Annotated in this window: 47 protein-coding genes and 1 riboswitch (1 of these 48 running past the window's edge); of the genes, 34 read left to right on the plus strand and 13 right to left on the minus strand. The window is 41.8% G+C overall.

What is annotated here, in order from left to right; translation table 11 throughout:
• Positions 1–129: 129 nt before the first annotated feature.
• Complete coding sequence (locus UB32_RS11900; RefSeq protein ID WP_044394082.1) at positions 130–1,194, minus strand: M14 family zinc carboxypeptidase; 1,065 nt, start codon at positions 1,192–1,194, stop codon at positions 130–132.
• A gap of 462 nt (positions 1,195–1,656) precedes the next feature.
• Between UB32_RS11900 and UB32_RS11905 the strand changes: the two genes are divergently transcribed.
• On the plus strand, positions 1,657–2,754 hold the full coding sequence (locus UB32_RS11905; RefSeq protein WP_044394084.1) for a DUF1611 domain-containing protein: 1,098 nt from the start codon (positions 1,657–1,659) through the stop codon (positions 2,752–2,754).
• The gene (locus UB32_RS11910; protein WP_241768491.1) at positions 2,751–3,854 is read left to right on the plus strand and encodes an alanine/ornithine racemase family PLP-dependent enzyme; all 1,104 of its coding nucleotides are present in this window, start codon (positions 2,751–2,753) and stop codon (positions 3,852–3,854) included. Before UB32_RS11905 ends, UB32_RS11910 begins: the two co-directional genes overlap by 4 nt.
• Positions 3,855–4,086: 232 nt before the next feature.
• Here the strand turns inward: UB32_RS11910 and UB32_RS11915 are convergent, their stop codons facing one another.
• Positions 4,087–4,791: a GNAT family N-acetyltransferase gene (locus UB32_RS11915; protein ID WP_241768493.1), complete on the minus strand. Its 705-nt coding sequence runs from the start codon at positions 4,789–4,791 to the stop codon at positions 4,087–4,089.
• Positions 4,792–4,866: 75 nt separating this feature from the next.
• Here UB32_RS11915 and UB32_RS11920 point away from each other — a divergent pair, with 75 nt between their 5' ends.
• Positions 4,867–5,115: a hypothetical protein gene (locus UB32_RS11920; protein WP_044394085.1), complete on the plus strand. Its 249-nt coding sequence runs from the start codon at positions 4,867–4,869 to the stop codon at positions 5,113–5,115.
• Between the two features lie 26 nt (positions 5,116–5,141).
• Here UB32_RS11920 and UB32_RS11925 read toward each other — a convergent pair whose 3' ends face one another.
• Together UB32_RS11925 and UB32_RS11930 are read right to left on the minus strand one after the other, a co-directional pair.
• Positions 5,142–5,894: an ABC transporter permease gene (locus tag UB32_RS11925; RefSeq protein WP_044394087.1), complete on the minus strand. Its 753-nt coding sequence runs from the start codon at positions 5,892–5,894 to the stop codon at positions 5,142–5,144.
• On the minus strand, positions 5,891–6,637 hold the full coding sequence (locus tag UB32_RS11930) for an ABC transporter ATP-binding protein (protein WP_044394089.1): 747 nt from the start codon (positions 6,635–6,637) through the stop codon (positions 5,891–5,893). Before UB32_RS11930 ends, UB32_RS11925 begins: the two co-directional genes overlap by 4 nt.
• A 219-nt stretch (positions 6,638–6,856) precedes the next feature.
• On the opposite strand from UB32_RS11930, the gene UB32_RS11935 reads away from it, so the two are divergent.
• A complete protein-coding gene (locus tag UB32_RS11935; RefSeq protein WP_044394090.1) occupies positions 6,857–7,201 on the plus strand; it encodes a rhodanese-like domain-containing protein in 345 nt (114 codons plus the stop codon).
• 64 nt (positions 7,202–7,265) lie between these two features.
• Here the strand turns inward: UB32_RS11935 and UB32_RS11940 are convergent, their stop codons facing one another.
• The gene (locus UB32_RS11940) at positions 7,266–8,099 is read right to left on the minus strand and encodes a protein phosphatase 2C domain-containing protein (RefSeq protein ID WP_044394091.1); all 834 of its coding nucleotides are present in this window, start codon (positions 8,097–8,099) and stop codon (positions 7,266–7,268) included.
• A 167-nt stretch (positions 8,100–8,266) separates the two neighbouring features.
• Between UB32_RS11940 and UB32_RS11945 the strand changes: the two genes are divergently transcribed.
• The 7 genes from UB32_RS11945 (at position 8,267) to metE (ending at position 17,199) form a co-directional block, all read left to right on the plus strand.
• Positions 8,267–9,388, plus strand: coding sequence for an ABC transporter ATP-binding protein (locus tag UB32_RS11945; RefSeq protein WP_044394092.1), 1,122 nt, complete (start codon positions 8,267–8,269; stop codon positions 9,386–9,388).
• A 2-nt stretch (positions 9,389–9,390) separates the two neighbouring features.
• The gene (locus UB32_RS11950; RefSeq protein WP_431305970.1) at positions 9,391–10,332 is read left to right on the plus strand and encodes a carbohydrate ABC transporter permease; all 942 of its coding nucleotides are present in this window, start codon (positions 9,391–9,393) and stop codon (positions 10,330–10,332) included.
• Positions 10,332–11,144, plus strand: coding sequence for a carbohydrate ABC transporter permease (locus UB32_RS11955; protein WP_044394094.1), 813 nt, complete (start codon positions 10,332–10,334; stop codon positions 11,142–11,144). Before UB32_RS11950 ends, UB32_RS11955 begins: the two co-directional genes overlap by 1 nt.
• Before the next feature lie 38 nt (positions 11,145–11,182).
• Entirely contained in the window at positions 11,183–12,520 is a 1,338-nt protein-coding gene (locus UB32_RS11960; protein WP_044394096.1) for an ABC transporter substrate-binding protein, read from the plus strand.
• Positions 12,521–12,595: 75 nt separating this feature from the next.
• The gene (locus tag UB32_RS11965; RefSeq protein WP_044394098.1) at positions 12,596–13,348 is read left to right on the plus strand and encodes a glycerophosphodiester phosphodiesterase; all 753 of its coding nucleotides are present in this window, start codon (positions 12,596–12,598) and stop codon (positions 13,346–13,348) included.
• A 28-nt stretch (positions 13,349–13,376) separates the two neighbouring features.
• A complete protein-coding gene (locus UB32_RS11970; RefSeq protein WP_044394100.1) occupies positions 13,377–14,294 on the plus strand; it encodes a glycerophosphodiester phosphodiesterase in 918 nt (305 codons plus the stop codon).
• A gap of 229 nt (positions 14,295–14,523) precedes the next feature.
• Positions 14,524–14,714, plus strand: a riboswitch (cobalamin riboswitch).
• A 157-nt stretch (positions 14,715–14,871) separates the two neighbouring features.
• Positions 14,872–17,199 (plus strand): 5-methyltetrahydropteroyltriglutamate--homocysteine S-methyltransferase, encoded by a 2,328-nt coding sequence (gene metE / locus UB32_RS11975; RefSeq protein WP_044394101.1) that lies wholly within the window; start codon positions 14,872–14,874, stop codon positions 17,197–17,199.
• Between the two features lie 149 nt (positions 17,200–17,348).
• Here metE and UB32_RS11980 read toward each other — a convergent pair whose 3' ends face one another.
• The 4 genes from UB32_RS11980 to UB32_RS11995 all read right to left on the minus strand — a co-directional run bounded on the left by UB32_RS11980 (position 17,349) and on the right by UB32_RS11995 (position 21,146).
• Positions 17,349–18,068 (minus strand): LutC/YkgG family protein, encoded by a 720-nt coding sequence (locus UB32_RS11980; protein ID WP_044394102.1) that lies wholly within the window; start codon positions 18,066–18,068, stop codon positions 17,349–17,351.
• Positions 18,065–19,495, minus strand: a complete 1,431-nt coding sequence (locus tag UB32_RS11985) for a LutB/LldF family L-lactate oxidation iron-sulfur protein (RefSeq protein WP_044394104.1) — start codon at positions 19,493–19,495, stop codon at positions 18,065–18,067. The genes UB32_RS11980 and UB32_RS11985 overlap by 4 nt, the downstream gene beginning before the upstream one ends.
• 20 nt (positions 19,496–19,515) lie before the next feature.
• Positions 19,516–20,232 (minus strand): (Fe-S)-binding protein, encoded by a 717-nt coding sequence (locus UB32_RS11990; protein WP_044394105.1) that lies wholly within the window; start codon positions 20,230–20,232, stop codon positions 19,516–19,518.
• A 182-nt stretch (positions 20,233–20,414) separates the two neighbouring features.
• Positions 20,415–21,146: a FadR/GntR family transcriptional regulator gene (locus UB32_RS11995; protein ID WP_044394107.1), complete on the minus strand. Its 732-nt coding sequence runs from the start codon at positions 21,144–21,146 to the stop codon at positions 20,415–20,417.
• 275 nt (positions 21,147–21,421) lie between these two features.
• Here UB32_RS11995 and UB32_RS12000 point away from each other — a divergent pair, with 275 nt between their 5' ends.
• From UB32_RS12000 to UB32_RS12040, 8 genes are all read left to right on the plus strand, one after another.
• Positions 21,422–23,116, plus strand: coding sequence for an L-lactate permease (locus UB32_RS12000; protein ID WP_044394109.1), 1,695 nt, complete (start codon positions 21,422–21,424; stop codon positions 23,114–23,116).
• An 84-nt stretch (positions 23,117–23,200) separates the two neighbouring features.
• Positions 23,201–24,613: a glycolate oxidase subunit GlcD gene (glcD, locus tag UB32_RS12005; protein ID WP_044394111.1), complete on the plus strand. Its 1,413-nt coding sequence runs from the start codon at positions 23,201–23,203 to the stop codon at positions 24,611–24,613.
• A complete protein-coding gene (locus UB32_RS12010) occupies positions 24,610–25,935 on the plus strand; it encodes a (Fe-S)-binding protein (RefSeq protein ID WP_044394113.1) in 1,326 nt (441 codons plus the stop codon). The genes glcD and UB32_RS12010 overlap by 4 nt, the downstream gene beginning before the upstream one ends.
• Before the next feature lie 543 nt (positions 25,936–26,478).
• Positions 26,479–27,855, plus strand: a complete 1,377-nt coding sequence (locus UB32_RS12020) for an L-cystine transporter (protein ID WP_044394115.1) — start codon at positions 26,479–26,481, stop codon at positions 27,853–27,855.
• A gap of 362 nt (positions 27,856–28,217) precedes the next feature.
• Complete coding sequence (locus tag UB32_RS12025; protein ID WP_044394117.1) at positions 28,218–28,412, plus strand: hypothetical protein; 195 nt, start codon at positions 28,218–28,220, stop codon at positions 28,410–28,412.
• Positions 28,413–28,517: 105 nt separating this feature from the next.
• Positions 28,518–28,973 carry a hypothetical protein gene (locus tag UB32_RS12030; protein ID WP_241768494.1) on the plus strand — a complete coding sequence of 152 codons (456 nt, stop codon included), beginning with the start codon at positions 28,518–28,520 and terminating at the stop codon, positions 28,971–28,973.
• A gap of 276 nt (positions 28,974–29,249) precedes the next feature.
• Positions 29,250–30,110 carry an NAD-dependent epimerase/dehydratase family protein gene (locus UB32_RS12035; RefSeq protein ID WP_044394118.1) on the plus strand — a complete coding sequence of 287 codons (861 nt, stop codon included), beginning with the start codon at positions 29,250–29,252 and terminating at the stop codon, positions 30,108–30,110.
• Between the two features lie 102 nt (positions 30,111–30,212).
• On the plus strand, positions 30,213–31,130 hold the full coding sequence (locus tag UB32_RS12040) for an aldo/keto reductase (protein WP_044394120.1): 918 nt from the start codon (positions 30,213–30,215) through the stop codon (positions 31,128–31,130).
• Positions 31,131–31,221: 91 nt separating this feature from the next.
• Here the strand turns inward: UB32_RS12040 and UB32_RS12045 are convergent, their stop codons facing one another.
• The 4 genes from UB32_RS12045 to UB32_RS12060 all read right to left on the minus strand — a co-directional run bounded on the left by UB32_RS12045 (position 31,222) and on the right by UB32_RS12060 (position 39,727).
• Positions 31,222–32,196: a LacI family DNA-binding transcriptional regulator gene (locus UB32_RS12045; RefSeq protein ID WP_044394121.1), complete on the minus strand. Its 975-nt coding sequence runs from the start codon at positions 32,194–32,196 to the stop codon at positions 31,222–31,224.
• Positions 32,197–32,263: 67 nt separating this feature from the next.
• Entirely contained in the window at positions 32,264–33,868 is a 1,605-nt protein-coding gene (locus UB32_RS12050) for a glycoside hydrolase family 13 protein (protein WP_044394122.1), read from the minus strand.
• A gap of 175 nt (positions 33,869–34,043) precedes the next feature.
• On the minus strand, positions 34,044–37,370 hold the full coding sequence (locus tag UB32_RS12055; RefSeq protein WP_044394124.1) for a GH36-type glycosyl hydrolase domain-containing protein: 3,327 nt from the start codon (positions 37,368–37,370) through the stop codon (positions 34,044–34,046).
• Positions 37,371–37,555: 185 nt separating this feature from the next.
• Positions 37,556–39,727: a glycoside hydrolase family 3 N-terminal domain-containing protein gene (locus tag UB32_RS12060; protein WP_044394126.1), complete on the minus strand. Its 2,172-nt coding sequence runs from the start codon at positions 39,725–39,727 to the stop codon at positions 37,556–37,558.
• A gap of 445 nt (positions 39,728–40,172) precedes the next feature.
• Here UB32_RS12060 and UB32_RS12065 point away from each other — a divergent pair, with 445 nt between their 5' ends.
• The 15 genes from UB32_RS12065 to UB32_RS12135 form a co-directional block, all read left to right on the plus strand.
• Positions 40,173–41,441 carry a sugar ABC transporter substrate-binding protein gene (locus tag UB32_RS12065; protein WP_241768495.1) on the plus strand — a complete coding sequence of 423 codons (1,269 nt, stop codon included), beginning with the start codon at positions 40,173–40,175 and terminating at the stop codon, positions 41,439–41,441.
• A gap of 89 nt (positions 41,442–41,530) precedes the next feature.
• Positions 41,531–42,418, plus strand: coding sequence for a carbohydrate ABC transporter permease (locus UB32_RS12070; protein ID WP_044394128.1), 888 nt, complete (start codon positions 41,531–41,533; stop codon positions 42,416–42,418).
• A 22-nt stretch (positions 42,419–42,440) separates the two neighbouring features.
• A complete protein-coding gene (locus tag UB32_RS12075; RefSeq protein WP_044394129.1) occupies positions 42,441–43,301 on the plus strand; it encodes a carbohydrate ABC transporter permease in 861 nt (286 codons plus the stop codon).
• A gap of 404 nt (positions 43,302–43,705) precedes the next feature.
• Positions 43,706–44,254 carry a glycerol-3-phosphate responsive antiterminator gene (locus tag UB32_RS12080; protein ID WP_044394131.1) on the plus strand — a complete coding sequence of 183 codons (549 nt, stop codon included), beginning with the start codon at positions 43,706–43,708 and terminating at the stop codon, positions 44,252–44,254.
• A 227-nt stretch (positions 44,255–44,481) separates the two neighbouring features.
• Positions 44,482–45,306: an MIP/aquaporin family protein gene (locus tag UB32_RS12085; protein ID WP_044394133.1), complete on the plus strand. Its 825-nt coding sequence runs from the start codon at positions 44,482–44,484 to the stop codon at positions 45,304–45,306.
• A gap of 37 nt (positions 45,307–45,343) precedes the next feature.
• Complete coding sequence (gene glpK, locus UB32_RS12090) at positions 45,344–46,834, plus strand: glycerol kinase GlpK (protein WP_044394134.1); 1,491 nt, start codon at positions 45,344–45,346, stop codon at positions 46,832–46,834.
• Between the two features lie 154 nt (positions 46,835–46,988).
• The gene (locus UB32_RS12095; protein ID WP_241768496.1) at positions 46,989–48,641 is read left to right on the plus strand and encodes a glycerol-3-phosphate dehydrogenase/oxidase; all 1,653 of its coding nucleotides are present in this window, start codon (positions 46,989–46,991) and stop codon (positions 48,639–48,641) included.
• Positions 48,642–48,765: 124 nt separating this feature from the next.
• The gene (locus tag UB32_RS12100) at positions 48,766–50,793 is read left to right on the plus strand and encodes a sigma 54-interacting transcriptional regulator (RefSeq protein ID WP_044394135.1); all 2,028 of its coding nucleotides are present in this window, start codon (positions 48,766–48,768) and stop codon (positions 50,791–50,793) included.
• Positions 50,794–50,898: 105 nt separating this feature from the next.
• Positions 50,899–51,894, plus strand: a complete 996-nt coding sequence (dhaK, locus tag UB32_RS12105; protein ID WP_044394137.1) for a dihydroxyacetone kinase subunit DhaK — start codon at positions 50,899–50,901, stop codon at positions 51,892–51,894.
• An 18-nt stretch (positions 51,895–51,912) separates the two neighbouring features.
• Entirely contained in the window at positions 51,913–52,536 is a 624-nt protein-coding gene (gene dhaL / locus UB32_RS12110; RefSeq protein WP_044394138.1) for a dihydroxyacetone kinase subunit DhaL, read from the plus strand.
• Positions 52,533–52,928: a dihydroxyacetone kinase phosphoryl donor subunit DhaM gene (dhaM, locus tag UB32_RS12115; RefSeq protein WP_044394140.1), complete on the plus strand. Its 396-nt coding sequence runs from the start codon at positions 52,533–52,535 to the stop codon at positions 52,926–52,928. Before dhaL ends, dhaM begins: the two co-directional genes overlap by 4 nt.
• Positions 52,929–53,065: 137 nt before the next feature.
• Positions 53,066–53,638 (plus strand): glycerol-3-phosphate responsive antiterminator, encoded by a 573-nt coding sequence (locus tag UB32_RS12120; RefSeq protein WP_044394142.1) that lies wholly within the window; start codon positions 53,066–53,068, stop codon positions 53,636–53,638.
• A 517-nt stretch (positions 53,639–54,155) separates the two neighbouring features.
• A complete protein-coding gene (locus UB32_RS12125; protein WP_044394143.1) occupies positions 54,156–55,934 on the plus strand; it encodes a sensor histidine kinase in 1,779 nt (592 codons plus the stop codon).
• A 12-nt stretch (positions 55,935–55,946) separates the two neighbouring features.
• A complete protein-coding gene (locus tag UB32_RS12130; RefSeq protein ID WP_084221823.1) occupies positions 55,947–57,467 on the plus strand; it encodes a response regulator in 1,521 nt (506 codons plus the stop codon).
• 189 nt (positions 57,468–57,656) lie between these two features.
• Positions 57,657–57,671: the 5' portion of an ABC transporter substrate-binding protein gene (locus UB32_RS12135; RefSeq protein WP_044394145.1), read on the plus strand. It continues 1,212 nt past the right edge of the window; 15 of the gene's 1,227 nt are visible here — the first part of the coding sequence; the start codon lies at positions 57,657–57,659; its stop codon lies beyond the right edge, outside the window.

Here is a 57,671-nt window from a genome sequence, read left to right on the forward strand (position 1 = left end):
AAACTGAGAAATCTCATTTAAGACGAATGCTGGCTTCAGCCAGATTAGGGATAGTTCATGAACGACAAAAAACGGCTCACCTCCCTGCATGGAGATGAGCCTGTAATGCTTGGCATTCTTATCGGACTTTTATTCGTCCGCTTCCTCGCTTTGCCTGTTCGTCTGTTCCGGCAGCGTATCCCAGAAGCTAGTATCCATTGTTTCGATAGAGTCGTCTGCAATGGCTCTGACGGTTGCATCCAAAGTGGTAATGGTCTGCTTGATTAGATAGCCATTGCTTTTCTGGCCTAGCGCATATGGCTCATAATAATGATCGGACATGCCGCGCATTTCGAATAATAGGGTTGAAATGTCATAGCGCACAGCCGCTCCGTTTCGGCCAATGTTTTCTCCGGTACCTCCGCGATATTTGCCTATGTGGCCCCAACCAGTATCCTCAAGTGCGTTGTATACGACTGCACCAAGTTTCTTGGAGCCTTCAAGCACCTCTGGCTTTACGTTTTCGTTTGTAGGATAAAGAATCGATCCAGAGACAAGCTCGCCTTCTGTTTCACTTAAGGTGCCTTGGTGATGAAGGTCAATCATGTAATCGATGTTGTATTTGGCAAAAACATTTTCATGAAGCGCGCGTGCTTCTGGCTCCATCTCGTTCGTTTTTTTATCATGTTCGCGGTTGAGGTCAATCTTGTTCGCGTTGTAACGAGTCAGGTGACGGTCGCCATCAGCAAGATAGTCTTCAAGAGAGAAGTCGACATCGCCCATCGCTCCGTCAGCGTTTAACATGGGAATCACAAGAATGTTGACATGATCCAGTACTCCGCTTGTTTTACCAGTGCCTAAGTGTTTGATGAACTCAAGTGCACCCTCGGTGGTCAACTGCTCGTTTCCGTGCTGCTGCGTCAGAAACAAGATCGTTGGGTTTTCTGGATTCGAAATATATTTTGCCATGTGAATATCGCGGCCTTTGACTGTCTGGCCAATTACTTCAAGTTCCATTGCCTCCTGCTTGGCATCCTGAGTCTTCAGGTAATCTACCAACCCCCCATATGTATGCAAAATCGATGTTTGAAGGGATCCATGACCGGTACTTGGACCATTTCCGACTGCTTCTGCAGGCAGTGCCACCGCTGTCACCGCACCTAATGCGATCACGCTTGATAAAGATACGGATAAAACCTTCTTCTTCCATGCCATTGTCATTCCTCCTATAAAACTAGATTCACCTATACTTTACAGAATATTAGAAAAATAATCGATAGAGTAAGATGCCTATTTTATCGACAAATTAGCAACACGAAATAAGCAGTTTGAATAGGTTTATTTTTCAGGAATTTGGATTATATAGGGAAAAAGTAATGATTGAGACATAGGGACGGTTAATAAATCTTCGTTTGATGGCATATTTAGTTTCAATTCTAATATACTTGGATTGGTGGGTGGTTCTCGAAAGATAGCACGAAAACAAAACAGATTCCTTTTTGTTCCAGTAAAAATGTCCCATCTGGCTTCCACTGTGCTATAATGAATAACAAAGAAGAGAATAAATTTATAGTAATACACCTTACATCTTTCGGAATTGGCTCCAGCCTTATTTGCTCGATTGGTTAAGGTGTTTTTTCTTTGTTCGGGAAAAAATAGAACGAGAAGGGAATTAGTATGAAAAAAACAGCGATTATTTATTGTGAAGGAAATTTTGGGTCAATGGATGGAAAGACAGCAAATGGTTTGATTCGAAACTCTAAAAAATATCTGATTGTCGGTGTTATTGACAGTACGAAGGCAAATTTGGATTCAGGTGAATTTCTCGAAGGAGAAAAAAATAACATACCGATTTATGCAAGCCTTGAAAATGTGATGGAAACGGTGACTCCATTACCTGAGCAGTTTATTTATGGAATTGCACCTGCTAATGCCGTTTTAAAAGAAGAGGAAAGAAAGATCTTCTTAAAAGCAATGGAAAATGGCATGGATATCATTAATCCCCTGCAAGAATTTCTCACCGAAGATGAAGAGTTTGCTAAGCATGCTCGTCAGTACGGCGTTGCCATCCACGATATTCGAAAGCCCCTCCCTAATAAAGATTTACATATTTTCTCCGGACGAATTTTAGATATGCCAACCCCGATAATTGCGATTCTCGGGACCGATAGTGCCGTTGGCAAGCGAACAACTTGTGTCATTCTGGAGGCTGCTTTGGAGGCGAAAGGGTACCATGTTTCATTTGTGGCAACCGGCCAGACTGGGATCATTCAAGGGGCAAAATACGGTGTTGCGGTCGATGCCATGCCACTGCAATTTATGATCGGGGAACTTGAAAATGAAATCATGAAAGCTTACGAAAATGATCGTCCTGATCTGATTATCGTCGAAGGCCAGGGAGCCTTGAGTCATCCTGGGTATGTGAGTTCTTGCGGAATTTTAAGAGGCTCAAGACCGGACGCGGTCATTGTTCAACATCCTCCTAAACGTCAGCAACTAGGAGATTTTGACTTTATGAAAATGCCAACCTTAGAAAGTGAGATTGACTTAATTGAGCGATTTTCGGATACAAAAGTGATTGCCGTTACCCTTAACCATGAAAATATGACTGATTCAGAAGTTGATAAGGTGATAGATAACTATGAAGAACAACTGAACATACCGGCTACGGATGTTCTCCTACACGGCTGTGACAAACTGATAACAAGCATCCTTGAGACATTCCCAGCATTGGAGAAAAGAACAAATCAATTGGAGGAAGTGCACATCAATTGATTGATTTTATGTCGTCAAGGGTGGAAATTGATCTAGTGAAACTTGGGAACAATGTCGAAGTCCTATTGAATTTATTTGGCAAAAAAAAGATTGGAATTATGGGTGTTACGAAAAGTGTTTGTGGGATTCCTGAGATTGCTGAGGTTCTTGTAAATAAGGGACTTCGAATTCTGGCTGACTCCAAAATAGACAATCTGAAAAATATGCGTGATGCAAATATAAAGGCGGAATATATTTTATTAAAAACTCCATCGTTAAGCGAGGTGGACCTCGTGATAAAAAATGCGGATATCAGTTTTAATACGGAGATAGCTGTAATAAAATGTCTTTCTGCTGCTGCCATTAAAAATGAATGCCCACATAAAATCATTCTGATGGTGGACATGGGCGATCTGAGGGAAGGGATCCTTCCTGCAGATCTCGATCGTTTTATCGAGGAGGTACTGCCACTTCCTAAAATAACCATTGTTGGAATTGGAGCAAATTTTGCTTGTCTTGGCGGAGTGAAACCAACTGATAGTAAGATGCGTACATTATCCTTCCTGGCTGAACATATTGAGGAGAAATTTAAGATCCCCCTTACCTATATATCAGGAGGAAATTCAGCCAATTATAACTGGTTCATGGCTAATGATGACGTCGGTAACATCAATAATTTACGAATAGGGGAAGCTATTTTTCTCGGCCGTGAAACACTTGGTCGAACAGAAATCCCCGGTTTATTCACGGATGTGTTTACCTTCGTTGCTGAGGTCATCGAATCTAAGTGGAAAGCCTCTTTGCCTGATGGGGAAAGGGGTCAAAATGCGTTTGGAGATTCGCCGCAATTTCTGGATCGTGGCCAAATTAGGAGGGTCATCCTCGGGGTGGGTTGTCAAGATGTCTTAGTTTCCGGCCTAACACCAAGAATAGATATTGAAATTCTCGGCTCAAGCAGTGATCATACCATCATTGATGCTAAAAAAACAGAGTTAAAAGTCGGCGATGAAGTAGCCTTTGACATAAATTATGGAGCACTACTATCGGCTATGACATCACCATATGTTGAAAAGAAATTTTTGAGACATCGGGACGGTTGGACGGCTCCTGAGTTGAATTAAGCGGGGGTCTTTTTATTTCCTAAAGCATTATGAAGTCATCTGAGGGTAAAAGGCAAGAGTGAATTTAGCTAAAATGGAACCAATTGAAATAGATACCAAGATGGTTTTCAAAATTCAAAACCACATGTAAAAGATGATGACGTTGTAGAAAAATGGTTATTTTTGGATATCAAATTAATAGTGTTATAGTGGTTGACGTAATTGAAGAGGATAGAAATAACTTGGTTTTCATTTAAAGGAAGCCAAGTTTATGAATCATTGTCTTATTAACATTGAATTCATTTGCAAGGATTGAATAAAATTGAGTATCACGAAATTCACCTTTAATAAATTCGTTTTTACGTAATGTCCCTTCATATTTCATACCTAATTTTTTCATCACTTTTTGAGAACCAATGTTATCAGTATCGCATCTTCCTTCTATCCGATTAGCCGATAACTCAGCAAAACCATATTCAATGATTTTTTCTAAGGCTTCTGTTATAATTCCTTTCCCCCAATATTGTTCTGATAAAAAGTAACCAATTTCCATACTTTTGTGTTTATTACTCCAATCAATTATTGCAGCAACTCCAATTACTTTTTTAGTTTCTTTTAAGAGTATTCCCCATTCACCAGTTTCACCGTTAACATAACCGTTGATAACATCTTCTAAAAATTGAAGTGTTGTTTCTTTCGTCTTATTGGTTTCCCAGGTCATAGGAGCTGCAACATTTGGATTGGAACAAAATTCATGGACATCATCTAAGTCACCAAAACATAACTTTCTTAAAAATAAACGATCAGTCTCGAACTCAGGAATATTCTTTAGATGATTTTCAAAACTCATATTTTCCTCCATAGAAATTACTCTTTTATCTTTAAATTCGAATTTTTCAAGAAGAACTTCGTTAAATTCATTTACTATCACGGCTCTGGAACAATTTCGAATATGCATCGAATTTCTCCTAAATAAAATTATAACTTGTTATTATTTATTATTATAAAGAAAAAAGAAAAAGGTGACAATTTTATGAAAAAACTTCTTCTCAGTCTATTTATATTAGTAAATCTCTTGTTCATCTTAAATTTTCTGGCTGGTGCGCTATTTTCACCAACCAATATTTTATGGGCCGTTCTTTTTGTGCTAGAAGTCGTTGTTTCAGGTGTGTTTTTATCACAAAAGAGCCATCCGCTACTGTCGGTTTCGGTATTAGTTACAGGTGTTGCTTCTTTAGCTCTGTTTTTTTATCTTTATTTCCTATCCAAACTGCTAGGTTGACCCCTATTCGAAAGATGCTGTTTCGCTTACAGATGGTCGATCAATTGATGGGCTTTGGTAAACAGGAGCCGGTGGGTTAATATTCCAAGTAAGATGGCAGTAATCGCAGCGGCGGAGGTGAAGGAGTACATGATTAATATTTGATAACGGACGGCTACAATTGGGTTTGCACCTGCTACAATCATACCGGTCATCATTCCAGGGAGCTGGACGAGGCCGACTGTTTTCATGCCGTCAATGGTTGGAAGCATGGAAGCTTTCACAGTGTTTTGCATCACGCTCGAAACCGCCTGCTTAGAAGTTGCGCCAAGAGCCAGATACACATTTATTTCTTCTCGACGAGTTTCCATTTCTGATTTTAAGCGATTGAAAAAGAGACCGGAGACGACCATTCCATTTCCGATAATCATACCGCTGATCGGTATGATGTACTGAGGAGTAGTTTGGATGATTTTTAACCCGACAAGCAACCCCATCGTTAAAATTTCTGTAGATGTAATAGCAACTGCAATCCTCCAGCTTACCCCTGGAAGGCCTTTCCCTTTTTTTCTTGCGTTTAAGGTTGCGACGGTAATCATAATCGCAAGCATCAGGATAATGAGACTCCAGGATTTCAATTGGAAAATGAACTGGAGAACATATCCGACAGCAATTAATTGCACGGCAGCCCGAATGGTGCCGATCATGATGTCTTTTTCCAGCCCAATCCGTTGCCAAAAGGATAACAATATAGCAAACGCTACGAATATTAATGTAAAAAACAAAGCCGTGGTACTCATAGTGTGAGGACTTCCTCCTTGTCAAAAGCGTCGGCGATGAAATCTTTGGTTACGTTATGGAGTGGGCGTTCAAAAACCTCGATCGTTTTTCCTTGTTCGACGATTTCCCCATCTGCGAATACCCATGTGTATTGTCCGATTTTTTTGGCCTGCTTTAAATTGTGGGTTACCCACAAAATGGTTGTTCCTTGCTGTCGATGCAATTCTTGAATTAATTCTTCGATCCCCTCAGAACTGTGTGGATCAAGGGAGGCAGTGACTTCATCTAAAAGCAGCACCTCAGGCCGGTTAGCCAAAGTGCGTGCTAAAGAAACACGTTGTTTTTGGCCGCCGGAAAGGGAACGGGCTTCCTGTTCTTTTATCGATCGGGGAAGAGCCACTTGATCCAATAGATTGTCCAGTTCCTCCTCTGTTACTGTTTCACGGAAGAGTTTTGGCCCGACGAGTAAATTATCCCGTACAGTTCCAGGCAGCATCGTCGGCATTTGAAACACCATGCCGATTTTTCTGCGCAATTGCAGGACATCCATCTCTAAATAAGGTTTCGCTTTATAAAAGAGTGTGCCTGCATCCGGGTCTGTCATTCTGTTTATTAATGATAAAAACGTGCTTTTTCCGGAACCTGAGGGGCCAATGATCGTGATCAGTTCCCCTTCGATGATACTGGCAGTGATTCCGTTTAAAATTGCCTGTCCATGAAGATTGTTTTTCAATATATTTTCAACAGCTATCAGTTTTTGCATGATTTTTCACCCTAACTCGATAAATGGGATACTAGCTTGATACTGCGGTTCCTTACCTGAATAGTCCCGTTGGACCTAAATTTCCCAATATGTATGAAGTTACTCTTTCCTAGCAGGTATGTCAATTCAAGTACTTTATTTTTCGCAAGGGAAGTTTCGTACCCTCGAAATCGGTTAAAATAGTCCATAACGACAAAAAAAACGAAAGTTGGGGTTTAAATGAATCTATTCAATTTATTTCGCCACCCAAAACCATTAGAGAATCTTAGTCCACAAGACATCTCGGAAAAATGGAACGAGAGTCCAAAACCAGTTATTCTGGACGTTCGAACTCAAATGGAGTACCAATCGGGACATATAGAGGGGGCAAAATCCTTTCCTTGGGGACAAGAAAAGGAGGTAGCCAGCCAGTACTCGGCGGATACCCCGCTTATTCTTATTTGCAAAACTGGCCATCGCAGCCAGGCAGCTGCGAACACATTATTAAAACTAGGCTTTAAAAAGCTTTCCCACCTAGAGGGCGGTATGGATCGCTGGAAAAAGGAAGGCTTTCCGACAGAGTAATAATTTTAAGAAGCAAAGGGGCGTGGCGTACCTTTTGCTTCTTTTGTTTTATTTTCTCCCGCCTCTATGGTAAATCGATGATGATTCCTGTTTTATCATCGGATCGTTTGAGTCGAGGATATCGGATGCAATCGGGATCTGCCTCTTCTGTGGCGATTAACTCTTTTGTGTAGCTACTAAGGCCCTTTTTATCCATTTGATCGATCATTTGTTCCCAGTTTATTTTTTCCTCCGCAGATTCAGTTGGGGAAAATAATCCATCGCTGATTAAATAGAGTTTGCTTAAGCAAGCGCGATTGAAGATGCCTGCTTCGAGAAAATCGGCAAATGCAGGCTCACCATTTAAGACTGAATAACCTGACAATGTATTTGCCTTTGTTCGATTTGCCCGCAATGTCGGCAGCAAGTGGTCCCTCGAAGTTTTTCCTTGTTTCCGTAGGTCCATCGCTTTTTTCAGGGTCATTCCATCGAGATGAGCTACTTGGGAATGGGTCATTACCCTGATTGTATTGTCTTCGTATTTTGCGAATAGCATACAATCTCCAGCTTGTATGTACTCAATATTGGTTTCGTTTATTCGAACAATGATAAAAGCGGCACACCAAAGATCCGCTTTTTGGCTAACATCGACCCCTGCTTCTACCATGGCGCTTCGAAGTGCTTGATTCGCTTCTAAGACAATGTCTCGCAAGCTTTGCGTTTTTGAGGCTTGTTGAAAAAAGGTAGCCAAAAGCTGGGAAGCGATATAGCCCCCTGTTTCCCCTTTCGCATTTTGGTAGGGTGAAACAGAAGTTGCCCCATCTACGACTCCATAAATTTGCGCTTTTTCATTGAGGATGAAAGCATCCTCATTGATCAAAGAGCTGCCTCGTTCCGAACATACTTGAACCTTTCCCATTTATCCTGCTCCTCTCGTTTCCAATCTGAAAACTTCTCCTGTTGTGCTTTATTCTAATATTAAAAAGATAAATAAAGTGTAAATTCTACCTAAACAATTTGTAAATAGCCCATTTTTTTTAAAAAATTATGTTTTAATAATCTAGTCAATTAGAAGGGAGGCCTAGTATGAGTCAGATTGATCTGATCAATATCGCTAAATCATATGATAAACAAAAGGACGTGCTCAACGGAATTGATTTGTCCATAGAAGAGGGAGAGTTTTTTGTACTCGTTGGACCTTCCGGTTCCGGAAAAAGTACGTTGCTTAGAATGATAGCAGGACTGGAGGAAATTTCCGGCGGGGTTTTGAAAATAAATGGTCAAACGGTGAACCATCTCCCACCAAAGGACCGGAATTTATCAATGGTTTTTCAAAATTATGCCTTATATCCACATTTATCAGTAAAAGAGAATATTCTATTTGGCTTAAAAGGCCGAAAAGTAGAGAAACAAGAACAGATGCGAAGACTTCATGACGCGGTAGAAATGTTGGGGCTTCAAGATTTGCTGAAACGGAAACCGAGGGAACTTTCGGGAGGCCAACGACAGCGGGTCGCACTTGGACGTGCTGTTGTAAGTCATGCACCACTCTGTTTAATGGACGAACCTCTGTCCAATTTAGATGCAAAACTTCGCGCCAATATGCGGGTTGAAATTCGCCGGCTGCAAAAAAAGTTAGGGCTGACGATGGTTTATGTAACGCATGACCAGGTTGAAGCGATGACGATGGGAGACCGAATCATGGTCTTAAACGATGGAAAGATCCAGCAAATTGGAAAGCCTATTACGCTTTATAATGAGCCGGAAAACTTGTTCGTCGCCTCTTTTATCGGATCGCCAAAAATTAATTTAGGGAGTGCTGTTTTTTCAGAAAATGCGAAACACCTCATCATTGAAGACGAACTGCATATTCCAGTGGACCCAGCTGTTTTCCACCATATTCCGAAGGACCGGAAATTAACAGTGGGCATTCGTGCAGAACATTTGGAGCCTTGCTTAGCGAAAAAAGAAAATATGTATAAGCTGGAAGCAGTGAATGTGGAGCAGTTAGGAAATGAAACGCTGATTGCGTTTGAAGTAGGTTCAGAATTGTGGACGGCAAAATGGCCGGGGCAGTGGCAGATCGAATTCGGGCAGAAAGTACTTGTGCAAATGAAGCCGGAAAACTTGTTATTCTTTGATGCAGATTCAGGGGAATTGATCAAATCGGCAGAACTAGAAACAAGCCAAGGGGCTGTAACCGTATGAGTATGATCGCCCCCACTATCGGAACGAATGAAGAAGCATATCTCAGCCAAGTAGAACGAGTAAAACGGAAAAGCCGGCTGAAAAGTTTTTTCAAAGGCATGTTGTTCTTACTTCCTTCGATTATATTATTTAGTGTTTTCGTGTTCTATCCCATGTTTCAGACCATTTACTTAAGCTTCTTTCTGACCAATGCACAAGGGGCAACCACTGTTTTTGTTGGGTGGGAGAATTACAAAGCACTGTTTGTCGATCCGATTTTTTTAAAAAGTGTTAAAAACACCTTTTTATTTGTGTTTCTTACGGTTCCGCCAACGGTTATCATTAGTTTTGCTTTAGCTGTGATTGCCAATGAAAAATTAAAAGGGATTGGCTTTTTCCGAACGATTTTTTCTTCGACGATGGGAGTATCAGTTGCGGCCGCTTCCGTATTTTGGCTGTATTTATTCCATCCGACGATGGGACTTTTGAATAAAATCCTTGAAGCATTTGGGGCAGGGGGGATTGAGTGGCTGACGGATCCAAAGTGGGCGCTTCTCGCTGTGTCGATGACGACGATATGGATGAACATTGGCTTTACTTTTTTGATCTTGCTGGGCGGAATGCAATCGATCGATTCGTCTCTCTATGAAAGTGCAGATATTGAAGGCTCCGGCTATTTTTACAAGCTTCGTAGAATTACGATCCCGATGCTTTCGCCAACCTTCTTCTTTGTGATTACCGTCTCGATCATCCATTCGTTTCAAACGTTTGGCCAGATTGATATTTTAACAAAAGGCGGTCCAGCCAATGAGACAAATTTAATCGTCTATTCGATTTATCGGGAAGCTTTCGTGAACTATCAGTTTGGATCTGCCAGTGCGCAGGCCGTCGTGTTATTCATCCTGATTTTACTGATGACTGCCCTTCAATTTAAGTTGGGCGAAAGGAAGGTGCATTATCAGTGATGCTCTCAACAGGAAAGAAACTGATTTTTTATGTACTGTTGATCATTTCGGCCCTCCTGCTTGCAGGTCCCGCGCTCATGGCAATCGTGATGAGTTTTATGACCAACCAGGATATTTTGACCGGAAGCCTTCCGACGACGTTTACGTTTGATAATTATATAGCGGCGTTTGAGCGCTTGCCATTCCTTCACTTTCTTTTTAACAGCTTGATCGTATCGATGCTCATTACGCTTGGACAGCTTACTTTATCAGCATTGGCGGCCTATGCGTTTGTGTTTTTGGAATTTAAAGGAAGGGATTTCCTCTTCTTTCTTTTTATCGCGACGATGATGGTTCCTTTTGAAGCGTCGGTTATTCCAAACTTTCACACGATCCGAAATTTAGGCTGGATTGATTCTTATGCAGGATTGACTGTTCCGTTTTTCGCGACAACTTTTGGAACCTTCTTATTGCGGCAAAATTTCAAACAAATCCCAAAAGAATTGCGTGAAGCAAGCCTGATTGCTGGAATGGGCGATTTTCGCTTCTTTTTATCAGTCGTCTTGCCAGTTTCCAGAACAAGTTTGGTAACACTTGGAATTTATGGCTTTTTAACTTCCTGGAATATGTATTTATGGCCGCTTTTAGCATCGACGAATGAAACGGTTCGTACGATTCAAATCGGTTTGAAGCAATTGCAAACCCAGGAACAATTGAACCAATGGGGTGTGATGATGGCGGGTGCCGTCATCGTCATTATCCCGACCTTACTGCTGCTGTTCCTTGGTCAAAAGAAGTTGCAAAAAGGATTAACGGAAGGTGCAGTCAAATAACGGTTTTCCACATTCAACCATAAAAGGAGAAGAAAAAAATGAAGAAAATGATGTTGCTTGTTACAATAGGGATTCTTTTGCTGCTATCGGCCTGTTCCAGCGGGAGTAACACATCCCAAGCCAGTACTAAAGACACAACAGGTGAAAAACAAGTTGTCACCTTTTGGCATTCGATGAGTGGTGCGGGTCAGGAGACGTTAGACAGCATCGTCGATGACTTCAATAATTCTCAAGATAAAATTCAGGTAAAGGCTGAATTCCAGGGAACTTATGATGAAGCGCTGACGAAATTCAATGCGGTTGCGGGTACCGATAGCTCGCCAACGATGATGCAAACTTTTGAAATCGGAACAAAGTCAATGATTAACAGTGGAAACATTCTTCCGATTCAGCAATTTGTGGACAAAGATCAATATGACATGAGCAGCTTGGAAGAAAATATCACCAAATACTATTCGTTGGATGGAAAGTTTTATTCCATGCCATTTAACTCTTCTACGCCAGTTATGTACTATAACAAAGATGCCTTTAAAGCAGCTGGCCTGAACGCGGATCAAGCACCTGCGACGTATGAAGAAGTGGAAAAAGCAGCAAAAGCGATCACAGAGTCAAATCCAAAAATGAAAGGTTTTGCACTACAGGCTTACGGTTGGTTATGGGAACAGCTTCTTGCAAACCAAGGTGCCTTATTGTTAAACAAGGATAATGGCCGTACTGGTACGCCAACCAGCATTGGCTGGAGTGAAGAAGAAGGAAAGTCGATTTTTAACTGGGTAAAAAATATGGTGGATGATGGTACTTTCGCAAATTATGGTACAAATGGCGATAACATGGTCGCAGGTTTCTTGGCAGGGGATGTTTCCATGTTCCTTCAATCTTCAGCTAGCGCCAGAGACATCATCGATAATGCTCCATTCGAAGTTGGAATTGCTTTCCTTCCGCATCCTGAGAACAAAGAGCGCCAAGGTGTTGTTATCGGTGGTGCAAGCTTATGGATGATGGAAGGCAAACCAGAAGCAGAATCTCAGGCTGCTTGGGAATTCATGAAATACCTTCAAAAACCTGAAGTTCAAGCGAAATGGCATGTCGGAACAGGTTATTTTGCGATCAACCCTGCTGCCTATGAAGAAAAACTCGTCAAAGATGCTTGGGCAGAGAAACCGCAATTAAAAGTAACAGTAGATCAATTGCAATCAACAAAGCCATCCTATGCCACTCAAGGTGCATTAATGGACATGCTTCCTGAAGGCCGTAAAATTATTGAGTCAGCACTTGAAACGGTATATAATGGTGAAAACGTAGATAGCACCTATAAAACAACTGTACAGCAGTTTAACGATGCTATCCAACAGGCGAACAAAGCAAGGGGAAACTAACCGATCATTGGAAAAAGGAAAAGGTGTGGGCTGCCATGCTTTTTCCTTTTTATCATAAAAAGAAAAGGTGATCACATGACGAAGATTTATGGCCATCGCGGAGCAAAAGGTAGCTACCCTGAAAATACCTTGCTTAGTTTTAAAAAAGCAATCGACCAAGGTGTGGAAGGAATCGAATTAGATGTCCACTTGACACTAGATGGAGAAGTGGTCGTCATTCATGATGAAACACTAGACCGGACGACAAATGGAACAGGCTGGATTAAAGATCATACATTATCCGAAATAAAACAAGTTAGTGCGGGAAGTCGGTTTGTTCTATTACCAGACTACGAGGAAGCGTGGGATTCGGAAACGGTGCCTACTTTGCAGGAAGTACTGGAGTTAATGGCCCCCTATCCTACGGAGCTAAATATTGAGTTAAAAACGTATGCGGTGGTTTATGAGGGCATAGAAGAAAAAGTGCATTCGATCGTGAAAAAGTATGGCAACAATCGAAAAGTTGTGTATTCTTCCTTCCATTTGCCGTCGTTAATGCGAATGAAAAAAGTAGCTCCCGACGCGAATATTGCCTGGTTAGTCAATAATAAAATTTCTTTTCCAATCGATCATATGAACATGCTGGACCTTGAGGCTTTGCATGTTCATAAAAAAATGGTATTGCCCCCTCCTGAGGAGTATCAAATCGGTGCAAGGGAATTATATGATAAAATACGCGTTTGGACGGTAAACGATCCAGCGGAAATTGGCCAACTGTTAGACGTACAAGTCCAAGCGATTATTACCGATTTTCCCGAAAGAGCGATTGCGATAAGAAATAAGCGTTAACACTTAACAAACACGAAGGATGTTTATCATGAAGAACCGAATGCTAGCTGGTCTTGCTTGTCTTGTTTTTTTGATACCGATAGCGGTTCCCTGGGCGATTCATGCATTGGCGTCAAGGCAAAACAATGTTAACCAAGCCCCGATTATTGCAACTGTTTCGGTAATTGCCCATCGCGGTGCGTCCGCGTATGGGCCGGAACATACATTGCCAGCCTATAAACAGGCCATTCAAATGAAAGCAGATTATGTAGAGATCGACTTGCAAATGACAAAGGACGGCCAATTAATCGCGATGCACGATGAAACACTCGCTAGAACTACGAACGTTAAACAAATATATCCACATCGCGCTCCATGGCGAGTAAAAGATTTTACTTTAAAAGAAATCCAGCGTTTAGATGCTGGCGCTTGGTTCAATCAGGCAAACCCGAAGCTAGCTCAAAAAGACTACCTAGGTCAGCCAGTACCAACATTAGACGAAGCGATTAAATTTGTAAAGCAGCAGGCTGACGGGAAAGTAAGCCTTTATATAGAAACAAAAGCTCCAAATATCTATCCTGGAATGGAAGAAAAATTGATCAACATTTTAAAAAGCAACGAAATCCTCGACGATCCCAACCTCATTATCGAATCATTCAGTGAGGACAGCCTGCGTAAGCTAAAATCAATCGTACCACAAGTCAAGCTTATTCAACTCTACACAGCAAAAATGCTAAAAGGCAAAGATCCATCCCAAGAATTCAAGCGAATCTCCGATTATGCCTATGGAATCGGACCAAGCAAAGAGCTGGTAACACCCCAATTCATCCAAAATGCCCATCAGAACAAGCTCGTCGTTCACCCATGGACCATCAATACCCAAAAAGAAATGACAACCCTCCTCTCCCAAGGAGTCGACGGCCAATTCACAAACACTCCAGATAAGTTAGTTGGATTAATTAAGTGAAGTTCGGACAGGTTTAGCAGGAAAAGAGGAAAAGTAGTCCGAACTGGGGCGAAGTTCGGACAGGTTTCGGAGGAAAAGAGGAAATGCCAGCAATTTGAATTTTTCACCATCTATATATTAGAACAAAGAGTAATCTTTTGACACCAGCCTCTTCTCATGCTAGTATTTTTATTAAATTTAAAAAATTTTTAATATTTGTTTACAGTTTTCTGTTTTTTTATCGAGAACTGTATCTCTGTTTGCTTCAGGTGCTGAGCAGCTTTGCTGTTTAGTTAAAAGGGAAGACCGGTGACAAGCCGGCGCGGTCCCGCCACTGTATTGGGGAGCGACTTATCGTTAAGCCACTGTTTCGCTAGAAATGGGAAGGGATAAGGAGCGGTGAACCAGAGCCAGGAGACCTGCCTGTTGTACGCACTTTACTCTACGGGTGTATAGAGCAAGTGAAATACGCAGAGTTGAGAGGAATTCTCTCTCAGCTTTAATTAACGATGCGCATTGATCTCTCTTTTCCCCAAAAAAGAGGGATTTTTTTCGTTGTTTCACCTATTTTTTAAAACAAAACGAGGAGTGTTTCACATTGAAAAACGTAATTAGTACAAATTTAGGTTACCCGCGGATCGGGGAGCATCGTGAATGGAAAAAGGCGCTTGAACACTTTTGGTCGGGCAAGATGGAAAAAGAAACTTTTTTGCTGCAAATGCAAGAGTTTCGTTTGGATCATCTTAAAAAGCAGTTGGATCAAGGGATTGATCTAATTCCTGTTGGCGACTTTAGCATGTATGATCATGTGCTCGATACCGCAATGATGTTTGGCCTTGTACCAGAACGGTTTGAATACAAAGGAGGCAAAGTGCCACTCGAAACCTATTTTGACATTGCCCGAGGAAATCGTTCTGCAGTTGCATCAGAAATGACCAAATGGTTTAACACCAATTACCATTATATCGTCCCTGAGTTAAATCAACGAAATCCAGCATTTGTGGAAAATCGTCCGCTTCATTTTTATCAAGAAGCAAAACAAAAACTCGGGATCAATGGGAAACCCGTTATTCTCGGTCCGGTGACGTTCGTAAAACTGGCCAAAGGGTACGATCAACAAGAATTAAAGGATATGGTGGAGCTTTTTACCCCTCTGTATGCCCAGATGCTAGGTGAATTAGAAGCGGCTGGAGTGGAGTGGGTTCAAATCGATGAACCGATATTGTGCACTACCCTATCTGCCGAAGAAATTCATTTGTTGAAAGAAACATACGAGACACTAACCAAAGCGGCTCCAAAAATAAAAATGATTTTACAGACGTATTTTGACCATCTTGATTATTTTGAAGAAATTACAAGTCTTCCTGTGCACGGAATTGGCTTAGATTTTGTCCATGATGATGGGCAAAACTTGAAAGCATTAAATACGTTCGGCTTCCCTCAGGACAAAATGCTTGCGGCAGGTGTGATTGATGGGAGAAATGTGTGGCGAGCAAATATAGAAGAACGAATCACCCTTATTGAAAAAATTGCTGCAGCAGCAAAGTGTGAACAGTTGATGATTCAGCCAGCTTCAAGCCTCTTGCATGTACCAATAACTGTGAATAATGAAACTGAATTAACGCCCACTCTCAAAAATGCCCTTTCGTTTGCAGATGAAAAACTGCAGGAAGTTGCTCTTCTTTCAAAAGGAGTAAAAGAGGGAAAAGCAGCAATTGAGAAAGATATCAAAGCCAGTAAAGCTGCAATTGAGACGTTGAATGGTTCTCCTGAACGAAACAATACAAAAGTCCAGCTTGCTACTGCTAATCTAGAAGCAATGAATGCCGAGCGCCAAGCTCCTTTTGAAAGCCGCAGCAAACTGCAGGAGTCCGCTTTTCAGTTGCCCATTTTGCCGACAACCACCATTGGCAGCTTCCCGCAGACACAGGAAATCAGAAAGCAACGGTTAAAATGGCGTAAAAAAGAGCTGACCACGGAACAATATGAAGATTTTATCAAAGCTGAAATCAAAAAGTGGATTGAAATTCAAGAAAAGTTAGGACTGGATGTTTTTGTCCATGGAGAATTTGAACGTACCGATATGGTCGAATATTTTGGCGAGAAATTAGGCGGCTTTCAATTTACGAAATTTGGCTGGGTGCAGTCATATGGTTCCAGATGTGTCAAACCACCGCTCATTTTTGGAGATGTAGCATTTTTGGCTCCGATGACGCTGAAAGAGTCCGTTTATGCCCAATCGTTAACTTCGAAGCCTGTAAAAGGCATGTTGACAGGTCCGATCACCATCCTGAACTGGTCCTTTGTACGCGATGATCTTTCCCGGTTTACCGTTGCTAACCAGATCGCGCTTGCATTAAGAGAAGAAATTAACATTCTCGAAAAGAATGGAATCCAGATGATTCAAGTAGACGAACCGGCGCTTCGCGAGGGCTTGCCATTAAAAAAAGAAAAATGGGACAACTACTTAAATGCAGCTGTTCACGCCTTTAAGCTGGCAGTCTCCACAGTAAAAAATGAAACCCAGATCCACACTCATATGTGCTATTCCGATTTTGAGGAAATAATGGATGCCATCAACGCTTTAGATGCTGATGTAATTTCAATCGAAACGTCGCGAAGCCATGGAGAGCTTATCCAATCGTTCGAAGATACCACCTATGAAAAGGGAATTGGGCTCGGTGTTTATGATATTCATAGTAAACGAGTACCAACTATTGAGGAAATGTCCACCAACATTTCACGCGCCCTGAAAGTCCTCGATCCAAAACGATTCTGGATCAATCCAGACTGCGGGCTGAAAACAAGAGGAACCGAAGAAACCATCGAAGCACTTAAAATCATGATCGAAGCAGCAAAGGAAACGAGAGAGACAGTTGGGTATCCCGTCAAAGAAACAAATGCTTTTGTGAATGCAAAAGAGTAATCAATTTACGAGGGTGATCCAACCACTCCATCTATGTTAACCTGTGAAAAAATGAGGAGAGCAGATGTATCCTGAATAATAAAAAGGAATACGTGGCATGGATGTCTTATAAGCAAAAAAACCAACCGGGCAAACCGCCCGGTTGGTTTTTAAAGATCGTCTATAACGATATAGGTTGCTTTGACTGGGCCGTGGACGCCGACGACGAGGTTGAGTTCGATATCGGCTGAGTTGCTTGGGCCGGTGATGAAGTTGACGCATGAGGCGACTTGTTTGCCTGAGTGATGCAGTTCTCGCAGTTTGCGGGCTGCCTGGGTGATTCTCGGTACGATGGTGCTCTTTGGGACTAGCGCAATATAGGTTGCTGGCAGGAAGCTGACTGTCCGCCCTTTGTCTTTATCAGAAAAGAGGACGACAGTGCCGGATTCGGCAAGGGTCATTTCGCTGATGGTGATCCCGACATTTGCTTTTTCCGCTTGGCGGATGTTTTCTGCTCCTTTTGTGTGATCCCACTCGTATACTTCCAGCTTTTGTGAAGGCCATTCCTTTTTCATGAGTGGTTCGAGTCCCCATTTGGAAAAACGTTCGTCTTTCCAAGTGACGATAGGACCGCCTCCGTAGTTTGCCACCACTTCATGAAGCGTTTCTGGAAGTTTTTTTGCATCAGTGATAACAAGGCTTGTATGGATTTTGAGGCATTGGGTTTTCAGGATGTCAACCAGTTCATCTGGAGTTGCGTCTTGTAAAACCTGGTCCTGGGGGCGGTGCTTCCACTCAGGATCGGTGACGCCGCTCGATAAACGGCTTCTTCCAAGGGAACTGGCAATTTGGCTTAAAAATGTTTCCCTGTTATGGATGGTGCCTGTCATGATTCTTTGCCTCCTTTTTCCCGGTTTTTGAACCAGTCTCTGAATCTTTCTTTATTAGGCGCAGGGAATTCTCTGATTTCGGTCCATGCTTTCAGTGGGCCTGGCCCCTTCGAAATTCTGTCACCGACTGTAAAAGGGTTCATGGCTGCAGGAGCTATCTTTGTACCGAGTTTATACAGCATTGGCGATGCAGCACCGAGTCCGTATGCTTTCATGACAAGTTTTTCGGAGATTGGGGCTTTGCCCTCCTGTTCGACAATGACTTGGCGATGCTTATGCAAAAGCTGATGCAGCGGGATTTTTACCGGGCATACGTCGGTACATGCTCCGCAAAGAGTGGAGGCGTACGGCAGCTCCTTGTACTCATCATATCCGCCAAGCAGCGGCGACAAGACCGCACCGATCGGTCCTGAGTAGATGGATCCGTAAGAATGCCCTCCGACGTGGCGGTATACAGGACAGACATTGATGCATGCAGCACAGCGAATGCACTGCAGGACAGATTGAAATTCGCCGCCTAAAATTTTGGAGCGGCCATTATCGACGATGACGAGATGAAATTCCTCCGGCCCGTCGACATCATGCTCTTCACGAGGACCAGTCAGGACAGTGATATAGCTTGTTAGTTTTTGGCCGACGGCACTTCTTGTCAGCAGGCTCACGAGCACCTCCATCTCTTCGAAGGTCGGCACAAGGCGCTCCATCCCCATTACTGTGATTTGCGTTTTCGGCAGGGAAGTGACCAAATCGGCGTTCCCTTCATTCGTGACCAGACTGAAGGAGCCAGTTTCTGCAACCGCGAAATTGCAGCCTGTGATGCCGATGTCGGCGGTCAAGTATTCCTGGCGCAGCATTTCGCGTGCGTGCCATGCAAGTTCTTCCGGCTTCTCGGTCTTTTGATAACCAAGCTTTTTGGTAAAAACGTCCCTGATCTGCTCCTTGTTTTTATGCAAAGCAGGAACAACAATATGCGAAGGCGGATCATGGTCATCCACCTGGAGGATGTATTCGCCTAGATCGGTTTCGACAACCGAGCAGCCCGCCTCTTCCAGCGTCTTATTAAGGCTGATTTCCTCCGTCACCATGGACTTTGCCTTCACGACTTTTTTCGCATTTTTTTTGGTGACAACGCCTTTAATATAGTCATTTGCCTGTTCAGCCGTTTGCGCAAAGAAAACATGCCCTCCGCGTTTCGCGACATTTTCACTGAGCTGCTCCAGGTAATAATCGAGGTTTGCAAGAACATGCTGCCTGATTTCCTCCCCATGACTACGCCACTCTTCCCAGTTTCCTAGTTCTTCAGTAGCCGTCTGCCTGCGCACCCCCATGCTGTTTTGGGCACCGGCAACGGCACCGCGCATGAAGGAATCGTTAATGCCATGTTCCACACGTTCTTTGAAATGATCCGTCCCAATTTTCATTGCCATGAGAAATCCCCTCCTTGTAATTAACGGCTGTTCAATACTTCCGCGATATGCAGCACTTTGATCGGTTTTCCCAGTCTCTCGATTCTGCCGCCGATATTCATCAGACAGGCAGCATCGGCTCCGATTAAATACTCTGCACCTGTTTCTTCCACATGCTGGACTTTTTCATCGACCATCTGCTCTGAAATTTGCGCCATTTTTACCGCAAAGGTACCACCGAAACCGCAGCACTGTTCCTTGCCAGGAAGCTCAGTGAATTCCAGCCCTTTTACATTGCTTAATAGAATCATAGGCGCTTTTTTTACCCCAAGAAGCCTGGTCATATGGCAGGAGGTATGGTAGGTAACCTTCCCTTCAAAACGAGCGCCGACATCCTCTATTTTTAAAACATCTACAATGAACTGAGTAAGCTCATAGGATTTCTCGGCAAGCTTTTTCGCTTTCGGCTCCCAAACAGGATCACCCTGAAAAACATGAGGATATTCGTGGAACATCGTGATGCATGAGCCTGAAGGCGACACTACATATTCCGCATTTAGGAAAGTATCAATCATCGATTTCATCGCCACTTTGGCTTCCTTCACGTAACCGCTGTTGAAAGCCGGTTGTCCGCAGCAAACCTGCGATTCTGGAAAATCAACCTCGCATCCGAGCCGTTCGAGCAGCTCCACTGTCGCTTTTCCCGCACTGCTTTGGAACAGATCAACTAAACAAGTTGCAAAAAGAGTTACCTTCATTGTTCAACCTCTTTCCTAGACGAGTGATAGACGCATTGATCAGCAGGTCATCTGATGACCTAAAATCTACGTCCCCTTATTAAATTTAATACTACTATAAATCTATATTTTTATGAAAGGGGTTTCAGTAATTTTTTTCAAAAAATAAAAAAATGCCTCACCAGAACGGTGGGGCACTAATGTTAAAGGGAATTTGGTTTCGATTGCCTGATGTATTTATAAAGTATGTCCTCGACATTTTCAATATGGGCGAGCATTAAATGTCTGGCAGCTTCTGGGTCCTGTGCTTTTATGGCCTCGTAGATTGCGTAGTGCTCATCATGTAAACGGTCCGTAGTTGTTTGTTTGGAATAAAGCCACAGCCGGCGGGTTTCCTTCATCGTTTCGCCCATCAAGCCGGAAACATGATTCATCAGGCTGATCAATAAGGGATTTTGCGAGCTTTCCGCAATTGCGAGGTGGAACTCCAAATCCGCTTTTTCGCCAAGCTCTTCATCTCCGTTTGCCATTCTCATTTCTTCCAGCGCCTCTTCCATCGCTTGCAGCTGGATGTCGGTTCGCTTTTTTGCAGCGGAAAAGACGGTTCCTGCTTCAAGAATTTTGCGAACTTCCAACAAATGAGCGGTGTCCTCTGGATTCATCAGAATCGCAGTCGATAAAGGGAAGCTGATTTGCTCCGATTCAAAGGCCTTAACATAGGTGCCTTCGCCCTGCCTGATTTCAATCAGCCCCATCGCCCTCAAGGCTGTAAGTGCTTCCCTAATGGCAGAACGGCCGACCTGGAAGTTTGCTGCCAGCTGCTGTACGGAATCCAGTTTGTCGCCTGGCTGCAATTGACCTAAGCGAATCATGTTATGGATCGTTTCAGCCACTTCTTCGTATATTTTTTTCGGTTTAATTTTTTTATATTGCAAAATAAAGCCCCCATGTCTGTTCTCTTACCACTCATTATACAATTTTTCGCGGAGAGGGGAAGGTTGTTCGACTTGCAAAACGAAAATCACCAAGGGGCAAAATATATTTTTCGAAATTTACAAAAAAGATATTGAAAACTTTGTAACTTCCACTTTATAATTTAGATGACAGAATGACCTAGTCATCAGATGACCTTATCACATAATGTAAGCGATTACTCGATAAGGGATGACAAGCAGTTGAGGGAACACAAACATTAGTTAGGGGGGAAAGTATGTCTTTCACACAAAACTTCACAGCGGTAGGAGATAATCTTGCATTATCCGCTATCGTCGCATTGATTCCTATTTTGTATTTTTTCTGGGCGCTCGCAGTCAAACGCATGAAGGGGCATGTTGCAGGACTGTCAACTCTTGCCGTCGCTTTAGTCGTGGCAGTGGTTGCCTATAAAATGCCTGCCGGAATGGCATTGATGTCAGCATCACAGGGAGCGGTTTATGGGATTTTGCCAATAGGCTGGATCATTATTACTTCCGTGTTCTTGTATAAGCTGACAGTAAAAACAGGCCAATTTGACATTATCAGAAATTCTGTCCTTTCGATCACAGAAGACCGCCGCTTGCAGGCACTTTTGGTAGCGTTCTCATTTGGTGCATTCCTTGAAGGTGCTGCCGGCTTTGGCGCTCCAGTAGCCATTTCGGCTGCATTGTTGGTAGGATTGGGATTTAATCCACTGTATGCAGCAGGTCTTTGCTTGATTGCGAATACCGCTCCGGTTGCTTTCGGTGCGATTGGGATTCCGATCATTGCTCTTGAAGGTCCTACTGGGATTCCAGCAATGGAAATCTCAAAAATGGTTGGACGCCAGCTGCCGTTTTTATCCGTATTCATTCCGTTTTATTTAATTGTCATTATGGCTGGATTTAAGCGGGCATTGGAAGTCTTGCCAGCGATTCTCGTATCCGGCGTTTCCTTTGCACTTACTCAATATCTGACTTCAAACTTCGTTGGTCCGGAGCTTCCGGATATTTTATCCGCTCTAGTTTCCTTATTTGCTCTTGCCGTTTTCCTAAAGTTCTGGAAGCCAAAAACCATCTTCAAATTTGCTGCTGAAGAGGAGCTGGCAGCAACAGCCGCAGTAAATATGCGTCCGAAAAAGCAGGAACAGAACACGGGAGCACAGGTTTTTAAGGCATGGTCTCCCTTCCTAGTATTGACAGCAGTTATTTCTGTTTGGGGTATCCCGGCAATCAAGCTGGCATTAACAGGACATTATGAAGGCAGTAATGCGCTTTTAAAAGCAATTAACTCAATTGGTCATGCGCTTACATTTGTTCCTGAAGTACCTTTTTTGAATAACAAAATCTTTAATGTAGCTGGTGACCCGATTGCAGCCGTCTATAAACTCGAGATTTTAGGCGCAGCTGGTACGGCAATCCTGATTGCTGCATTCATTTCGAAATTCATCGTCGGCATTTCTTGGAGAGACTGGATAGAGACGTTTGGCGAAACGCTTAGTGAGTTGAAATTTCCTGTCTTGACGATCGCTTCTGTCGTCGGATTCGCATACGTAACGAACGCATCCGGAATGAGCACGACGCTCGGTATGACCTTGGCAAAAACAGGAGCCGTTTTCTTCCCGTTCTTCTCGCCCTTCCTTGGCTGGCTTGGGGTTTTCATCACGGGGTCAGATACATCTGCCAACCTGCTATTTGGCAATCTGCAAAAAATCACTGCCACCTCGATTGGCATGGATCCAGTCCTGGCCGTTGCGGCTAACTCGTCAGGCGGTGTGGCGGGCAAAATGATTTCACCGCAGTCGATTGCAGTAGCCTGTGCTGCAGTAGGATTGGCCGGGAAAGAATCGGAGCTGTTCCGCTTTACGATTAAGCACAGCTTATTCCTGGTCACCCTGGTCGGAATTCTCACATTCTTGCAAAATAGCGTTCTATCATGGATGATTCCATAAAATAGATCCATACTTCCAGGCTTCTGTCATATTGATAGGAAGCCTGGATTTCTTTCACCAGAGACAATTAAAGGGGGAAAAATCATGCTTTCAAGTACGGTAAAAGCTCAAATCATTTCGATTGTGTCTGCATCAAATTTTGATGACACGAAAACGGGGCGACTCGTTTATTCCTATGATGCAACACCAAACTTTCAGTCCATGCCTGATGCCGTAGTAAGTCCGAGGAATAAACAAGAAATATCGGAGATTGTGAAACTATGCAATGAACATAAAATTCCGATCGTTCCCCGAGGTTCAGGCACCAATTTGTCCGCAGGCACCTGCCCGACGGAGGGAGGAATTGTCCTTCTTTTTAAACATCTGAATAAGATTCTGGAGATTGATGAAGAAAATCTGACAGCAACCGTCCAGCCAGGTGTTGTGACACTTGATTTGATCAATGCGGTGGAAGCGAAGGGGCTGTTTTTTCCGCCAGACCCAGGTTCGATGAAAATTTCCACGATTGGCGGCAATATTAATGAAAACTCTGGCGGGCTGCGCGGCCTGAAATACGGAGTGACAAGGGATTATGTCATCGGGCTGGAAGCGGTTCTGCCTAATGGAGCGATAATCCGTACTGGAGGCAAGCTAGCCAAGGATGTGGCAGGGTACGATTTTACCAGATTGTTTGTTGGGTCAGAAGGGACGCTGTGCATCGTTACCGAGGCCATTCTTAAGCTGATCCCGATTCCTGAAACGAAGCAGACAATGCTTGCACTCTATCAGGATCTGGAGGCCGCTGCAAAATCTGTTTCAAAAATCATTGCCAGCAAAATCATCCCGGCAACGCTGGAATTCCTTGACCAGCCAACATTAAGAGTAGTGGAGGATTTTGCAAAAATCGGTCTTCCAACCGACGTAAAAGCGGTCCTGCTGATTGAGCAAGATGGACCATTGGAAGTTGTCCAAAGGGATATGGCCCGGATTGCCGAGGTTTGTAAGGATCAAAAAGCTGTTTCCGTTCAGATTGCCCAGTCGGACGCAGAGGCGGAAGCCTTGATGACAGCACGTCGAAGCGCCTTGTCTGCACTGGCTCGATTGAAGCCGACGACGATTCTTGAAGATGCGACGGTCCCAAGATCCGAGATTGCGAGAATGGTCGCTGCCATTAATGAAATCGCCGCCAAATACGATTTGAACATTTGTACATTTGGCCATGCGGGCGACGGGAACTTGCATCCTACCTGCCCGACCGACTCCCGTAACCTTGATGAAATGGCAAGAGTCGAAAAAGCGTTCGAGGAAATTTTTGAAAAAGCCATTGAATTTGGCGGGACGATTACAGGGGAACACGGGGTCGGAGTCATGAAAGCCCCATACCTCGAATTAAAGCTCGGCAAGGAAGGGGTCGCTGCCATGAAAGCAGTCAAGGATGCGCTTGACCCGAACAATATAATGAATCCTGGAAAGATTTTTGCGAAGGACAGCAGGAAACGAGTGGTGGTGTCAAAATGACAACAGTTGAAGAACAGCAGAGAATACAGACAAAATTCCAGGAAAAGATGAATCAGGATGAGCTGTTGAACTGCATGCGCTGCGGGTTTTGCCTGCCAACCTGCCCAACCTATATCGAGTCTGGCTATCAGGAATCCCATTCGCCGCGCGGTCGTATTGCTTTAATGAAGGCAGTGGTTGATGGCTTGATTGAGCCGGATGAGGATTTTGAAAGGTCACTCGATCTTTGCCTCGGCTGCCGGGCATGTGAACCGGTCTGCCCATCCGGAGTAAATTACGGGCATTTACTGGAAGAAGCAAGGGATATCGTGAACCAGAACAAGCAATTCTCGATGCCTGTCAGGGTTGTCCGAAAAGCAGTATTCAAAGAGCTGTTCCCTCATCAGAATAGAATGCGCGGCCTGACCGGGCTGCTTGGCTTTTATCAGCGGTCAGGACTGCAAAAGCTTGCCCGCGGTACCGGCATCATGAAGCTCTTCCCGGACTCGCTGGCGACGATGGAAAAAGTTCTGCCAAATATGCCAACAATGAAGGAAATGAAAAATCGACCAGAGCACCTCGAAGCGATTGGTGTGAAAAAACAAAAAGTCGGCTTCTTCAGCGGCTGCCTGATGGACACGATGTTTCTTGAAACAAACAATGCAACAATGAAGCTTTTGCAGCTTGCCGGCTGTGAAATTGTCATCCCGAAGGAACAGGCGTGCTGCGGTGCACTTCACGGCCACAGCGGGGAGAAAGACGGTGCCAAGGAATTGGCCCGCCGCAATATTAAAGCATTTGAGGATACAGGGGTCGATTTTATTATCACAAATGCAGGCGGCTGCGGCGCGTTCCTGATCGATTATGACCACCTACTCAAGGACGATCCGGAATGGAAAGACCGCGCTCAAGCTTTTGCTGACAAAATTAAGGATATCTCGCAAATCCTCGTGGAGGTCGGCTTCCATGAAAAGGTCAAGCTAGAGCTGCCTAACCAGATTTTAACGTATCAGGACTCCTGCCATCTGCGCAACGTAATGAAAACGGCATCTGCTCCACGAACGCTGCTGCAGGCAATAAAAGGAACTCAATACCAAGAAATGCAAAACGCCGACCGCTGCTGTGGCTCCGCCGGAATCTACAATATTGTGGAAAGCGAAATGTCCATGCAGCTGCTTGATTCCAAAATGGTAAACGCCAAAGCCACTCAAGCAACAACAATCGTCACAGCAAACCCAGGCTGCCTGCTCCAAATGAAGCTCGGAATCGAACGCGAAGGCTTATCCAGCAAAATGAAAGGCGTGCATATCGTAGACATACTGCTGGAAGCTGTTAAGGAATAGAAGGATGAAAGAAAGAGAAGCAGCATGGCACCATTCCGGTTGAAAGATACCCTTATGCAGGGGAAACGATTCACATAAGGGCACCATTCCGGTTGAAAGATACCCTTATGCAGGGGATAAGGGCGCTTATATATACCAAAAACCAGGTCAGAAAGATTTTGACCTGGTTTTTGGTTGTTTATGGGAAACGTTTCCGCGAGTTGGTATTATTGACAATTCTGAAAAAAGGAAATATTATTAACTATAAACAAATTTTGGATTCATATTTTTACGTTTTTCACAATGGGAATCAAATGATTTGGAGGGGATTTGTAGCCAATTTGCAGTAAAGGGGAATATCCTCAAATTCGAAATGAACGCACTCCAGAGTCTGTTTGATGCTCACCTCTCAGCCCCTATACACGATACTTTCACTCCTTTTTAGAAACAGATCAACCAAATCCAACTCGAGAATACCTATTTTTATAACAATAAAAGGGCTGAGAAAATTGGGTGAACAGCGTTAAGAAAATTCATAATTAGAGCAAGGAAGGAGCAATCAAAATGGAGACGTTTCACATTATTTTTATTATCGCCATCTTTCTGTTGATTATTTCCGCCTTATTTTACATGCAAAAAAAGCATGTGTCCTTTAACAAACGGGTTTTTCTTGCTTTAATTGTTGGTATTGTATTTGGACTGATCCTGCAATTTGCTTACGGCCCTACCTCTACTATTGTCAAAGAATCTGCAAATTGGATTAATGTGGTTGGCCGAGGGTTCGTTTCCCTCCTGCAAATGCTTGTTATGCCATTAGTGTTCTTTGCGATCTTATCCGCCTTCACTAAATCTAAGCTTACCGAAAACTTCGGGAAAATTGGTGGAATAGTTATTGGTATGCTGGCATTCACCGTAGCGATTTCAGGATTGGTAGGGATCTTATCTGCTGGCGTATTTCAACTGGAAGGAATGGAGTTTACGCAAGGGGAGGCAGAATCGTCTGCGTTAGCAACAAATGAAGAGAGAATCAGCACACTGGAGGGCATGTCAACACAGGACAAAATCGTGTCGATGATACCGAGTAATGTATTTTTTGATCTTACCGGTGCGCGTCCTACATCTGTTATTTCGATTGTTGTTTTTTCGTCTATATTAGGAATCGCATACATGGGAGTGCGTCGAAAACAACCGGAACAAGCGAAACTATTTGCCTCCATTGTTGATGCTGTATTTACCGTAGTGATGAGGGTTGTCACCTTAATTTTGCGCTTAACACCATATGGAATCCTTGCCTTAATGGCAAACAAAGCTGCAACCAGTGATTTAATCGCCTTCTGGAACTTAGGTAAATTTATCGTTGCTTCCTATGTAGCGATTTTCGTCATGTTCTTAGTCCATATGCTTTTAATTAGAATAGTAGGCTTAAATCCTATCACTTATATGAAAAAGGTTCTGCCTGTTCTTACGTTCGCCTTTTCATCGAGATCAAGCGCCGGAACCTTGCCGCTTAATGTGAGCACACAGAAAGAAAAGCTTGGAGTATCAGAAGGGATAGCTGATTTATCAGGCGCTTTTGGGCTGACTATCGGACAGAATGGCTGTGCTGGAATCTATCCAGCCATGCTTGCGGTAATTGTTGCCCCAACAGTTGGAATTGATCCATTCACACCATCCTTTATTTTCACATTACTTGCAGCAGTTATCATCGGGTCCTTCGGAGTTGCGGGCGTTGGAGGCGGAGGCATATTCGCAGGCCTGATTGTATTATCCACACTGAATTTGCCAGTTGCCATTGTTGGGCTGCTGATTTCCATCGAACCACTGATTGACATGGCAAGAACAGCTCTGAATGTAAGTGGAAGCATGACAACAGGACTAATAACCGGCAAAATCATGAACCAACTAGACATCGACACCTACAACACGAGCGAAGACAAATAAGATAAGTCGCGGCAGTTGGAATATTTTGAACCGGATAGAATAAAAAGTTCATCAAACGTTTGATGAATGAAGAACCTCAGGTGACTGGGGTTTTTTGTGATACTAGAATGTTAAGATGAGGAATATTGAGTAAACTACCTCAAGTCTCTTTTCTCTCTCAGTTTAAAGAAATAGAACAAGTTCTTCTTTCAATTAGCATTTAAGTGCTAAACATCTCTTTACCTTTCCATGTAGGAAGTCTTATAGTCTTTTTCAAGTAATTAGGGATTTTCGGGAAAAATATTATATAATTTAGACATGGCAATGTGGAATTTAATCAACAAAACATGTATAAAATCCTTTTAGTAAAGGCGGTGTTCAATATGCCGGAAGAACAAAACAGTGAACCCAAAAGGAAATATGCTTGGGTCGGCAAATGGGCAAAGATGACTGGTGATCGAGCTAGAATTGATGCAAAGGTTAACAACACATATATCATATATGAAAAAAGCGGAAAATTGGTAAAGGAATTTCCAAACGGAGAAATCGTTCCATTTAATAAAGACGGTGAATCTTAATGCATACACACCAACCAATATTTTTTGTGTTTGCAGGTAATAACGGAAGTGGAAAAAGCACCTTCCGTAACTTAATAATAGATAAAATAGGTGTTGAGATAAATATTGATCCAGATGCAATCGCTCGAAGAATGGATTCGGAAATCCCAGAAAGTAAAATCAGTTAAGAGATACATTGAAGAAGGTAAGGATTTCTCTATTGAGACAACCCTTGCTGGAAAAAATGCAATTAGACAAATGCAAAAAGCAAAGAATTTGGGATATGATGTGACTATGTTTTACGTTGCTCTCAGTAATGTAAAACAAAACATTGAAAGAGTTGCAATGAGAGTCAAAAATGGTGGTCATGGCATTCCGACTGAAGATATTATCAGAAGAAATACTACTTCTTTCAAACATCTTTACGAATATGCTTATATGATTGATAACCTAATTTTGATTGATAATAGTGAAGAGAATGGAGAAATTGTTTTAGAGATAAATAATGGCATTATCACCTTTGAAATATGTAACCTTCCAAAATGGGCGCTACCTGTTGTGGAACATTTCAAGAAATTATAGCTACAGTGTATTAATTGAAAGCAACGATGCTTTCTATGGAAGTAATCAACTCAAATAGTTGGAACAGTTTAACTAATATACAATGAAAAAAGTCAAAAGGGATGCTAGGAAGACTACTTCGAAGAAAACAGTCTCTTACTCTATTATATTCACCTTGACTATGGGAAAAAGGAAACCTCCAAGTTTGTTCAGTTGACTTTGCAACAACCAAGCATATACAGTGAAAGTGCATACAAACAACTAAATATTCAAAAATTAAGTTATTGGAGGCTTATGATGAAAAAAATCGTTGTAACTGGTGGTAGCGGGCTTCTTGGACCTTGGGTAATTAAGGAGTTCCTGGAACATGGGTATAATGTAGTGAACGTAGACACGAAACAACCAAAAGAGAATCTCTGCAAAACGGTTATTGCTGATTTAACCAATTTGGGTGAGGTGTATGGCGTCTTAGCAGGTGCGGATGCCGTGGTACACACAGCAGCAATTCCAGTCGCTTATTCACACCCTAACGAGGTTACTTTTCATAACAATGTGATGTCTACTTACAATATTTTAGAAGCATCTGCCAATCTAGGAATAAAAAAAGTGGTTATTACTTCCAGCGAGTCTTCTTATGGTCTAGTTTTTGCAGTCAATCAGTTAGATCCTAAATATGTTCCGATCGACGAAGAACATCCTCAGCTGCCGCAAGATAGTTACGGCCTATCTAAGGTAGTCAACGAGCAGACTGCTCAAATGTTTCATCATAAAACCGGAATGCAGATTGTATCATTAAGATTAGGAAACGTGATTGCCCCTGATATGTATGAACGATTTCCACAATTCATCCATGATGCGGACCAACGGAAATCGATCCTTTGGAGTTATATTGACACAAGAGATGCAGCCTGTGTTTACCGTCTAGCAATTGAAACGGATGGGCTCGGTGTAGTTGCCTTAAATATAGCTGCTGATGATACAAGTATGGATTTGAAAAGTCGCGAATTAATGGAGCAGTGTTATCCAGGAGTAAAGGAATTCAAACAACCACTAAATGGTTATGAAACATTGTTAAGCAATGAAAAGGCTAAAAAACTATTAAACTGGCAGCCGATTCATTCATGGCGAAAATATGTAAACGCTCCCTCCATTCTCTGAAAAACTTAGGGCGACAGGGTCGTTTAGTTGACTTTGCAACCAACAAGCATATACAGTGAAAGTGCATACAAAATAAATCAAGAACGGGAGGACGATCAACCTATGAGGACGATAAAATTAGGAACAAGCTCACTTGAAGTGCCTGTTGTTGCTGTGGGTTGCATGCGGATTAATTCTCTAGACAAGCCAGGAGCAGAGAAGTTTGTCCGGACTGCGATGGAAGAAGGGGCAAACTTCTTTGACCATGCGGATATTTATGGAAGCGGCGAATGCGAGGAGATTTTTGCAGATGCGGTTCAAATGAATGATGACATCCGTGAGAAGATGATTCTTCAATCAAAGGTCGGAATTCGTAAAGGAATGTTTGATTTTTCAAAAGAACATATCCTTGAGTCAGTGGATGGGATTTTAAAAAGACTGAATACAGACTACCTGGATGTCCTTCTTTTACATAGACCAGACACGCTAGTCGAGCCTGAAGAAGTTGCCGAGGCCTTTACAAAATTAGAGGAGTCCGGAAAGGTGCGCCATTTCGGTGTGTCCAACCAAAAACCAATGCAAATCCAGCTTCTGCAAAAATATGTCAAGCAGCCCATCGTCGCCAACCAACTGCAGCTTAGCATCACCAATGCAAACATGATTTCCAATGGAATGAATGTAAACATGGAGAATGAGTCAGCCATCGATCGAGATGGAAGCGTGCTGGATTTCTGCAGACTGAACGACATCACCATTCAACCTTGGTCGCCTTTTCAGTACGGTTTCTTTGAAGGCGTATTCCTAGATAACGACAAATTCCCAGAATTGAACAAGCAAATCAATGAAGTAGCAGAAAACTATGGCGTTAGCAACACAACAATTGCCACAGCATGGCTACTCCGCCATCCAGCAAACATGCAGCCGGTGATTGGCACAATGAACATCGGCAGGCTAAAAGACTGCATCAAAGCAAGTGACATCAACCTGACACGCGAAGAATGGTACAGCATCTACCGCGCCGCAGGAAATATCCTTCCTTAAATTGAAAAGATGAAAAACCAGCTGCCTTTTATCCGGCAGCTGGTTTTTCTATTATATCTGCATAATTTCCATCGACGGAAGCAACTTGCTTTTAGTTGCTTGATATATTGCCGACTGATTCCCCAGGAATTAGCGTTACATAAATTCGTTCGTTTTCTGCCTTTTCGTTGGCGATCAACTTCAAGAGGTGTTCAGCTGAGACAGCTCCCCACTTTCGTTCGGAATAGTCGATGGTCGCTAGTCTTGGCTGAGTATAATGAGTGAGTTCGATGTTGTCAAATCCGATGATGTGAATATCTTTTCCGACTTCGTACTTTGTTTTGGCAAGGTAATTATACATTCCGATGGCCATTTCATCGTTCAGACAGAACACAGCAACAGGTGTAGTAAAATTTTTAGTGATTTGTTCGGCAGCCTTCTCTCCAGCAGGTTTATTAAAATCACCCGGAAGTTCTTGATACTCAATGTCACTATAACGTGCAACCGATTGACGTACTGCTTCGATTCGCTGTGTAGCGTCGTACGATCCTTCGGGGCCAGTAATCGCATAAATCTTACGATGACCCTTCTCAATTAAATAGTCAATCGCTAATGTTGCTCCAGAAGTATTGTGCAGTAGTACTTGATTTATATTAGGATGGGTAAGCTCTCTATCCATAACGACGATTTTATGTCCGGCGTCTGCATGCCTGATTAACTCTGCGCTGGAGAAATAATAATCTAAGACAATTGCGCCATCAATCATCCGTTCAGGAATAAACCGATGGGACTCCTTTCCGCTGCATACAATCATCTCGTACCCCTTGCTGCTGAGGGTATCCTGAATGCCCTGAAGCAGCTGCCCATAAAATGCGCCCCCATAATTGGTAAGAAAGACACCGATGATGTTTGTTTCCCGCTTTTTCAAGGAGCGTGCCGCAGCGTTCGGAACGTAATTCAGTTCCTTCGCTATGGCAACGATCTTCGCCGCCGTTTCTTCCGTCACCTTAGTGCTCCCGTTCAGAGCATAGGAAACTGTCGATATGGATACGCCTGCTTGTTTCGCAATATCTTTAATACTTGCCACGATACTCTCTCCTGTCTGTTCTGCTAACACTCTTTTTATTATAACGTGTGATCGTTTTCATCTATAGTTATTTTTCAATTTTATAAACAATAGCCTCGTATGGACGCAATACATCAGCAGAGGTAGCATAGTTATGAACAATGATTGTATTGTCACACAATAAAGAACTTTCCACTTTTCTTCCAGTAAAATTGCACACGATGCGCCATTCTTCATTTTGGTAGGATCGTGTATAGGCAAATACTTCCGGTTCGCTGTCTAGAAGATGGTAGTCTCCATAAACAACCAGCTTATTGTTTTTACGTAGCATGATCAGTTTCTTGTAAAATTGATAGATGGACTTCTCACCATTTATATCATTCTCCACGTTGATGGCTGAATAATTAGTGTTAATCCCAATCCAAGGAGTTGCTTCTGTAAAACCGGCGTTTTCTTCAGCATTCCACTGCATAGGCGTTCGCGCATTATCGCGGCCTTTTACGTAAATCGATTTCATGATGTCTTCATGGGTAAAACCTTGCTCCTTGCGTTCTCTATACATATTGATAGTTTCTATATCACGATAAGACTCAAGCTCATGGAACTGTACATTCGTCATACCGATTTCCTCTCCCTGATAAATGTATGGAGTACCACGCATTAAATGGAGTATGGTTCCGAGCATTGTCGCGCTTTCATAACGATATTCCTGGTCATTCCCCCAGCGTGACACGATGCGTGGCTGATCGTGGTTGCTCCAGAATAAACTATTCCAACCCCTCCCAGCCAGACCTGTCTGCCAGTCAGAAAGGACTCTCTTCAAATCGGCTAAATCAAGCGTCTTCCAATCCCATTTTTGTTTGCCTGCTTGTTCATCAAGAGCAATATGCTCGAATGAGAACACCATATCGAGTTCCTTCCGTTCAGGGCTTGTAAAAAGAAGAGCTTGTTCCAGATCAGCACCGCCAGTTTCACCGACCGTTACGATATCAGCTTCCTCAAGGACTTCATGGTGCATCTCCTGCAAATACGTGTGAAGAAGGGGGCCATTTACAATAATTCCCTCCTCCAGTTCTTTCGCAATCAAATCGATGACGTCAAAGCGGAAGCCTTTGATCCCCTTGTTGATCCAGAAGCGCATTACCTCATACATTGTCTCGCGGACAGGAGGGTGGTGCCAGTTAAGATCGGGCTGCTTTTTGCTGAACATATGCAGATAATACTGGTTCGTTTCCTTGTCAAACTCCCATGCACTGCCACTAAAGATTGACTTGAGATCACTCGGAGGGCCATCGTTGATCCCATTCCGCCAGACATAATACTCCCTATACGGATTATCCTTGCTGCTTTTTGATTCAAGAAACCATGGATGCTCATCAGACGTATGATTTGCGACGATATCCATCATAATGGCGATTTTGCGTTTTGCTGCTTCTGCTATGAGCTGGTCCATATCTTCTAATGTGCCAAACTCGGGATGAATCTGAAAATAATTGGAGATATCATATCCATTATCATCATTTGGCGACGCATAGACTGGACATAGCCAAATGATGTCAACTCCAAGTTCCTTAATATAATCCAACTTTGAGATGATTCCCGGTATATCGCCAATTCCGTCCCCGTTTGAATCCTTGAAACTGCGAGGGTACACTTGGTAAACCACACTATTATGCCACCATTTTTCCTCCATTTTCCAACCCCCATACTATGAAAAAGGAAGCGGCCTTGTGAGCCGCTCTTTTTTTAAAAATTTAAGAAAAAATAAATTTCTTTGAAAATTGTCCAGCTTCAGCGCCTAGCCCCTCGAGTCACTTCGGTCGGCCCTCCAGCGCTTGTCGGGGCTGAACAAGGCGCTTGCGCTTTTCTTACATGTAAATATCAATTATATTGTCCTCAGCATTAAGCTTTTTAAGTTCAGCAAGGTTTATGCGGTAGCCGCCGTTTCGATATCGGTTGGATATCTGGTCTGTTGCAACTTTCTGACCGTTGATAAGGACACCTTCATTTTTACCGAAATGGTAGGCGAATGTAACTGGCTTGCAATCAATGTTAAATGTGAATTCAAGCCCGTCTTTTTCTTTTGGCAGAACAGGATCAATCACGAGATCCTGAGCTTCGCGGCGGATGCCTAGCGCATTAGAAATCAACTGGTTCATATAGATTCCAGGTCCACTTGAGTAAATTCTCCATCCGCCTTTTACGGGTGCTGAGCCATCGCGAAGTTGATCGAAATTCTCCGCTGCCTCATAACGGGTTTTGAATTTTCCGTCAGAGCTGCTAAAGTAGGCATTGCTCTGGCGCAGTTCAGCGTTTGGAACAACCTTCTGTATCCCAATTGGATTAATTTTCTGCAGGCCATTCCATACCTCATCGACCTTGCCTAGTTTCGCCATTGCTTCAACGAAACGAATGTGAGCATGAACATATTGAAGACCGATTTCCCGTCCAAAGTTTGCTGCTTGTTCGGCCCGCTTGAAGTTCGTGCTTACTCCACCTTTATAGATTGCAGGGCGATCCATCAAGCGCACGCCATCCGGATGGTATAGGAATTCTTTGATGATTTGGTAGTGAGATTCCGCCTGTTCGGGTGTCAAAAGCTCCCCGATCATGCTCCGTGTCATTGGCAGCAGGCGATACTGAATGCCTGTTTTGGTATCTGTAGGATGGACCATCAGTTCAGGCTTATTCGCCTGCTCCATGAACACGAAGCCCGGGATTGTTTTCGTAGATAGCATATATTTATTGAAATCTTCTTTGATTCCTGCTGCCATGTGTCCAAGTTCTTCTGCGAGATTTGTATCTTCCTTTTGTAAAAGGGATGCGAGCTGGCTTACTACCTGGTAGGTTAGCGCAACTGTCCAGCTGCTTGCCATATACTGCTTCAGCTGTGCATTCGCTGGCTGAAGTGTGTCATCCCAATCTCCATCCCCGTAGGAAGACAAATACGTATCATGTAAAAAATGATCCTTAATATACTGAAGCTGCTTTTTCACATGATGTAGCAGGGTTGCTTTTTCCGCTGTAAATTCAAAGCTGCGTGTTTCCGTATAGGGAAGCATTTCATTTAAAATCGTGTAATCATTTGTTGCACGCAAGTATTCAACGATGACTTTCAAAGGCCAGACGATGATGTCGCCGTGGCTATCATCCTGCTGAAAGCGGTAGTATTTGTCGAACATGAACCATTGCGGCCAGTTTCCGTCATCACGATACTGATGGGAGTAGACGGTACGGATGACGGTTTTGAGATTTTCGTATTTTTGCGTTGCAAGGAAGTACTCAGTCGGTCCTTGGCATACATCACGCGTTCCCCAAGCTGCGCCGCCGTACTGCTCTAGGCCATGCGGCACAGAGTAGTGAACGAGCATATTATGGGTGTACCACCATGCAAGTGCGTTCATTTTCTTGAGCTCTTCCGTTGCCGCTCCATTTTGTGTCAGTTTGAAGCCATTCATTGTTTCGGCAAAAAATTTGCGGTAATTTTCAATTTCTGTTTGCGCATCTGCATCCGGAAACGGAATTTCTGTCCCGTCAAGTAAGCCTTGGACAGTGATCTTCCACTCGTTTGTTTGTTCCAGCTCAACGATCGTCAAAGATGCTGCTTCGGCTTCGATCCTTTCGCCAAATGCGCTTGAATCCTTCACTTCAAATTTGCCATCGATTTTCATACGATAGCTTAGGGAAGGGAACACTTTTGAGCTATCAGACCCTTCAGCCGCGGTATAAGTTAACACATTTCCGTCCTGCTTCAGGTGAAAGGGCTGTGCATATTCAATGTTGTTCATTGAAACCTGGTTTGTCACAAGATAGCGGTATCCTTTGCCATTTGCCGATTGGACATGGAGCTGCAATTGCGGTGAATTCACAGCAGTATACGTCGTAATGATAATCATGTCATCGTGTATCTTGTAGTACCATCGACCATAATTAAAACCCATCTCAAACATCGAAGGCATGGTTAGCAGGCGGAATTCGTCTTCGATTTCAATATAAACTCTCTGACCAGAAGTCTTCATGACATTCAGCGAGTTGCGTGCATTTGTCAGCATCTTGTTGAAAGATGTGTTTCCAACAACGATATGCGAGTTGAAAATCCCGTACATATATAAAGTAGTTGTCAGGACATTTTTGATGTTATCAACATTTCCGCCTGTCATCAGGATATGCCCGTGTGGACGCTCAACAAGCAATTCTTTTTCCTTTAAAACGACATGCTCATGCTTTTCCGTGAAGAAAGAGAGCAATTCTTCGCCGAATGTTTCTTCCTGATGGCGGTTAGGGAACAGCTCATCGATTTCTTCTTTTGTCATGGATAGTGTTGCTAAAGGCTTTCCGATAGAAGGAGAGAGCTGTACTTCTGCCAATTCAGCAGTCTTATCAGCTTTAAGTGATTTTACACTTTCCCAGGCTACACCCACTTCGTCGATAAATTCCAACTCGGTTATTGCTCCTGGATGGTCCTCTTTAAAAATTGCATAGAATACGAATTGCGCATTGCCATCAAGCGTTACTTTTTCAGACTGTAAGGCCGTGTAAGCAAATTCATATTGATAGATTTCATTTGCGAGATTTTCTTTCATTAAAATTTCAGGAATGTCTGTTTCTTTATATGATAATCCGAAAAACTGGAATCCGTCAGTCGAGAATCCTGTTGCATTCTTCAGCGAACCTTGCTGGAGATACGGAAATCTACCGCCGTTCATCGGCTGGTTCTGGCGGGAGCAGACGACATAGCCTTTTTCAGAGTCATTGAAAGTATTGTGGTCAATATACTGAGACATATACGCTTCGTTCGAACGAACAGCGCCCTTGTCAGCAAGGCCCATGTCCTGAGCGTAGATAATATCGATTACTGCATTGCTTCCCTTCACTTTCACATCCCAGAACCAGACTCCATTATCAGACAGGGTAAAAGTCACCTGGTATAGAAGATTGCCTGCCTCGCCCTGATAGAAAACTTGATTATCGGAGTGGCTGATTTTACTTTCTGATTTCGAGCCAAGCAGGGGATAGAACTGGATTACATTTTCTTCATGAATTCGCAAATATAAGTTGTTCATCGAGCCATCGATCGGGTTCGATAGCCACTGGTTGATCATCGTTGATTTATGTGCGATCTCATAGACATCGCCGCTATTCAAAAACGTAAAGCTTAGATCATTTGCCTGTATGGTGAACTTTGACTGTGTCATCGGTGTCCCTTCTTTCTTTCTAGGTTTTCATTCGTAGTACTTGTTACTAACCGTTTATAAAATGGCTCCAACCGTTGATAAATTGTGCTCAACCGTCGATATATTGCCTGCAACCGTCGATAAATTGTCATTTATTCTTTTTAGCTGACTTTTTATTGTTAGTAATTGGGCTATTTAAGTTTAAATTACTCTTTTACAAGTTCAAACGCCATTTCCACCGTTTCCCTGCTGTTCGGTCCTACAAAAGCAATGAATTTTCCTGGGTCGCTCTTGAAAGTGAGATCTGGATGATGGTAGCGCAGTTGTTCTTCGTGAATTTCAAATTCAACTGTTACTTTTTCACCAGGCTCTAATGCGATTTTCTTGAAGCCTTTTAGTTCCTTCATCGGTCTAACGACTTCACCAGCCACGTCTCGTACATAAAGCTGGACAATTTCCTCTCCGGCACATTCACCGGTATTCTCGACCGTCACCGAAACTGTCACAGGTTTGGTAGTTGATAACGTGGTAGCGCTCAACTTTACCTCGCTATATTCAAAGCGTGTATAACTTAAGCCATAACCAAAAGGTAGCAATGGCTCGTTCGGAATATCTAAATACTGTGATACATATCGTTCCTGTGCGTCAGGTGCTCCCTGTGGCCGACCTGTGTTGAAATGGTTGTAGTAAACCGGCACCTGTCCAACGGAGTATGGGAAAGACATGGTCAGTTTCGCGGATGGATTTGCATCGCCGAATAGGATGTCAGCGACTGCGTTACCTCCTTCTGTTCCTGGATACCAAGCTTCCAGGATGGCGTCGGCTTCGTCCCATATTCCGTGGAGATCAAGCGGACGTCCATTGAATAATACGGCAACAATTGGCTTGCCAAGTTTTTTCAGCTTAGCGACAAGTTCGAGCTGCACTTTCGGCAGAAGGATATCCGCACGGGAACCAGCTTCACCGCTCATTTCTGATGCCTCGCCTAAAGCAAGGACAATCACGTCTGCTTCTTTCGCCACTTTCACTGCTTCAGCGAATTGTTCGTCAGAACCTGTTTCAATGCTACAGCCTTTTGCAGTTACTAGAAGGGAGGAATCAAGCTTCTCCTGTAAACCATCGTATAGCTGGACGGCTTTTTCTTTTGAACCAAGGAAGGACCAAGGCCCAAGAATATCGCTGCTTTTTGCAAAAGGACCAATCAAGGCAATCTTCTTGTTTGTTTTAATAGGAAGAACTCCATCATTTTTCAATAGAACGGAAGACGAAATTGCCAGCTCTTTCGCTGCCTGGCGATGCTCGTTACTCATGACCAATTCCTTCTCTAGTTCTTCGTCCGCCCCGCGGTAAGGATTTTCAAAAAGTCCTAGTTTCTCTTTCAATGTAAGAATGCGCAAAACAGATTCGTCTATAAGCTTCTCATCCACTTTTCCGCTATCAATCAGTTTTTTCAAATGGTCGACATAACAGGAAGTCATCATTTCAATATCAACGCCAGCCTGAATAGCTTTGTAGGCGGCTTCTGCTTCATCTTCTGCGACGCCGTGAGGAATCATCTCCTTCACTGCGCCCCAGTCAGAAATGAGGACGCCTTCGAAGCCCCATTCTTCGCGAAGAATATTGCGCATCAGTTGTGTATTTCCAGAAGCCGGGATGCCGTCGACTGTGTTAAAGGCAGTCATCACCATTTCACATCCTTCATCAAGTGCTGCCTTGTAGGCAGGCAGATAGGACTCCCTGAGTTGGCGTTCTGACATATTGACGGTATTGTAATCACGGCCTCCTTCAGCAGCACCATATGCTGCGAAGTGTTTCACGCATGCAGCAACCGACTTAGGATTGTTTTTCAAGTCTAAACCTTGGAAGCCACGGACAAACGCCCTAGCAAATTCTCCATTTAAGAACGGGTCCTCCCCAGTGGATTCCATGACGCGTCCCCAGCGAGGGTCACGGACCAAATCAACCATTGGCGAAAAGGTAACATGGACACCTGCAACCGCTGCCTCTGTTGCGGCAATTTCCGCACTCTTTTGTGCTTTATCCAAATCCCAAGAACAGCCGATTGCAAGTGGTATGGGGAAAATCGTCTTATATCCATGAATGACATCCGCCATGAATAAGAGAGGAATGCCGAGTCTGTTTTTTTTCAAATGAGCCTTCTGAATCTTAATAGATTCCGCTGCTCCTCCGGAAGCTCCAAGCACGGAGCCAGTGTTGCGCACATCTTCATCAGATATATTCATAGAGGCAAGCGGACCGGTTATTTGTCCTTCATTCTTAGATCCCTCGAAAAAGGGTGTGGCTAATTGAATTAGTTGTCCAATTTTTTCTTCAAGGGTCATTTTCGTTAATAATGATGTAAGTTTTTTGCTAGCCATAGGGGTGAACCTCCGATTATCTATTTAATTATTTCTTTTTATAGAAACGTTTCGAATAAAGTTACAACTGCATTATAAGCGCTTTCTTTTTTTGAGTCAACGGAAAATCGAAACGTTTCGCAAATTTTATTAGAATGATCTCGAACTTCAAATATTTTTTGAAAAAAAGTAGTGATTTAATAAAAATTTCTCTTGAAAACGATTTCATCATGAAATATAATAGCTCTATCGAAACGTTTCTACTGTGTTTGACCTTAACTTTCGAATAAAAAGGTGAAATGCTTGAATCGTTTCGCTAGATTCATCTGTATATTTTTTTGTTTGTTTTCGAAACGTTTCACTAAGGAGGTTTTCGTAAACGTACGCATAGTTTTGTAAGTATTATTGGTAGTAGCGGGAAATTTAATTGCAAGAACGTATAAAATATTATTTGGGGGTTTTACGAATGAATAGAAAAATGCTAAATGTATTCAGCAAGAAATTTGCTGCAGCAGCGATGGTCGGTACATTGGTAGTATCTGGAGCACTAGCAGGATGTTCCTCTTCCGATACAGGTTCTGAAAAAGATGGAAAAAAAGTAGTCAACGTATGGGGCATGGGGGAAGAAGCTAAGACGCTGCCAAAAATGGCAGAGGAATTCGAAAAAGAGAATCCTGATATCGATGTAAAAGTACAGGCAATACCATGGGATCAGGCACATGACAAACTTTTAACAGCAGTTGCATCCAAGCAAGGACCAGATGTTGTTCAAATGGGTACTTCTTGGATTCCTGAATTTGCATCTGCCAATGCTTTAATGGATTTGACAGAGTATACAAATCAATATCCAGAATTAGCCGCAGATAATTTTTTCGAAGGTTCTGTTGAAACAACGAAATATGATGATAAAGTAGTAGGTGTCCCTTGGTATGTGGATACTCGCGTACTATACTACCGTACAGATTTATTGGAGGAAGTTGGTTATAAAGAAGCTCCAAAGACTTGGGACGAGCTTCGTGACGCAGCCAAAAAGCTAAATGACCGCGGCGATGACAAATATGGCATTAGCATCGATACAAATGAGCAGAGCCTATCCTTCATGCTTGCGCGGCAGAATGGATCTAAGCTAATCGAAGGAAATAAGGCTTATTTCAACGAACCAGAATTTGTCGAAGCAGTGGAATACATGAATAGCTTTTTCAAGGATGGTTCAGCTCCAGTTGACCTCGGACTTGATATTATCCAGGCGTTTAAAGGTGAGGGGATTTTGCCAATGTTCATCTCCGGCCCTTGGATGGTGAAGCTGATTAACGACCAGGCACCTGAGATAGAAGGCAAGTGGGCGACTGCGGTCCTTCCAGCTAAGGATACGAACACATCTATTTTAGGCGGATCTGACCTTTCTGTATTTCAATACACTAAAAACAAAGAAGAAGCTCTTAAATTCCTTGCTTATATGAGCAAGCCTGAAACTCAGATCAAATGGCTTGAATTGACTAATACATTGCCAGCTAACAAAGAAGCATGGAATGACAAGCAGCTTCAAGAAAACCAATATTACAAAGTGTTTGGGGATCAATTGGAAAATGCACAGCCAATGCCTGTAATTAAGCCTTTCGAGAAAATCGCCCAAGATTTCTTGACGAGATTCGAAAAGATCTATCGCGGCGGTGCTGACATTCAGGAAGAAATGGATGCATTCGATAAAGAAGCCGAGGAACTCCTCGCCAAATAATGTTAAGAACAAGTGGACTGGCAGGTATTTGCCTGCCGGTTACCTACTTTAGTCCAGTATAATCTGGAATTGGAAAGAAGGGACTAACAATGAAAAGCTTTTTGGCAAACAAGACTCCTTACTTTTTTATAGCTCCTGCCATTATCCTTCTATCATTATTTTCGATACTACCTATCTTTGTAGCGCTGTTTATCAGCTTTACGGATCTTGATTTAGTCGGGATTGCCGATTGGTCATTGGTTAGCTTTGTTGGCCTGGAAAATTATAAAGAAGTGGTAAGTGACCCGATATTCGTCAAATCTATTTTGAATACCTTGTTTTATGTTGTGATTGGTGTACCGCTCGTTATTGTTCTTTCTCTTGCTATAGCCTTAATGATCAATTTTGGCAAAGCGCGTATTTTCAAGGCCTTCCGGGTTGTCTTCTACATGCCTTCGATTACAAACGTTGTAGCGGTTGCCGTTGTCTGGAGCTATCTGTACAACCCTCATCTAGGTTTATTCAACTATATATTAAACCTGTTTCACCTGCCGGATGTACCATGGCTTCAGGACCCGACCATAGCAAAAATTTCATTGATCTTGCTGGCGCTATGGAGAGCAATCGGTCTTAATATGATCATTTTCCTGGCAGCTTTGCAAGGGATTCCAAAAACTTATTATGAAGCTGCGCAGCTTGACGGTGCAAACAATTGGAAACAGCTTACAAAGATCACAATTCCGTTGCTTCGATATGCCATTTTCTTTGTATCGATTACAACAATGATAGGCTGGCTGCAGTTCTTCGAAGAACCATTTGTCATGACCAATGGAGGGCCGCTTGATAGTACGACTTCTGTTGCACTGTTCATCTACCGAAACGGCTTTCAGTTCTCAAACTTTGGCTATGCAGCAGCAGGATCTTTCCTATTATTCATTGCGATCATTATCATTACGATGATTCAATTCAAGATCCAAAATAAACAGCAGGACTATTGAGGAAAGCAGAGGTGGGAGACAAATGAAATTCAGTGCAGTTTCCAATCAGTCATTAAGCAAGAGTATAAAGCAGGAAAGAAGACAGCAATGGGTTGTGGGTATCATCCTGGCGCTTGGCGGTATTTTGGTGTCCCTTCCATTTGTGTGGATGATCCTTTCTGCCTTCAAGCCAGAAAGTGAAGTTATGGCATTAACACCGACGCTGTTCCCTGAAAAATGGACAATCGAGAATTTTAAAAACCTTTTTGTGAATATGAATTTCGGCCTCTATTTGAAAAATACAGTCGTCGTGGTTCTTTGGTCTTTTGTTGGCTTGTTCTTAAATGCGATGGCCGGTTATGCTTTTGCTAAATTTGAATTTAAAGGCAGTAAACAATTGTTTTTCATGGTTCTGGCGACAATGATGATTCCAGGACAGGTAACGATGATTCCCGTATATTTGATTTTGAACCAAATGCACTTAATAAATACAATGGCAGGGATTGTGCTTCCGGGTTTAGTGGGGGCATTCGGTATCTTCCTGTTCCGCCAGTTCATGACCACCATCCCAGACGAACTGCTCGAAGCAGCAAGACTCGATGGCGCCGGCGAATTACGAGTTTTCTGGCAGATTGTCCTGCCGATGACAAAGCCAATTCTTGCAGTACAAGGAATTTTCACGTTCATTGCAGGTTGGAACAGCTTCTTGTGGCCGCTGATCATTGCCAACGATGAAAGTCTTTACACATTATCAGTAGGGCTGCAGCTGCTAAAAGGTCAATATGGAGGGAACTTCGCTTTGCAAATGGCCGGGTCAACCTTCATGGTCGTTCCAATCGTCATCATCTTCATCCTCTTCCAGAAATATATAATAGATGGATATACCATTTCAGGAATGAAGTAAAGTGATTTTTAATCAAACGTTTGATCAAGGAAAGAACCTCAGGTGACTGGGGTTTTTTATTAGTTCCTCGACTTGCTTATCCGAAAAATAATGCTCTCCCATAAAATCACCCTCTTTTTACGATATAAAATAATAATACGACAAAAAAACCTGTAAAACAGACGGATAGGTAGTTTTTTATCCGTGTCTGTTTTACATTATCTAGTTTTTCTCATTTTCACATCTTTTTTCTAAATTAAGGGTTATAAGTCCCATTTTATTTTGTGGAAATTACAATACTAGAAAAATGAGCAGCTTTAAATAAATAATTTCCTCAAATAAAAGAATCATTGAAGTTTAACCATATTGATATTTCCATCAGTTCCCTCTATCATAAAAGGAAAGGCTTAAAGGATGCGAAGCATATGAATCAAAAGATTCTCCCAGCCTCATCAAATATGAAGGATTTTGAATTGTTTTTGAAAAGTCCGTACGAGATTGGCATTTTTCTTGAAATGCATATTGCTCAGCTAAAGTATGTAAGTGCGATGGCAGAAACGCATGGAAAGAAGATGCTTTATCATATGGATATGATCCATGGAATCAAAAGTGATGATTACTCTACAGAGTTTATCAGCCAAGAATATAAGCCGTATGGTCTAATATCGACCAAATCTAACGTGATTTTAAAAGCGAAGCAAAAGGGAATAATTGCGGTTCAACGTGTTTTTCTTCTAGACTCACATGCTCTTGAGAAAAGTTATAAGCTTCTTGAGAATACACAGCCGGATTTTGTTGAAGTCCTTCCCGGTATTGTGCCAGAATTGATTACTGAAGTGAATGAAAGGATGAATATATCGCTGTTCGCAGGAGGTTTTATCAGGAGTATAAGAGATGTTGAAAAGGCATTAGAAGCTGGAGCAAAGGCGGTTACAACATCAAAAAAAGAATGTTGGAAACATTTTGCTCAATGATCAACAAACTCTATAAGAAATATAAAAATCAAAATAATAAAGTAAACGTGTTGACAGCGTTTTCAAATTTAAGTATACTATAATTACAAGTTAAGAATGTGACGGAGAATGGGAGATTCACACGGAAATACCTGGTTTTTTAGGTATGCTCTGTTGTGGGTCTCTCTTTTTTTGCACCTTCTTAGTTGTATATACATCATTATGGATACAGGAAAGGGGAATTGTGTATGTCGCCATTTTTGGGAGAAGTAGTTGGCACGATGATTTTGATTGTTTTCGGTGCTGGGATCGGTGCTGGGTCGTCGTTGAAAAATTCTTATGCAAAGGATGCTGGCTGGATCGTTATTACGATCGCGTGGGGGCTTGCAGTCACAATGGGAGTTTTTGCAGTAGGTTCGATAAGCGGCGCCCATCTTAACCCGGCTGTTACACTGGCACTTGCGATTGATGGCTCATTTCCATGGGCAGATGTACCAGGATATATTTTGGCACAGATGATTGGGGCTGTAATTGGGGCAACACTAGTATTCTTACATTATCTTCCTCACTGGAAAGCAACTAATGATCCAGGCGCGAAATTGGGTGTTTTCTCTACTGGACCAGCAATTCCTAACACATTTTCAAACTTATTTAGTGAAATTTTCGGCACTTTTATTCTTGTATTAGGTTTATTATTTATTGGAGCAAACAAATTTACTGAAGGATTGAACCCAATAGCAGTTGGATTGTTGATCGTAGTAATCGGTATGTCTCTTGGGGGTACAACAGGATATGCAATTAATCCGGCACGTGACCTTGGCCCGCGTATTGCCCACTTTCTGCTGCCAATTCCGGGAAAAGGCGGGTCTAATTGGGGCTATTCGTGGATTCCAGTTGTTGGCCCGCTCTTAGGAGGCTCACTTGGTGCAGTCGCATACAAAGCTCTTTTTTCTGGAGAAATTACAGGGACTTTTTGGCTTGTAGTAAGCATAGCGGCAGCAGTTTTGGTGTTAGCTTATACAGTTGGAAAAAAACAACCTGGACAGTTTGATGCATCTAAAATCGGAGCGTAATAATGAAAGCGGTTAAATAATTTGGGGAGGTATATTAATGGAAAATTACATTTTATCTTTAGACCAGGGGACTACAAGTTCAAGGGCAATTCTTTTTAACAAAGCAGGAGAGATTGTTCATGTTGCTCAAAAGGAATTCACACAGCATTTCCCGAAGCCTGGTTGGGTTGAACACAATGCGAATGAAATTTGGGGTTCTGTTCTTGCTGTTATTGCAAGTGTTTTATCTGAAGCTAATGTAAAACCTGAACAAGTAGCAGGAATTGGTATTACAAATCAACGTGAAACAACAGTGGTATGGGATAAGGAAACAGGAGTGCCTGTTTACAATGCAATAGTATGGCAATCAAGACAAACAAGCGGAATTTGCGATGAGCTGAAAGAAAAAGGGTATAACGACCTTTTCAGGGATAAAACTGGATTATTAATTGATGCTTATTTCTCAGGTACTAAAGTGAAATGGATCCTTGACAATGTTGAGGGAGCAAGACAGAGGGCTATAGATGGAAAACTGTTATTCGGTACGATTGATACCTGGCTAATCTGGAAGCTTTCTGGCGGACGTGCTCATGTGACGGACTATAGCAATGCATCACGGACACTAATGTTCAATATTTATGACTTGAAGTGGGATGAGGAACTTTTGAATATTCTTGAAATTCCAGCATCCATGCTACCAGAGGTTAAGCCTTCATCTGAGGTGTATGCTAACACAGTTGCTTACCACTTTTTCGGCCAGGAAGTCCCAATCGCTGGAGCAGCTGGCGATCAGCAGGCAGCTTTGTTCGGTCAGGCATGTTTCGAGAAAGGAATGGCGAAAAATACTTATGGAACAGGTTGTTTCATGCTAATGAATACCGGTGAAAAAGCGGTTAAATCAGAGCATGGGTTATTGACAACACTTGCATGGGGATTGAATGGCAAGGTTGAATACGCACTTGAAGGAAGTATTTTTGTCGCCGGTTCTGCGATCCAATGGCTTCGTGACGGCTTGAGGATGCTCAAGAGTGCAAAGGATAGCGAAGATTATGCAACAAAAGTGGAGTCCACTGACGGTGTCTATGTTGTTCCAGCGTTCGTCGGGTTGGGAACACCATATTGGGATAGCGACGTAAGAGGTGCTGTTTTCGGGTTGACACGCGGAACAAGCAAAGAGCATTTTGTACGAGCAACTCTTGAGTCACTGGCATATCAGACGAAGGATGTTCTGTCCGCTATGGAAGCAGATTCAGGCATCGAGTTGAAGACCCTTCGTGTTGACGGAGGTGCAGTTATGAACAACTTTCTAATGAATTTTCAGAGTGATATACTCAATGTTCCAGTTGAAAGACCGGTTGTAAATGAAACAACTGCATTAGGAGCAGCGTATCTAGCAGGCCTTGCGGTTGGTTACTGGGAAAGCCAGGACGAAATAGCTTCACAGTGGGCAATAGACCGCTCATTTGAACCGAAGATGGGTGAGGAAGATCGCAGCCAGCTGTACGGTGGCTGGAAAAAAGCTGTAAAGGCAGCTATGGCTTTTAAATAATTTATTTTTAGAATTTCTATATATAAATTCACCGTAAAAATTGTGTGAAAAGTATACAAGTTAATAAAATGGCATGAGATCTGGAGAGACCGCGAAGCATTATTTTGGTAATGTTTTTCGGGTCCTCTTTTTCTATTTTAAGGAGGGAATCACCGTGTTCACTAATTTAAAACGCAATGAAATTATCTCCAACTTAAAAAACAATACATTTGATTTACTGGTAATTGGAGGTGGGATAACTGGTGCAGGAATTGCTTTGGATGCAACCGTGAGGGGGTTAAGTACCGCGGTACTTGAAATGCAGGACTTTGCTGCGGGAACTTCCAGTCGTTCAACCAAACTAGTTCATGGAGGTCTGCGGTATTTAAAACAGTTAGATGTTAAGGTTGTGGCTGAGGTCGGGAAGGAACGCTCAATTGTTTATGAAAACGGTCCGCACGTTACTACCCCAGAGTGGATGCTGCTACCTTTTCATAAGGGTGGAACTTTTGGCAGTTTTTCTACTTCAATTGGCTTGAGAGTCTATGACTTCCTTGCTGGCGTAAAAAAGAGCGAACGCCGAACAATGTTTTCAAAGGAAGAAACTTTGCGCAAGGAGCCGCTTATTAAAAAGGAAGGCTTAAAGGGTGGCGGTTATTACGTAGAATATCGTACGGATGATGCGCGTTTGACAATTGAAGTTATAAAGGCAGCTGTCGACAAGGGAGCAAATGCTTTGAATTATTCAAAGGTAAATGAGCTTTTGTATGAGAAAGGCAAGGTTACCGGAGTTACAGTCAAAGATCAACTTTCCGGCAAAGTATATAATGTATATGCAAGGAAAATCATCAACGCCACAGGTCCATGGGTCGATGATATTCGTGAAAAGGACGGTTCCAAAAAAGGCAAGAGCCTGATTTTATCTAAAGGTGTCCATATAGTCATCGACCAGTCACGATTCCCGCTGAAGCAGGCAGTGTATTTTGATACACCAGATAAGCGAATGGTGTTTGCCATCCCGAGGGGAAACAAGGCATACGTAGGAACAACTGATACATTTTTTGACAAAGATAAAGCCAATCCAAAGATGAACAAGGAAGACATGGATTATCTGCTCAATGCAATCAATTACATGTTCCCCGAGATAAAAGCAAAGCCTGAAGACGTTGAATCCAGCTGGGCTGGTATTCGCCCATTGATTCATGAAGAAGGCAAAGGGCCGTCTGAAATCTCTCGTAAAGATGAAATCTGGGAATCTGAAACAGGACTGATTACTATTGCAGGGGGGAAATTAACAGGTTATCGCAAAATGGCAGAAACTATTGTTGATCTTGTTGCCAGTAAATTTTTTACAGAGGAAGGACGAAAGCTCAAATCTAGCCAAACGAAAGATCTTCCGATTTCAGGAGGAGATTTCGGCGGCTCAGATAAATTCGAAAGGTACGTTGATTTAGCTGCGGGTCATGGAATCAAAGTTGGTTTTTCAAAAGAAGAAGCAAAAAAACTGGCAGCTTTTTATGGTTCCAATGTCCAAACAGTCTTTGATCTTGTCAGTGAGAGAAAAGAAGAAGCACAGGAGTTTAATCTCCCATTAGTCACCTTTGCGAAACTAATCTATGGAATTGAATATGAGTTTATCGCCACTCTGGTTGATTTTTATTTCAGAAGAACAGGGGATTTATTGTTTGATATAAAAACAGTATACCAAACATCAGAAGCAGTAAGTGCCTATATTGCTGAGCGCTTTAACTGGACAGAAGCTGAAAAAGAAAAATTTGAAGCGGAATTAAAAGAAGAAATTAAAAAGGCTACCACTCCAGTTGTGTGAAAGTTTGATTACAGATCGATCCCGTTTCTATTAAATGGGAATGGTATGGTAATATCATACTAAGAAAAATAAAAAAACTAATTTAAAAGATTGCTTTCTTAGGAAGTAGCAAGGGGGGGAGTCTATGCATGAAATGATTATTCAAGTACAGCAGAAAAATGGCTTGCATGTCAGAAGTGCTGCATCGTTGATAGCGATGCTTCAAAATACAGTGAATGACGACCTGAAGCTGAAGAATATTAATATAGAATACAAGGGGGTAAGTGTGGGGATTACTAACTTGCTTTCTCTTGTTTCTCTAAAAGTAAAACAAGGTGATTATATTAAATTGATATTTGAAGACATCATATCACCTGAATTAAAAACTAAAATCATAAGATTTTTTACTAATAATGAACAAGCAGGCATGCAAGAGCTGGAAACAGATAGATTGTTGATGGAAAATTCTGTCGTTATGCAGGAAGCTGTTTCCAATATGCCTAATGGAATGATTGTTGTTAATAGTAAAAATATAATAACTTTTGTAAATGACGCTGCTGTACGACTTTTAGAAGTATCTGCGAACGACCTGTTAAATAGAAGAGCAGATAAAGTAATTCCGCATTCGAGACTCCAGGATATCCTACAAACTGGGCAGACAAGATTTGCCGAAAAACAAATGCTGAAAAACAATACGATTCTGGTAAATCGCGCACCTATTTATCTTGATGGCAAATTGATCGGGGCAGTTGCGATTTTTCAGGACATCTCTGATTTAGAAAAAATAAATTCGGAACTAAAAAAAGAACGAGAGCTTCAAGAACTGTTAAATCTTGTCCTTGACTCGGTTACAGATTATATCACCCTCACCGATAATGACGGCACTTGTATGTATATGAATGAACAAATGGACAAGCTGTTGGATAGTATGGATAGGGAGAGGTTTGCGGAAAATCTTATAGGGAAAAGGGCATGGACAAAACTTGCAGCCGAGAAAAATGCTTTTTACAATGATATTAAAATTATTCATAATGAATCATATGTTGTCAAAGTGAATCCTATATTAATAGATAGTAAGTTTCATGGTTCTGTCGTTTCATTAAGTCCATGGAATGAAGTGAAGTCATTAATGAATAAGCTTGAAGCCATGGAAGAACGTGCGAAATACCTTGAAGATGAGCTATCCAAGCATTTACAGTTGGATGATTCCTTTTCTTCGATTATCGGACGGAGCGGGGCATTGATGGATAGTTTGACCATTGCCAACAAGGTTTCAAAGATGGTCTCTACGGTGTTAATTACCGGTGAAAGCGGAACAGGAAAGGAACTCGTTGCACGTGCCATTCATGAATCCAGTAATCGTAAAAACAAACCATTCATCAGGGTTAATTGTTCAGTCATTCCACATAACTTGATCGAGAGTGAATTGTTTGGACATGAGAGAGGTGCATTTACGGGGGCAGATAAAACACGACAAGGGAAGTTTGAACTCGCCGACAAGGGAACGATATTCCTTGATGAAATTGGTACTTTGAATTTAGAAGTTCAGGTAAAGCTTCTCAGAGTGTTGCAGGAGCGAGAAATCGAAAGGGTGGGAGGAAATAAAACAATCAGTTTGGATGTAAGAATCATTGCAGCCACTAATGAAGATTTATCCAAAATGATGGACGAAAAGAAGTTCAGGGAGGATCTATACTATCGCCTAAATGTTATTCCAGTGCACTTGCCTCCATTGAGAAATCGCAAAGGTGATATCCCTCTCCTGGTAGATCATTTTCGAAAGTATTATAACCGCCTGCTGGGAAAAAGTATCAAACATTATGAACAAGGATTTTTGGAAGGGCTCGGAGAATATCATTGGCCAGGGAATATTAGGGAATTACAGAATACGATAGAACGCGCCGTGGCTCTATCAGGAGATGAAATGTTGTACTGTAGGGATCTACCTCAATACATTTCCAACCGTGGCAGGAAGAACTTACAGGTTAATTTTAGTGATGATATATTGACTTTGGAGGCTTATGAGAAACAAATCTTTGAGCATGCTGCACACTTTTATCCTAGTTACAACCAACTGGCGAAAGCATTGGGAATCACACATAAAACCGCCGCAAGCAAACTAAGGAAATATAATTTAGACCATATACTTGGGAGAAAATATCAACCCACTTGATAAAAATTACCCTAATGGTGTAGTCAACCTTGAATAAAGCAGTAATTTTTTATGGCATGTTTCTTGCATTTAATAATAGTAGAAACAGAAAAAGGAGGGTTTTAGATGAAGAAATTGATTAATGATCCTGAAAGCGTTGTTTCGGAGATGGTTGCTGGATTTGTGGCAGCTTATCCAAAAAAGGTAAAGCAGGTTCCAGGTACAAATGTAGTTGTAAGAGCAGATGCTCCTGTTCAGGGTAAAGTAGGCATAGTCTCTGGCGGGGGAAGCGGCCATGAACCAGCCCATGGAGGTTATGTCGGTAAAGGAATGCTTGATGGGGCAGTGGCGGGGGAAGTATTTACATCTCCGACCCCAGACCAGGTCTTTGAAGCGATTAAGGCTGTGGATGGTGGAAAGGGAGTTCTTCTGGTAATTAAGAATTACACTGGAGATGTAATGAATTTTGAAATGGCAGCTGAATTGGCTGAAGTAGAAGGGATTAAAGTTGAAAAAGTAATCGTCAACGATGATGCCGCAGTTGAAAATTCTACATATACAGTTGGCAAACGCGGTATTGCTGGAACCGTCTTAGTACACAAAATTGCTGGTGCATTGGCGGAAACAGGCGCAACATTGGAAGAAGTGGCAGCGGTTGCAAATAAAGTTGTCGCCAATTTAAGCACCATGGGAATGGCCTTGTCACCAAGTACAATTCCTGCTGCAGGAAAGCCTGGTTTTACTATTGATGAGAATGAAATGGAAATTGGAACTGGCATTCATGGCGAGCCAGGGATAGAACGAAGTGAGATAAAAACCGCTGATGAAGTGGCAGACATTCTTCTTAACAAAGTTGTCAATCAGCTACATCTTGAAAAAAACAATGAAGTCGCTGTGATGATTAATGGGCTGGGAGCAACACCGTTGATGGAATTGTATATCGTCAACAATAGAGTATCATCTGTTTTAAAGGAAATGGATATCTCGGTTCGTGAAACCTTTATCGGTGAATATATGACTTCACTTGAAATGGCAGGTTGTTCCATCACACTTCTGCGACTTGATCAGCAACTTTCTGAGCTGCTTGACGCGCAGGCTGATACTATCGCATTCAAAAAATAACAAAAAGGAGAATAATCTATGGCATTTACAGTTGATGAAGCAAAATTATGGTTGATTAATCTTAATAAAATCTACCAACAAGAAAAAATGTATTTGTCTGAACTTGACCAAGCAATTGGTGATGGGGACCATGGTATTAATATGGCAAGAGGTTTTAACGAATTAAACAAAAAGCTAGAAACAGCTGAATATCATACTACTGCTGACTTATTTAAAGATGCAGGGATGGTATTGCTATCGAAAGTTGGAGGAGCTTCCGGCCCTCTATATGGAACCGCATTTATAAAAGCTGGAGGAGCATTAAAAGACAAAGAAGAAGTAACCAAAGAGGAACTTGCCGCTGCTTTGTTTGAATCCTTAGAGGGTCTTAAGCTTAGAGGAAAAGCCCGCTTAGAGGATAAAACCATGCTTGATGTCTGGATTCCGGCCATTGAATTTTTACAGAATCATCCAAAAGTTGATTGGGATGAATTTAAAAAATTAGTGAAGGAAAAAATGGAAGGTACAAAGAAACTTGAAGCAAAAAAAGGCAGGGCCTCTTATCTCGGAATCCGATCTGTCGGGCATATTGATCCTGGAGCTGCTTCCTCCTATTTATTATTTGTAGAGTTAGCAAGAGTATGCGAGGGAGTTGGATTATGACCAATGTAGGAATTGTCTTAGTATCCCACAGTCTTGAACTTGTAAAGGGACTGGAGGAGTTATTGAACCAAATCAAGCAAAGTGTTCCGATTGCGATTGCAGGAGGAACAGATGAGAATGAAATAGGAACTGATGTATTTAAAATAAAACAGGCAATTCAATCTGTATACTCTGAAAAAGGCGTTGCTGTTTTGTTTGACTTAGGGAGCGCGTTAATCAACGCCGAGCTCGCACTCGAAATGCTTGATGACACTAAATACATTAAAATCGCGGATGCTCCACTTGTGGAAGGGGCATATGCAGCTGTGGTTCAATCAGGAATCGGTGGAACCCTTGTGGAAGTCATCGGTTCTGCGGAAGAAACAAAGAATCTCCAAAAGATTATCCGATAGTCCTTCTTCCCAGATGGTGTCAGAATAGAAAAGAGATTACTAAGAACTTAAAAAAGGAAAACTATCTGAGCGACGGGGAATGGCTATAGTTAAAGGAAACAATGGATTGACTTTAATAAATAAAAAAAGGTGTTTCTATGAACTTTAATGGACAAAGTTTGATACCTGTTTCCAAGAATATGTGCCAATATGATTTATTTTTAAAAAGTGGCTTTGAATACGGAGTGTATCTTGATACCGATCTGATTCATTTGAAACCCATTTCCGAGCTTGCGAAAGAATATAACAAAAAGTTAATAATCCACACTGACATGATCCAAGGACTGAAAAACGACGAATATTCGATTGAGTATATTTGCCAGGATATCAAGCCATTTGGGATTATCTCAACAAGACCAAGCGTTCTTGCTAAAGCTAAAAAACGCGGCCTGTTGACTATCCAGCGTGTCTTTTTACTCGACTCACAAGCTTTGAAAAAAAGTTACGAAATTGCCCAAAAAACCCAGGCGGATTATCTGGAAATCCTTCCGGGAATCCTTCCTGATTTTATCAGGAAGATTTCCAATGATATCGACATACCCGTCCTTACAGGAGGCCTCGTAACCACAAGAGAAGAAGTTAACTGTGCCCTGCGTGCAGGGGCACAGGCTGTTACCACCTCCAATGTGGCTTTGTGGAAGGCGGTAGAAAGATTACGAATAGTTACTTGAAAGTTTTAAAGAGCTCCAGTCAAAACTGGAGCTCTTTAGTGCATATCATTTTGTTTCAGCCATAGGTAAAGAAGTAATGGTTCAAGTCTATAATTACTCAAGAAATTAATGAAGAATCAAATGAAATACCTTTCATTTTCATAAGGTACTTCATAAAATTAAGGGCTCCGTTAATAAATTTAAAACGTGCTATGTTCCTTCGATGCAAACATGACTCTGTTAATAGATTGTAAACAGAAAAATCTTTGAAGAATGCAGATTGTATCCTCTTCGTATATTACAGATGAATGCGTCCCCGAATACTCACTCTTACATTAAACTCCCTACCTTTACATTAAGAATGGATGAAAGTTAACCAGAAATTCTTTAGTGTAAAATATTCAAAAAATTATTATTCTCTAACTATCTTATCCCAGTACGTACATTATCTGTGTTAAATTGAGTTATAAGATTCTAATTAAATCTCTCGTGTTCGATTTACAATAAAAAAAATTCAATGCTGCCAGCGAGGAATAGTATGATGAAAAGATTAAATACATTTAAAAACTTAACCTTAAAATATAAACTGATCATTTCTTTTTCAAGTTTCATCATTATCCCTTTTTTGGCGGTAGGCGGAACTTTATCATGGCTTTATCTCGACTCAAATCGAAATATGACTCTGTCTGCTGCCAGTTTGAATAATGATCAAATTATCAGGAATATCGATACGACATTGAATTCAATCTTTCGGTTGACGATGTACCCGATTCATGACCAGGAAATTTTTGAGATATTGCGAAAGGATTATTCGAAGCTTAAAAACCCAGGGTTTGAAAGGTCTAAAGATTTTGACAGAGTGAATGCAGTTATCCAAAATAATATCCTCTTATATTCTGATGTCATCGATTCCGTTACTCTGTATCATATGAAGGATAAAATCATTATTGGCAGAAGCAATGTACAATTTGTGGATTATTCCTATTTGAAAAAGGATTATCTAAATGAATCATATATTAAAGAAATATTAAGCAAGAACGGAGAGCTTGTACCAATTGGTGTCCATAGTGACAGACTGACTAAAAAGAAAGAGTATGTCGTCTCAGTTGGTCGGGCCATCGTTGATCCCTATACAAGTGAGGATATTGGTATTATTCTGATTAATATTGATATTGATAAATTGAAACAGTTTTGGAGCAATATTGGTTTTACTGAGCATACAGAGTTTTATTTACTAGATAAAGAAAATGTAATCATTCATAGCAGAGACACGACGGACATTGGGCAGCATCTAAATACTGTTTTTAAAGATACTATTGTTTATAAAAACCGCATACAGGAGCAAAAGGTTAATGAACAAGATGCCTTTGTACTTACTTCAACTTCGGACATTTCAGAGTGGCGTGCAGTTACAGTCATCCCTAAAAGGGAATTGTTCCAGCTTCTTAATACAATTTTAAAGCTGATGTTTATCATTATTACATTTGGACTCATTCTGTCAATTTTGGCGTCTATTTATATTGCGACTGGCATAACAAAGCCTCTATCAATTCTTGAGAAGAAAATGCAGCAAGTATCTGAAGGTGACCTGGATATAAAAGTTGGATTGACTGGGGGAGATATTGGGAGGATCAGCACTACGATTGATGCGATGCTGGATCAGATCAGGAATTTGATTTCGAAGATTTATCTGGAGGAGTCGGAAAAAAGGAAGCATGAGATGCTTGCTATGCAATCTCAGATTCGACCTCACTTTATGTATAATACATTAAACGTGATTAAATGGATGGCCAAAATGCAGGGTGCTAGCGGAATTGAGGACGCCTTAAATTCATTCTCATCTGTTATAAAGTTTACTGCTAAAACGGAAGGCGATTTGGTAACAGTAAAGGAAGAAACAGATTTTATCAAAGACTATATTCAAATACTTGATTTAAGGTATTTCAATAAGTTTGATGTAAAATACGAAATAGAGGAAGATGTGCTTGAATATAAAACTTTAAAATTCCTTCTTCAACCGTTGGTGGAGAATGCGGTCTTCCATGGCTTTGATGAAGTTGAGGAAAAAGGGTTATTGGAAATTAAAGTTTATAAAGAAAATGATAAGCTCATTTTAATTGTGAAAGATAATGGGAGCGGGATACCTGATGAAAAGATAGACGATAGTCAGACTAGTAATCAAAAGCTAAATTCAATTGGAATCGGCAACATCAAAAAACGAATAGAGTTGAATTTTGGCAAAGAATATGGATTGTATTTAACAAGTCAAAAGAACCATGGAACTATAGCAAAAATGGAGTTGCCTATCATGAAATAGAATCGAGGTGATATGGTGAAAATTTTAATCGTTGATGACGAACCTCTAGTGAGAATTGGAATTAAGTCGAGCTATGATTGGGAAGGAAATGGATACGAAATTGCCGGTGAAGCTGAAGATGGTGAAAAAGCAGTAAGAATGATTGAAGATCTAAAACCGGATGTTGTTATTCTTGATATTAAGATGCCAAAAAAAGATGGAATACAAGTGCTAGAGGAGCTTCAGCAGAAAAAAATCGAAACATATATAATTGTTTTAAGCAGCTTTGATGATCTTGACCATGTAAAAAAGGCAATGAAATTAGGAGCAAAGGATTATTTCCATAAGCCAACGATGAACGGTTCATTGATTGCGGAAGCTCTCAATCAGGTTAAGGAAGAAAAGACCAATGCAAAAGCGGTTGTGTTTAATCAAGATACCATGGTGAAAAATGGAGCGCTTTATAACGCACTCCTCCATGGAAGCTTGGATATAGACCCTGGTTTGCTGACGATAAAGGAACATAATCTTACAGTCCTGGTTATGAAAGTAAGAAATATTGCTCAAGTACTGAATAGGTATTCGAATGATGAGCGATCTTTTTTTAAAAAATCGTTCATGAATCTTATGAAAGAAATCGTTTCCAAAGAAAAAGAAACAGAGTTTTTTTCGGTGGATGAAGAGGAATATGTCCTGCTGATTAGTCAAAGTAAGAGCCACAGCACTCAAGAGATCCAGGTAAAGATCAATAATCTTGCTGAATTCACAATTAATTCAATAAAACGATTGATGAATATCGATATACTGATTGGCTTAAGTGAACAAATTAGTAGTTTCAGTGGGATCAAAAATGCATATACAGACGCAAAATCGGCTCTAAATAATGCTTTTTTCGAACCAGACAAATTTGTTCTTCAATTTCAGAAATCCGAGAAGGAGGCTTGCCTTGAAGAGGCAAATTCCTTCATAACAAGATTCAAAGGATTTCTTCAAGAAGGTTACACCAAAGATTTTCTTGAAGAATTTCCTAAATGGGACCAATTTATCTGGGAAACCAGATGCCTAAATGAAGAGGATCTTAAAAAGATTTATAAAGGCTTCCTGTTCATTGTGATGCAAGAAGAAACAGAATATTTTCAGTCTGAAAAAGAGATAGACGAGATCATCAGCTATGACCAGCTTTCAGCTTATCTTATAAAAAAAATCGAGACAGGCAGTAAATCTGCATTGAATTTAAGTCCACTCACGACAAACATTCTAAACTATATTAACGCAAATTATCAGCAGGATATCTCATTAAAGCAGCTGGCGGAAGAGTTCTATGTCAGCCCTAATTACATAAGCAAGCTTTTCAATAAAGAAATGGAAAGGGGCCTGCTGGATTATGTAAATGAAATCAGGGTCAGCAAGGCAAAACAGCTTCTTAAAGAGTACCATTACAAAATTTATGAGGTCGCGGAAATGGTTGGTTTCAATAGCCAGGTCCATTTTAACATCGTTTTTAATAAACACGTCGGCATGACACCAAAAGAATACCGTAAGAGCAGACTCTAGGAAAGAGCCTGCTTTTTTCATGAGATGATTTTATTAAAAAAATACCAATAATATTAAATACCAAAAATTATTTTTCGTTAAAAGATCTATTTGATTAAAAAAATGATTGATTGATTAATTTTTTCACACGATTGAAAGCGCTATTATTAGAGTTAGAAAACAATATAACAAGATGAGAGGGGTTTAAAAATGTTCAAGAAAATA

Source organism: Mesobacillus subterraneus (genome assembly GCF_000934845.1).
GTDB lineage: Bacteria > Bacillota > Bacilli > Bacillales > Cytobacillaceae > Mesobacillus > Mesobacillus stamsii.

Excerpts from the sequence above, each read along its gene's own strand:
- UB32_RS11900 (WP_044394082.1), bottom strand. The coding sequence starts at position 1,194 with ATGGCATGGAAGAAGAAGGTTTTATCCGTATCTTTATCAAGCGTGATC.
- UB32_RS11905 (WP_044394084.1), top strand. The coding sequence starts at position 1,657 with ATGAAAAAAACAGCGATTATTTATTGTGAAGGAAATTTTGGGTCAATG.
- UB32_RS11915 (WP_241768493.1), bottom strand. The coding sequence starts at position 4,791 with ATGCATATTCGAAATTGTTCCAGAGCCGTGATAGTAAATGAATTTAAC.
- UB32_RS11920 (WP_044394085.1), top strand. The coding sequence starts at position 4,867 with ATGAAAAAACTTCTTCTCAGTCTATTTATATTAGTAAATCTCTTGTTC.
- UB32_RS11925 (WP_044394087.1), bottom strand. The coding sequence starts at position 5,894 with ATGAGTACCACGGCTTTGTTTTTTACATTAATATTCGTAGCGTTTGCT.
- UB32_RS11930 (WP_044394089.1), bottom strand. The coding sequence starts at position 6,637 with ATGCAAAAACTGATAGCTGTTGAAAATATATTGAAAAACAATCTTCAT.
- UB32_RS11935 (WP_044394090.1), top strand. The coding sequence starts at position 6,857 with ATGAATCTATTCAATTTATTTCGCCACCCAAAACCATTAGAGAATCTT.
- UB32_RS11940 (WP_044394091.1), bottom strand. The coding sequence starts at position 8,099 with ATGGGAAAGGTTCAAGTATGTTCGGAACGAGGCAGCTCTTTGATCAAT.
- UB32_RS11945 (WP_044394092.1), top strand. The coding sequence starts at position 8,267 with ATGAGTCAGATTGATCTGATCAATATCGCTAAATCATATGATAAACAA.
- UB32_RS11950 (WP_431305970.1), top strand. The coding sequence starts at position 9,391 with ATGATCGCCCCCACTATCGGAACGAATGAAGAAGCATATCTCAGCCAA.
- UB32_RS11955 (WP_044394094.1), top strand. The coding sequence starts at position 10,332 with ATGCTCTCAACAGGAAAGAAACTGATTTTTTATGTACTGTTGATCATT.
- UB32_RS11960 (WP_044394096.1), top strand. The coding sequence starts at position 11,183 with ATGAAGAAAATGATGTTGCTTGTTACAATAGGGATTCTTTTGCTGCTA.
- UB32_RS11965 (WP_044394098.1), top strand. The coding sequence starts at position 12,596 with ATGACGAAGATTTATGGCCATCGCGGAGCAAAAGGTAGCTACCCTGAA.
- UB32_RS11970 (WP_044394100.1), top strand. The coding sequence starts at position 13,377 with ATGAAGAACCGAATGCTAGCTGGTCTTGCTTGTCTTGTTTTTTTGATA.
- UB32_RS11980 (WP_044394102.1), bottom strand. The coding sequence starts at position 18,068 with ATGACAGGCACCATCCATAACAGGGAAACATTTTTAAGCCAAATTGCC.
- UB32_RS11985 (WP_044394104.1), bottom strand. The coding sequence starts at position 19,495 with ATGGCAATGAAAATTGGGACGGATCATTTCAAAGAACGTGTGGAACAT.
- UB32_RS11990 (WP_044394105.1), bottom strand. The coding sequence starts at position 20,232 with ATGAAGGTAACTCTTTTTGCAACTTGTTTAGTTGATCTGTTCCAAAGC.
- UB32_RS12000 (WP_044394109.1), top strand. The coding sequence starts at position 21,422 with ATGTCTTTCACACAAAACTTCACAGCGGTAGGAGATAATCTTGCATTA.
- glcD (WP_044394111.1), top strand. The coding sequence starts at position 23,201 with ATGCTTTCAAGTACGGTAAAAGCTCAAATCATTTCGATTGTGTCTGCA.
- UB32_RS12010 (WP_044394113.1), top strand. The coding sequence starts at position 24,610 with ATGACAACAGTTGAAGAACAGCAGAGAATACAGACAAAATTCCAGGAA.
- UB32_RS12020 (WP_044394115.1), top strand. The coding sequence starts at position 26,479 with ATGGAGACGTTTCACATTATTTTTATTATCGCCATCTTTCTGTTGATT.
- UB32_RS12025 (WP_044394117.1), top strand. The coding sequence starts at position 28,218 with ATGCCGGAAGAACAAAACAGTGAACCCAAAAGGAAATATGCTTGGGTC.
- UB32_RS12035 (WP_044394118.1), top strand. The coding sequence starts at position 29,250 with ATGAAAAAAATCGTTGTAACTGGTGGTAGCGGGCTTCTTGGACCTTGG.
- UB32_RS12040 (WP_044394120.1), top strand. The coding sequence starts at position 30,213 with ATGAGGACGATAAAATTAGGAACAAGCTCACTTGAAGTGCCTGTTGTT.
- UB32_RS12050 (WP_044394122.1), bottom strand. The coding sequence starts at position 33,868 with ATGGAGGAAAAATGGTGGCATAATAGTGTGGTTTACCAAGTGTACCCT.
- UB32_RS12055 (WP_044394124.1), bottom strand. The coding sequence starts at position 37,370 with ATGACACAGTCAAAGTTCACCATACAGGCAAATGATCTAAGCTTTACG.
- UB32_RS12060 (WP_044394126.1), bottom strand. The coding sequence starts at position 39,727 with ATGGCTAGCAAAAAACTTACATCATTATTAACGAAAATGACCCTTGAA.
- UB32_RS12065 (WP_241768495.1), top strand. The coding sequence starts at position 40,173 with ATGAATAGAAAAATGCTAAATGTATTCAGCAAGAAATTTGCTGCAGCA.
- UB32_RS12070 (WP_044394128.1), top strand. The coding sequence starts at position 41,531 with ATGAAAAGCTTTTTGGCAAACAAGACTCCTTACTTTTTTATAGCTCCT.
- UB32_RS12075 (WP_044394129.1), top strand. The coding sequence starts at position 42,441 with ATGAAATTCAGTGCAGTTTCCAATCAGTCATTAAGCAAGAGTATAAAG.
- UB32_RS12080 (WP_044394131.1), top strand. The coding sequence starts at position 43,706 with ATGAATCAAAAGATTCTCCCAGCCTCATCAAATATGAAGGATTTTGAA.
- UB32_RS12085 (WP_044394133.1), top strand. The coding sequence starts at position 44,482 with ATGTCGCCATTTTTGGGAGAAGTAGTTGGCACGATGATTTTGATTGTT.
- glpK (WP_044394134.1), top strand. The coding sequence starts at position 45,344 with ATGGAAAATTACATTTTATCTTTAGACCAGGGGACTACAAGTTCAAGG.
- UB32_RS12100 (WP_044394135.1), top strand. The coding sequence starts at position 48,766 with ATGCATGAAATGATTATTCAAGTACAGCAGAAAAATGGCTTGCATGTC.
- dhaK (WP_044394137.1), top strand. The coding sequence starts at position 50,899 with ATGAAGAAATTGATTAATGATCCTGAAAGCGTTGTTTCGGAGATGGTT.
- dhaL (WP_044394138.1), top strand. The coding sequence starts at position 51,913 with ATGGCATTTACAGTTGATGAAGCAAAATTATGGTTGATTAATCTTAAT.
- dhaM (WP_044394140.1), top strand. The coding sequence starts at position 52,533 with ATGACCAATGTAGGAATTGTCTTAGTATCCCACAGTCTTGAACTTGTA.
- UB32_RS12120 (WP_044394142.1), top strand. The coding sequence starts at position 53,066 with ATGAACTTTAATGGACAAAGTTTGATACCTGTTTCCAAGAATATGTGC.
- UB32_RS12125 (WP_044394143.1), top strand. The coding sequence starts at position 54,156 with ATGATGAAAAGATTAAATACATTTAAAAACTTAACCTTAAAATATAAA.
- UB32_RS12130 (WP_084221823.1), top strand. The coding sequence starts at position 55,947 with ATGGTGAAAATTTTAATCGTTGATGACGAACCTCTAGTGAGAATTGGA.